General features: G+C 51.6%; 26 protein-coding genes and 3 tRNA genes. 3 read left to right on the top strand and 26 right to left on the bottom strand.

Annotated features, from left to right (window positions below; translation table 11 throughout):
* Nucleotides 1-405 precede the first annotated feature (405 nt).
* The 26 genes from I6E40_RS04115 to gltB form a co-directional block, all read right to left on the bottom strand.
* Nucleotides 406-2,109 carry a glutamine--tRNA ligase/YqeY domain fusion protein gene (locus I6E40_RS04115; protein WP_235385637.1) on the bottom strand — a complete coding sequence of 568 codons (1,704 nt, stop codon included), beginning with the start codon at nt 2,107-2,109 and terminating at the stop codon, nt 406-408.
* Nucleotides 2,110-2,127: 18 nt separating this feature from the next.
* A complete protein-coding gene (recQ, locus tag I6E40_RS04110) occupies nt 2,128-4,308 on the bottom strand; it encodes a DNA helicase RecQ (protein WP_235385636.1) in 2,181 nt (726 codons plus the stop codon).
* A 311-nt stretch (nt 4,309-4,619) separates the two neighbouring features.
* Nucleotides 4,620-5,810, bottom strand: a complete 1,191-nt coding sequence (gene clpX / locus I6E40_RS04105; RefSeq protein ID WP_235385639.1) for an ATP-dependent Clp protease ATP-binding subunit ClpX — start codon at nt 5,808-5,810, stop codon at nt 4,620-4,622.
* A 104-nt stretch (nt 5,811-5,914) separates the two neighbouring features.
* Complete coding sequence (clpP, locus tag I6E40_RS04100) at nt 5,915-6,586, bottom strand: ATP-dependent Clp endopeptidase proteolytic subunit ClpP (RefSeq protein WP_235385635.1); 672 nt, start codon at nt 6,584-6,586, stop codon at nt 5,915-5,917.
* A 415-nt stretch (nt 6,587-7,001) separates the two neighbouring features.
* Nucleotides 7,002-8,366, bottom strand: a complete 1,365-nt coding sequence (gene tig, locus I6E40_RS04095) for a trigger factor (protein ID WP_235385634.1) — start codon at nt 8,364-8,366, stop codon at nt 7,002-7,004.
* A 158-nt stretch (nt 8,367-8,524) separates the two neighbouring features.
* Nucleotides 8,525-8,596 (bottom strand) — tRNA-Glu (locus I6E40_RS04090).
* A gap of 5 nt (nt 8,597-8,601) precedes the next feature.
* A tRNA-Ser gene (locus I6E40_RS04085) sits at nt 8,602-8,689 on the bottom strand.
* Nucleotides 8,690-8,993: 304 nt separating this feature from the next.
* Complete coding sequence (gene lpxA / locus I6E40_RS04080; protein WP_235385633.1) at nt 8,994-9,779, bottom strand: acyl-ACP--UDP-N-acetylglucosamine O-acyltransferase; 786 nt, start codon at nt 9,777-9,779, stop codon at nt 8,994-8,996.
* 69 nt (nt 9,780-9,848) lie between these two features.
* A complete protein-coding gene (locus I6E40_RS04075; RefSeq protein WP_235385632.1) occupies nt 9,849-11,240 on the bottom strand; it encodes a TolC family protein in 1,392 nt (463 codons plus the stop codon).
* A gap of 123 nt (nt 11,241-11,363) precedes the next feature.
* The gene (locus tag I6E40_RS04070) at nt 11,364-14,807 is read right to left on the bottom strand and encodes an efflux RND transporter permease subunit (protein WP_235385631.1); all 3,444 of its coding nucleotides are present in this window, start codon (nt 14,805-14,807) and stop codon (nt 11,364-11,366) included.
* A gap of 62 nt (nt 14,808-14,869) precedes the next feature.
* Nucleotides 14,870-16,042 carry an efflux RND transporter periplasmic adaptor subunit gene (locus tag I6E40_RS04065; RefSeq protein ID WP_235385630.1) on the bottom strand — a complete coding sequence of 391 codons (1,173 nt, stop codon included), beginning with the start codon at nt 16,040-16,042 and terminating at the stop codon, nt 14,870-14,872.
* 600 nt (nt 16,043-16,642) lie between these two features.
* Nucleotides 16,643-17,515: a PCMD domain-containing protein gene (locus I6E40_RS04060; RefSeq protein ID WP_410897030.1), complete on the bottom strand. Its 873-nt coding sequence runs from the start codon at nt 17,513-17,515 to the stop codon at nt 16,643-16,645.
* A 295-nt stretch (nt 17,516-17,810) separates the two neighbouring features.
* Nucleotides 17,811-19,070, bottom strand: a complete 1,260-nt coding sequence (locus I6E40_RS04055) for a BamA/TamA family outer membrane protein (RefSeq protein ID WP_235385628.1) — start codon at nt 19,068-19,070, stop codon at nt 17,811-17,813.
* A 344-nt stretch (nt 19,071-19,414) separates the two neighbouring features.
* Nucleotides 19,415-20,692 (bottom strand): MFS transporter, encoded by a 1,278-nt coding sequence (locus I6E40_RS04050; RefSeq protein ID WP_235385627.1) that lies wholly within the window; start codon nt 20,690-20,692, stop codon nt 19,415-19,417.
* Nucleotides 20,693-20,771: 79 nt separating this feature from the next.
* Complete coding sequence (locus tag I6E40_RS04045) at nt 20,772-21,293, bottom strand: TlpA family protein disulfide reductase (protein ID WP_235385626.1); 522 nt, start codon at nt 21,291-21,293, stop codon at nt 20,772-20,774.
* An 866-nt stretch (nt 21,294-22,159) separates the two neighbouring features.
* Nucleotides 22,160-23,305 carry a TlpA family protein disulfide reductase gene (locus tag I6E40_RS04040; RefSeq protein ID WP_235385625.1) on the bottom strand — a complete coding sequence of 382 codons (1,146 nt, stop codon included), beginning with the start codon at nt 23,303-23,305 and terminating at the stop codon, nt 22,160-22,162.
* A gap of 1,495 nt (nt 23,306-24,800) precedes the next feature.
* Nucleotides 24,801-25,952 (bottom strand): hypothetical protein, encoded by a 1,152-nt coding sequence (locus I6E40_RS04035; protein WP_235385624.1) that lies wholly within the window; start codon nt 25,950-25,952, stop codon nt 24,801-24,803.
* A gap of 63 nt (nt 25,953-26,015) precedes the next feature.
* On the bottom strand, nt 26,016-26,279 hold the full coding sequence (locus I6E40_RS04030) for a hypothetical protein (RefSeq protein WP_235385623.1): 264 nt from the start codon (nt 26,277-26,279) through the stop codon (nt 26,016-26,018).
* Nucleotides 26,280-26,369: 90 nt separating this feature from the next.
* Entirely contained in the window at nt 26,370-27,470 is a 1,101-nt protein-coding gene (locus tag I6E40_RS04025; RefSeq protein WP_235385622.1) for a hypothetical protein, read from the bottom strand.
* A gap of 65 nt (nt 27,471-27,535) precedes the next feature.
* Nucleotides 27,536-28,045, bottom strand: a complete 510-nt coding sequence (locus tag I6E40_RS04020; protein ID WP_235385621.1) for a hypothetical protein — start codon at nt 28,043-28,045, stop codon at nt 27,536-27,538.
* A 203-nt stretch (nt 28,046-28,248) separates the two neighbouring features.
* Nucleotides 28,249-28,336: transfer RNA gene (locus tag I6E40_RS04015), tRNA-Ser, on the bottom strand.
* Nucleotides 28,337-28,500: 164 nt separating this feature from the next.
* Entirely contained in the window at nt 28,501-30,975 is a 2,475-nt protein-coding gene (locus I6E40_RS04010; RefSeq protein ID WP_235385620.1) for an ATP-dependent helicase, read from the bottom strand.
* Between the two features lie 70 nt (nt 30,976-31,045).
* Nucleotides 31,046-31,468 carry a hypothetical protein gene (locus I6E40_RS04005; RefSeq protein WP_235385619.1) on the bottom strand — a complete coding sequence of 141 codons (423 nt, stop codon included), beginning with the start codon at nt 31,466-31,468 and terminating at the stop codon, nt 31,046-31,048.
* 16 nt (nt 31,469-31,484) lie between these two features.
* The gene (locus I6E40_RS04000; protein WP_410897029.1) at nt 31,485-32,120 is read right to left on the bottom strand and encodes a sugar transferase; all 636 of its coding nucleotides are present in this window, start codon (nt 32,118-32,120) and stop codon (nt 31,485-31,487) included.
* 335 nt (nt 32,121-32,455) lie between these two features.
* Entirely contained in the window at nt 32,456-33,802 is a 1,347-nt protein-coding gene (locus I6E40_RS03995; protein WP_235385618.1) for a glutamate synthase subunit beta, read from the bottom strand.
* A 245-nt stretch (nt 33,803-34,047) separates the two neighbouring features.
* Nucleotides 34,048-38,544, bottom strand: a complete 4,497-nt coding sequence (gene gltB, locus I6E40_RS03990; RefSeq protein WP_235385617.1) for a glutamate synthase large subunit — start codon at nt 38,542-38,544, stop codon at nt 34,048-34,050.
* 580 nt (nt 38,545-39,124) lie between these two features.
* Between gltB and nadC the strand changes: the two genes are divergently transcribed.
* The 3 genes from nadC (at nt 39,125) to I6E40_RS03975 (ending at nt 42,461) form a co-directional block, all read left to right on the top strand.
* A complete protein-coding gene (gene nadC, locus I6E40_RS03985; RefSeq protein WP_235385616.1) occupies nt 39,125-39,991 on the top strand; it encodes a carboxylating nicotinate-nucleotide diphosphorylase in 867 nt (288 codons plus the stop codon).
* Nucleotides 39,992-40,031: 40 nt separating this feature from the next.
* Nucleotides 40,032-41,684, top strand: coding sequence for a dipeptidase (locus tag I6E40_RS03980; protein WP_235385615.1), 1,653 nt, complete (start codon nt 40,032-40,034; stop codon nt 41,682-41,684).
* Nucleotides 41,685-41,750: 66 nt separating this feature from the next.
* On the top strand, nt 41,751-42,461 hold the full coding sequence (locus tag I6E40_RS03975; RefSeq protein ID WP_235385614.1) for an OmpA family protein: 711 nt from the start codon (nt 41,751-41,753) through the stop codon (nt 42,459-42,461).
* Nucleotides 42,462-42,774: the final 313 nt, after the last annotated feature.

Raw genomic sequence — 42,774 nt, 5'->3', positions numbered from 1 at the left:
TTGAACGCTTCAATGTATAGTTTGTGTATAGTTTGTGTATAGTTTGAAGCGCAAACTATACATTTCGTAACGCGTGGTAAATCAGTACAATGCAGGGTTAAATGTAGGGTTTGTGTATAGTTTGTATAGTTTATTTCTTTCCCCTTTTATTTACGTATAGTGAAGTGTTGAAACGCAGTTACGATGAACCCTACACAGTGGCGATTGCGGCTCCGCGGCTGTGTAGGGTTTGTGACGGTTGCTAAAACTGCAGTCGTTCTTTCAGACGGTAGCGTTGCCCATTCCGATTCCTCTCTGAATTTTAGCGGTCAGCAATATCTGCGAATCAGTTCTGAAGAAAAAAAGAATGGTCATTCGTGTCTGCGCGACGCGGATGACCATTCCTTTGGTATTGGCTGATTTGATTTATTTCTTCGCGAAACTGTCTTTGAGATTGACGGTGCGGTTGAAGACGGGAGCCTCCGTCGTGGAGTGACTGTCAAGAGTGAAGTAGCCGGTGCGTTGGAACTGCAGATAGCGGTTGCCGGTGTCGTTTTTGACTGCGAAGGGTTCCACGTAGCATTCTTTGAGCACTTGCAGAGACTCTGGATTGAGAAGTTCTCGGAAGTCTCGCTCATCGGCGGCAGGATTCTCGACGGTGAAGAGCGGATTGTAGAGACGCACCTCGGCTTTGACGCAGTGGTTGGCGCTGACCCAGTGGAGCGTTCCTTTGACTTTCCTGTTCGCACCTTCCATTCCGCTCTTGCTCTGCGGGTCGTATTCGGCATAGACTTCCACCACGTTTCCGTTTTCGTCTTTTTTGCAGCCGGTGCACTTCACGATGTAGGCACTCTTCAATCGTACTTCTTTTCCGGGCACCATGCGGAAGAATTTTTTCGGCGCGTCTTCCATGAAGTCTGCGCGTTCCATCCAAAGTTCGCGGCTGAAGGTGATGGTGTGGGTGCCGTCGTTCTCGTTTTCCGGATTGTTGATGGTTTCCATCTCTTCCGTCTGTCCCTCGGGATAGTTTGTGATGATGAGTTTGACGGGATCAAGCACGGCACTGACGCGGAGAGCGCGAGCGTTGAGGTCTTCGCGGGCAGCTGCTTCAAGCATGGAATACTCGTTGATGGCTTCAATCTTCGTGTAGCCAATCATGTCCACGAACTTGCGAATGGCTTCGGGAGAATAGCCGCGGCGACGCAGACCGCAGATGGTCGGCATGCGCGGGTCATCCCAGCCGTCCACCAATCCCTCCTCAACGAGTGCAAGGAGTTTGCGCTTTGACATGAGCGTGTGTGTGAGGTTCAGACGGTTGAACTCGTACTGACGCGGGCGGTGGTCCTCAAGGTCTTTACCTTCTTTCAGTTCATCGATGAAGTAGTCATAGAGCGGGCGGTGAGGCACGAACTCCAGGGTGCAGATGGAGTGGGTGACGCCTTCGAAGAAGTCGCTTTGTCCGTGGGCGAAGTCATACATGGGATAGGCTTTCCACTTGTTCCCCGTGATGTGGTGCTCTTTGTTGATGACGCGATAGATGATGGGGTCTCGGAAGTGCATGTTCGGACTGCTCATGTCAATCTTTGCGCGGAGCACCATGGCTCCTTCGGGCACTTCCCCGCTGTTCATTTTCTCAAAGAGTGCGAGACTTTCCTCAATGGGGCGGTTGCGGAAGGGACTGTCCGTTCCGGGTTGTGTGGGTGTTCCCTTCTGCTGTGCGATTTCTTCGCTGGTCTGTTCGTCGATGTAGGCTTTGCCTTGTTTGATGAGCGAAACTGCAAAGTCCCAGAGCTGTTGGAAGTAGTCCGAGGCGTGATAGATGTTTCCCCATTTGAATCCGAGCCATTGGATGTCTTCTTTGATGGCTTCCACATATTCTGTGTCTTCCTTCTGCGGGTTGGTGTCGTCAAGTCTCAGGTTGCAGACTCCTCCGAACTTTTGTGCGATGCCGAAGTCCATGCAGATGGCTTTTGCGTGTCCGATGTGGAGATAGCCGTTCGGCTCGGGCGGGAAGCGCGTTTGCAGTCTTCCGTCGTTTTTTCCTTTTGCGAGGTCTTCAACCACGATTTGTTCGATGAAGTTGAGGCTTTTCTGCGTGCTGTTTTCGCTTGGGTTTATGTTTTCGCTCATGGGTTTAGGTGTGTTCTTTTAGTTAGCCATTTCAGAGATGAACTTGATTCTGACGAGTCGGATTTCTTCTTCGGTGTAGTATTCTCCCAATTCGTCGAGTGCAGATTCAAGTGAATCGGTGTCGCTTTCTTTGAAATATTGGAAGATGTCCTCCACGTGTTCCTCGTCGAGCACGTCATAGATGAAATAGTCGATATTGATTTTTGTTCCGGAATAGACGATGGCTTCAAGGTTGTCAAGCAGTTCTCCGAATTCCATGCCGTTTGCCACGGCAATGTCGTCCAGAGCGACTTTCAGGTCGATGCTTTGGATGATGCTGACTTTATTTTTAGATTTGTTTGCCACGGTTCTGATTCTCAGGTCTTCCGGTCTTTCGATTTCGTTCTCTTCGCAGTGTTTTTTGATGAGTTTGCAGAACTCAGTGCCATAGCGTTTTGCTTTTCCGGCTCCGACTCCCGGGATGTTTTGGAGTTCTTCGAGCGTTTGGGGGTAGATGGTTGCCATGGCTTCGAGTGAGGGATCTTGGAAGATGACATAGGGCGGCACGTCAAGTTCTTTTGAGAGTTCCTTTCTCAAGTCTCTGAGCATTTGGAAGAGGGTGGGGTCCACTGCGCAGGAGGCTCCTCCTTGTGGTTCGGGCTCTGACATTTCGTCCTCATAGTTCTTGTCTTCGACGATGAAGAAGTCTTCCGGTTTTTCAAGGAACTTGTGTCCGGCTTTGGTGACTTTGAGCACGCCGTAGTTGTCAACGTCTTTGTCAATGTAGCCGGAGATGAGTGCTTGTCTGATGACCGCGTTCCAGATTTGTTCGGAGGTGTCTTCTCCGCATCCGAAGAGTTCGATGGCGTCGTGTTTGTGTGCGCAGACTTCTTCGGTTTTGTTTCCTTTGAGGATGTCTTTTATGTAGTCGTCTCTAAAATTCTCTTTAGTGGCGAGAATGATTTCCAGTACTTTGATGAGATATGATTTAGCTTCCACTTGTTCTTTTGGATGAATGCAGTTATCGCAGTTGCCGCAGTTCTCCTTGTGATATTGTTCGCCAAAGTAGTGCAGGAGCAGTTTTCTTCGGCAGACGGAGCTTTCAGCGTAGGCTGCGGTTTCTTTGAGGAGTTGTCTGCCGATGTCTTGTTCAGCCACGGGCTTTCCCTCCATGAATTTCTCTAACTTTTGTAAATCTTTTCGAGCATAGAAAGCGATGCATTTCCCTTCTCCGCCGTCTCTGCCGGCGCGTCCGGTTTCTTGGTAATAGCCTTCCAGACTTTTGGGGATATCATAGTGGATGACGAAGCGCACGTCCGGTTTGTCGATTCCCATTCCGAAGGCGATGGTGGCGACAATCACGTCGATTCGTTCCATGATGAAGTCATCTTGTGTTTGGGAGCGTGTGGCGGAATCCATTCCGGCGTGATAGGCTTCGGCTCGGATTTCGTTGGTTCTGAGCACTTCGGTGAGTTCCTCCACTTTTTTTCGACTCAGACAGTAGATGATGCCGCTGCATCGAGGCTGCTGTTTGATGAATTTGATGATGTCTTTGTCGATGTTGGGCGTTTTGGGGCGCACTTCATAGTAGAGGTTCGGTCGGTTGAAGGAGCTTTTAAATTCTGCAGCGTCCAGGATGCCGAGATTCTTTTTGATGTCGATGCGCACTTTGTCTGTAGCTGTGGCAGTGAGTGCAATGACGGGTGCTTTGCAGATTTCGTTGATGATGGGTCGAATCTTTCGATATTCGGGTCGGAAGTCGTGTCCCCATTCAGAAATGCAGTGCGCCTCGTCCACGGCATAGAAAGAAATTTTGATGCTTTTCAGGAACTCCACATTTTCTCCTTTCGTCAGCGATTCGGGGGCGACATAGAGCAGCTTTGTCGTGCCTTTTCTGATGTCTTCCTTCACCGCTTCGATTTGAGATTTGGTCAGTGACGAGTTGATGAAGTGAGCCACTCCGTCTTCTCGGTTGGTGTTTCTGATGGCGTCAACCTGGTTTTTCATCAAGGCAATCAAGGGAGAAATGACGATTGCCGTTCCTTCCATGAGCAGGGCGGGAAGTTGGTAACACATTGATTTGCCTCCGCCTGTCGGCATGAGGACAAACACGTCTTTCCCAGAGAGCAAAGTTCGGATAATCGCCTCTTGATTGCTTTTGAAGGAGTCAAATCCGAAATTTTCCTTGAGTGCTTCGTGCAGGTTAAATGTTCCTTCCATGATTCTTTTGGGACAAACTGAACGGAAGTTGTTTTGGCTTTCGTTCAGGGCAGTCTGTTGGCTTAGGTTAGTTTATGCTTTCTTTGTCTTAGTGCTTTCTGCTTGCTGTGTTTCAGGTTTCACCTGGTGCGGAAAGTTGTTTTGCTTAGGCTTTCGCTTTCGCAAAGTTATAACAAAAAAACATATACCATGAAAAATGCTTACTTTTTTCTGCGCAAATCATGAAAATAAGTGCAAGGCACGTGGAAGGCGAGCCAAAAGCAGTTGGGGACACACTGTGTCTCCGTCTTTGGTTTGACTCAGCCTCCGGTTCAGTTTAGCTCGTTTTCCAGTTGTTTTTGGGCATAGTCTTTCGTCACGACATATTCCTTTTTCTTGGAAGAAGGAACTTCAAACATCGCTTCTGTCATGATGGTTTCCACGATGGAGCGAAGTCCGCGCGCGCCGAGTTTATATTCCACTGCCTTGTCCACGATGTAGTCCAACGTCTCTTGAGCGAAGGTCAGTTTGACGCCGTCAAGTTCGAAGAGTTTGACATATTGCTTGACGATGGAATTCTTGGGCTCTGTCAGGATGCGTGCCAGTGCGTTGCGGTCCAGCGGGTTGAGGTAGGTGAGGACCGGGAGGCGTCCGATGATTTCCGGAATGAGTCCGAAACTCTTCAGGTCTTGCGGCACGACATAGCGCATGAGGTCTTCGGCGTCGATTTTCTTGGCGTTCTGCACGGAGTCGTAGCCCACGGTGTGCGTGTTCAGTCGCTGTGCGATTTTCTTTTCGATGCCATCAAAGGCGCCTCCGCAGATGAAGAGGATGTTCTTCGTGTCCACGTGAATGTAGTCCTGGTCGGGGTGTTTGCGTCCGCCTTTGGGCGGTACGTTGACGATGGAACCTTCCAGGAGTTTCAGCAGGCTTTGTTGCACGCCCTCTCCGCTGACGTCGCGTGTGATGGATGGGTTGTCGCTTTTGCGTGCGATTTTGTCAATTTCATCGATGAAAACGATGCCTCTTTGGGCGCGTTCGACGTTGAAGTCTGCCACTTGGAGCAGTCGGCTGAGGATGCTTTCGACGTCTTCCCCGACATAGCCTGCTTCGGTGAAGACGGTGGCATCAACGATGGTGAAGGGCACGTCGAGCAGGCGGGCGATGGTTCGGGCGAGCAGTGTCTTTCCCGTTCCGGTTGAGCCGACCATGATGATGTTTGATTTTTCAATTTCGACGTCGTTGTCCTTTTCGGTTTTCTCGTCGGGAAGTTGTGCGAGTCGTTTGTAGTGATTATAGACCGCCACGCTCAGCACTCTCTTCGCCGAATCTTGTCCGATGATGTATTGGTCAAGATAGTCTTTGATTTCCTTGGGCTTTGGAACCTTGTCGAGTTTGACGTCATTTTGATTCTTCTTTTTCTTGGTTTTCCCGAGTGTTTCCGGCGAGAGATATTCTTCGAGATATTGGTAGGCGTTCAACACGCAGTCAGAGCAAATCATTCCGTTCATGCCGGTCAGCATGAGGGAGACTTCTTCTTCCGAGCGTCCGCAGAAGTTGCAGGTTTTTTGTTTTTTTGCCACGGGTGGTTGTTTTTTTGTGGGTTGCCGTTGTTGCGGTTATGCTTTTATTTCTTCGGCATGAAAATCTTGTCAATCATTCCATATTCCTTTGCTTCTTCAGCAGTCATCCAGTAGTCTCTGTCGGAGTCAGCCCAGACTTTGTCGAAGGGAGTGTGGGAGTGGTCGGCGATGATGGTGTAGAGTTCCTTTTTGAGTTTTTGGATTTCTCTTGCTGTGATTTCGATGTCGGATGCCTGCCCTTGTGCGCCTCCCATCGGCTGGTGAATCATGACGCGGCTGTGGGGCAGTGCGGCTCTTTTTCCTTCGGCTCCGGCAACGAGCAGTACGGCAGCCATGGAGGCAGCCATGCCGGTGCAGATGGTGGCGACTTCCGACTGGATGAACTGCATGGTGTCATAGATGCCGAGTCCGGCATAGACTGAGCCGCCGGGTGAGTTGATGTAGATGGAGATGTCTTTACCGGGGTCTGTGGAGTCAAGATAGAGGAGCTGTGCTTGCAGCGTGTTGGCGGTGTAGTCGTCAATTTGCGTGCCGAGGAAGATGATTCTGTCCATCATCAGTCTGGAGAAGACGTCCATCTGCGTGACGTTGAGTTGTCTCTCTTCGAGGATATAGGGGTTGAGATATTGCGCCTGGCTTTTCAGCACGTCGTCCAGCACGAGGCTGTTGATGCCTGCCTTTGAGGTGGCAAAGTGTTTAAAGTCTTGATAATTCATTTTTTGTTGGGAATAAAAAAGGAGGTGTTCCTAAAGGAAAGAGAGTGTACGAGTTGGAGGTGACCTCTTGACCCGTACACTCGCTTGTCTGTGTATGCTTTTTTGTTCACCGCAGTGCGGTGGTGTGTGGAGAGCCTTGCTTATATATATGTAAAGGAGAGAACTTCCTGTGTGAAGGAGCCTTCTTTATAGGTGTGTTCTAAAAATTAGGTTGAGTTGATTTTTGATTTCTTAGAGATGAACTTTTGTCAGTTAAGGAAGGAGCATAGCGGGCTATGTGACTGACGAAACTTACAAAAGGGCGCGCTAAGAAACGAAAAGCGACCAAAACGTAAGCACTTTCTTGTGAACGTTCCTTATCCCGTAATTTATAGAACACCCCTATATATAATAGTGTGTGCTCTCTGCAGAGTTTTTATTCAGCAAACAATTTGTTGAACTCCTCTTTGGAAACTGTTTTCTTGTCGAGTTTGGCAGTTTCTTTGATTTTTGCGGAGAGTTTGCTGTCAAGTGCGCGGTTGAAGAGTCCCTGCACTTGGTTTTCTTTCTTGAGCATGTCCTCTGCCATGTGTTCAACGTATTCCTCGGGGATGTTGTTGATGCCATATTGCATGAACTGGAAGCGTGTGGCTTCTACGGCAGCAGCTTTGAGGTCTTCTTTTTCGACCTTGATTTCAAGCTGTTTGCAGAGTACGTTGCGGACGAGGTCCCATTTCAGTTCTTTGATGCTGGCATCATAGTTCTCTTCCACGAAGGATTCTTCTTTGTCTTGGTTGTTGTCCTTCATGATGCGTTTGAGAAGTGCGTCGGGGAATTTGACGTCTCCGGCTTTTTCGCAGAAATACTTCTTCGCATCAAGGAGGAGTTTGAAGCTGGAGTCAGCTTCTTGCACTTTTGCGATTTGTGCTTTGATGGCTTCGCGTGCCTGTTCTTCGGTGGTGATGCCAGCTTCTTCTCCGAAGACTCCTTTGAGGAATTCTTCGTTGAGTTCTGCGGGCATGAAGCGCGAGATGCTGTCAATCTGGAAGCTGAACTTGCCTGTGTGGTTAGCAACTTCTTCTTTGCTGATTTTCAGGAGCGTAGCGATTTCGGTGTCGCGTCCTTCGTAGGCAGTGGCAGGCGTGAAGACCACCACATCGTTTTTCTTTGCACCTTCAAAGAGTTTGGCTTCTTCGTTGTTGGCGAAGTGGTTGGGCAGGAGAGCTGCTCCTTCCACCACGATGCCGCCTTCCAGCGGAGCGTTTCCTTCTGCGTCAAGTTCGCAGAGTGTGCCTCTGAGGAAGTCGTTTTCTTGATAGTCTTCGACTTCTTCGCTGTGTCCGGCTTGTGAGCGCATTGTTTTGAGTTGTCCTTCCACGTCTTCGTCGCTGACTTCGATTTCATAGAAGGGGAGGGTGTCGTCCGCGTTGAGTTCCACTTTGATTTCGGGCTCGAGGGCGATGTCGAAGATGAAGGTGAAGTCATCTTGCTTCTCAATGTCCTGCGGTTCCTGCTCTTCGTTTCCGAGGGGCTGTCCGAGGATGTTGATTTTGTTCTCTTTGATATAGTTGAACAGAGCGTTTTGAAGGATTTCGTTCACTTCCTCTGCTTTGGCTTGTGTGCCATACATTTTCTTGATGAGGCCGACGGGCACTTTGCCGGGGCGGAAGCCGGGCATTTGTGCTTTCTTGCTGTATTCTTTCAGTTTGTTGCCCACTTTGGCTTCATAGTCAGCCTTTTCCAGTTGGATTGTGATTTTACCGGAGACGGTTTCTTCGTTCTTTTCGAATTGGATGTTCATTGTGAATATGGGTTGTTTTTGTTTATTGTCATTTCAAAAGCGAGTGCAAATTTAGCATATATCTTTGAAACGAAGCTGTTTTGCCTGATTTTTTGCCAAGTTGCGTGTGGTAAAAAGAAAGAGGCAAGCGAAAAGCTTGCCTCAGACGTTGATTTTTGTAGCGCCTACGGGAATCGAACCCGTATACCATGCGTGAGAGGCATGTATCCTAACCGTTAGATGAAAGCGCCAAGTGCGGAAGCTGGGGGATTCGAACCCCCGGTACGGTTAACCCGTACGTCAGTTTAGCAAACTGGTGGTTTCAGCCACTCACCCAAACTTCCTTTTGTGCCAAACGGGACATCTCATCCCGAATTGCGGTGCAAAAGTACGATATTATTTCATACGACCAAAAGAAACCTCTGTTTTTTTTCATTTCGTCCACGCTTCTTTCTTTTGGGATTGCCTGGGACTTCCCAATCTTTTGTTGTTTCATGGCTTCCGCATCGCGGTTTTTGGGAAGCATGAATGTTCTTTCAAGGGGGTTAAAGAAAAGGAGGCAAGTCACCGTGGCGGTTCTTGTCTCCTTGAGTGGATGGGTTGAAGATGGCATTCTTCAGCGCATCTTTTCGGTCTGTTTCAATCTTTTCAGTCTGCTTCGATGTGTCGAACGATTCCGTTTTGGGCTTGGCTGATGAAGTTCAGGATGTGGTGTATTTCTTCGCTCATGGGAATCTGTTCGGGAATCTTGATGACGGCATCTTCAAGGCTGAAGTTGCCGGTGTAGATGATTCGGAAGGTGTTGGCGATGTGTCGCAGGATGCGGTCGGTGACGCCACAGTGGCGGAGGACAACGGTGTTCACTCCGTGGTAGGCTGCGGGGTTTCCGCCGAGGATGACGTAGGGGGGGACGTCTTTTGCGACGCGGCATCCGCTTTGCACGAGAGAGTAGCGACCGACGCGGGAGTGTGCTTGAATGACGACGCCGTTGCTGAGAATGGCGCATTCGTGGATTTCACTTTCTCCTGCGATGCAGGCGCCGATTCCGATGACGCACTTCTTGTCGATTTTCACGTCGTGGCAGATGTGGACGCGATCCATGATGAAGTTTTCATCTCCGATGACGGTGGCAGTGTCGGGGTTGGTTCCTCCGGCAATGACGACGTTCTCTCGGATGTGGTTTTTGTTGCCGATGATGACGTGTGTCGGTTGTCCTTCTTCGTAGTGGAAGTCTTGAGGAATGGCGCCGATGACGGCGTTTTGATAGACCTTGTTCCCCTCGCCGAGGGTAGTTCCTTTCAGGATGGAGGCATGAGGCATGATGACACAGTTGTCACCGATGACCACGTCCTCTTCCACGTAGGCGAAAGGACCGATTTCCACGTTTTTCCCGATTTTGGCGTTGGGGTGGACGAATGCTAACGGGCTTATCATGAGTGATTGGTTTTAGGGTGTGTTCTCCTTTAGATATATTCTAATTCTTACGTAAGAGACTCAAGTGAATCAGCTTTCTCGTCCTCCTCCCAGTGCTTGGTAGAGGTTGATGACCGCCTGTACCTTGTCGAATTTGTCGGAGATGAGTGAGAGTTGTGCTTGAATCAGACTTTGCTGTGCGGTGAGTGTTTCGAGATAGGAGGTGCTGTTGGTGTGTTTGAAGAGCATCTGCGTGTTCTCGAGCGTTTTCTTCAGTTCGTCCACCTGTTTTTGTGTGGCTTCCTGTCGGAGGATGGCGGTTTGATAGGCAGTCAGCGCGTTGCTCACTTCGTTTCCGGCAGAGAGGAGGGTGTTTCTGAACTGGAGTAGTGAGTTTTCATACTGCAATTTTGAAATTTTGAGCTGTGCTTTGAGCTGTCCTTGGGCGAAGAGCGGCTGTGTGAGCGATGCCAAGGCTGTGGCGAGAATCTTTCCGGGATTCACGATGTTTCCCGCGCTGTTTGTCCACGCAGCCTGTCCGGAGATGGTGAGGGAGGGGTAGAAGGAGGAGCGTGCGATGTTCACGTTGTAGAACGCGGACACGAGCTGCATTTCTGCGGCGTGCACGTCGGGACGGTTTGCCAGCAGTTGGAGGGGCACTCCGGTGGAGAAGGAAGCGGGGAAGTTGTCCGCATTGAAGGCGTTGCGTGCGATGGGTTCTGCCGGAATGTTGAGGATGAGGCAGAGGGCATTTTCGACTTCGCGGATGTTCTGTTCGAGGGTGGGCACGGAGGCTTCAAGTTGGATGAGGTTGGCGCGTGCTTGTCCGATGGCAGCTTCGTTGGTCATGCCGGCTTGTTTCATGAGCTCCATGGTTCTGACGCTTTCTTTCCAGATTTCGACGGTTTCCTTCGTGGTTCGGAGTTGTTCGTCGAGCATCTGAAGCGTGTAGTACATGTTTGCGACGCCTGCGATGATGCTGGTGCGTGCAGCCTGTTTGTAGGCTTTGCTCAGTTCGAGATTGGCTTCCGCTTGTTTCTTGGTGTTGCGAATTTTGCCGAAGCTTGCGATTTGCCAAGATGCGTTGATGGGGAAGCTGTAGGTTTTGGTGGCTTTACCGAAGTCCCAGCTGGAGACGGTTCCCTGCGGGTTGAAGGAGAGGGTGGGGTAGTAGGCGAGTCGTGCCACCTTCAGTGCTGCCTGACTCTGTTGCACGGTGAGTTCAGCGCTCTGCAGGTCGAGGTTGTTGTCCAGTGCTTTTTGGATGAGGGTCTGCAGTTTTGCATCGGTGAAGACCTTCTTCCAGGGTGTGTTGCCGAAGTTGGCGGTGTCGGCTTTGACGACCTGATATTGGCGGGTGGAGTCGCGATAGAGGCTGTCAATTCCTTTGGTCAGCGCGTCCGGTCGCTCGTAGTTGCTGTATTGCTTACATGCGGAGAGGCAGACGGCGCAGACAGATATGAGAAAAAGAAACTTCTTCATTGATTTTGTTTTTGGAATATGTTGGGTTGAAATCCCGGCTGGGTTGAAATCCCATGAAACTTTTGTTGGGGCGCCGGAGGTTGCATGCCTTGGGGAGGAACCTCCGGCGCGTTTTTCAAGGTATTATTTCGTGTACTGTTCGATGTCGGAAGCAGCTTCGTTTGATTCGATGTCGTGCCAGGTCATCGGTGTCAGTTTCTCTTGCAGATATTGGAATACCACGAAGAGGACGGGGACGATGAAAATCTGGCAAATCATTCCGATGAGCATGCCGCCGATGGCGGTGGTACCGAGGGAGCGGTTACCGTTGGCGCCTACGCCGAAGGCAAACATCATGGGGAGCAGACCAATAATCATGGCGAGGGAGGTCATGAGAATCGGGCGGAGACGAGCGCCGGCACCGAGCACGGCTGCCCAAGAGATGCTCATGCCCATTTTGCGGCGGTCAAGTGCGAATTCCACAATCAGGATGGCGTTCTTTGCGAGCAGACCCATCAACATGATGAGAGCGATTTGCACGTAGATGTTGTTGCTTGCGCTACCGAAAATCATGTTGAAGAACTGACCTGCTGCGCCGGGAATCAGACTGAGACTGCCCATGCCCTGGATGAAGAGGAAGGAGCCGGCGAGACCGAAGGGAACGGAGAGGAGCACGGCGAAGGGCAGGAGGTAGCTTTCATACTGTGCGGAGAGCAGGAGGTAAATGAAGACGAAGCAGAGCACGAAGACGATGGCGGTGGTGCTTCCGGAGTTTTCCTGTTCCTCGCGGGTCTGTCCGGAGAATTCGTAGGAGTAGCCCTGCGGCAGGCTTTGTGCTGCGACCTCTTCGATGGCTTTGATTGCCTGTCCGGAGGTGTAGCCGTTGGCGGGGTTACCGTTCACCGACATGGAGGTGTACATGTTGAAGCGGTTGATGTTGTCCGGTCCGTAGTGCGGTGTGATGGTCATGAACTCTGTGATGGGTGCCATTTCGTTGCCGTTGCGCACCTTAATCTTATAGAGACTTTCAAAGTTGGTGCGGTCGCTTTGTTCAGCCTGCACCATAACGCGGTAGATTTTACCGTAGCTGTTGAAGTTGGAGGCGTAGAGACCGCCGTAGTAGCCTTGCAGTGTGCTCAAGATGTCTCGTGGTGAGATGCCGGCGCGCTTACACTTGGCGGCGTCGATGTCAATCATGTATTCCGGGAAGTTCGGGCTGAAGCTGGTCTGTGCGGACTCAATTTCGGGACGTTTTTCGAGGTCGGCGAGGAAGGCCTGCACCACTTCGTAGAATTTGTTGAGGTCACCACCGGTGCGGTCTTGGAGGTTGAGGGCAAAACCGTTGGAGACGCCGTATCCGGCAATCATCGGCGGTTGGAAGAAGAGCACCTGTGCGTCTTTGAAGACGTCTCGTGAGCGGAGGTAGAGGTTGGCGAAGATGAGGGTGGAGCTTTCCATCATGGAACGTTCTTCCCAGTCTTTGAGCTTCACGATGAAGGAGCCGTAGGAGGGGCCTTGACCGCCTAGGAAGCTGTAGCCGGAGATGAGGGTACTCTGTTCCACGGCGGGGACGGAGCGTACGAGACTATCGATGCGCTGGAGGTAAGCCTCGGTGCGGTCTTGCGACGTACCGGCAGGCATGGTGACGGTTCCCATGAGCGTTCCGGTGTCTTCGTTCGGCACCATGGCGGTCGGGGTGATGTTCATCAGCCAGATGAGGAGCGCGATGGAGGCAGCGACGAGGCTGAGGGAGAGCACGGGGCGCTGGATGAAGGTCAAGACGCGTTTCTTGTAGCGTTGCAGAATGCGTTCGTAGCTGTTGTTGAAGGCATTCATGAACTTGCGAGTGGAGAGACCGATGACACCGAGGATGGCAATCACGACAAAGAGGATGGTGATGATGGGGTGGCTTTCAAAGTTGAAAGCTCCGAAAATCATGCCGAGGATGGCAACCGTGATGAAAATCATGGTGACGCCGGGGTGCAGGATGCGACCGATGGCTTCCGCATAGCGGTTGAGGAAGGTCTGTCCTGCAGCCTTGTAGGCAACTCCCATGCGTTCTTTGAGTGAAGCCTCTTCTTCGTGTTCTTTCTTGTGCGGTTTCAGCAGGATTGCACAGAGGGCGGGGGAGAGTGTGAGCGCGTTGACGGCGGAGAAGCCGATGGCGATTGCCATGGTCAAACCGAACTGACGATAGAACGTACCGGAGGTTCCGGACATGAAGCTCACGGGGATGAACACCGCCATCATGACGAGCGTGATGGAGACGATGGCACCGCCCAATTCGCGCATCGCGTCAATGGAAGCCTTCTTGGAGGAGGTGTAGCCTTGGTCCAGTTTTGCGTGGACACCTTCCACGACCACAATCGCGTCATCGACCACAATGGCAATTGCAAGCACCATCGCGGAGAGGGTGAGGAGGTTGAGTGAGAAGCCGATGATGTAGAGCATGAAGAACGTACCAATCAGCGCCACAGGGATGGCGATGGCGGGAATGATGGTGCTTCGGAAGTCCTGCAGGAAGATGAAGACCACGATGAACACGAGGATGAATGCCTCGATGAGCGTCTTGATGACTTCATGGATGGAGGCGAAGAGGAAGTCGTTCACGTTCTGTGCGACGCGGATGCCCAATCCGTCGGGCATGTCTTTCTGGCATTTGTCAAGCAGGGAGATGATGTCGTTCACAATCTGGGTTGCGTTGGAGCCTGCAATCTGCATGATGATACAAGACACGGAGCGGTGACCGTTCACGCGTCCGGAGAACGAGTAGGTGCTTCTACCGAGTTCCACTCTTGCCACGTCTTTGACGCGGATGACTGTGCCGTCGGGGTTGGAGCGGATGACCATGTCCTCAAACTGCGAGGCTTCGGTCAGACGACCTTTGTAGCGGAGCGTATATTGGAACGTCTGGTTTTGTCGTTCTCCGATGCTTCCCGGTGCGGCTTCGATGTTCTGTTCAGCCAAGACGGCGGTGATGTCGGAAGGCATGAGGTGGTATTCCGCCATTTTCTCCGGCTTGAGCCAGATTCGCATGGAGTAGTCAGCACCCATCACCATGGCATCGCCGACACCTTTCACGCGCTGCACTTGCGGGATGATGTTAATCTTGGCGTAGTTCTCAATGAAGTCAGGAGTGTATTTGTCAGCTTCGTCCACGATGGAGAAGATGACGAGCATGGAGCTTTGTCTCTTTTGTGTGATGACGCCGACCTGTGTCACTTCGGAGGGGAGGAGACCCTGTGCTTTTGCCACGCGGTTTTGGACGTTGACGGCAGCCATGTCGGGGTCAGTTCCCTGCTTGAAGGTGATGCTGATGGTGGCGGCACCGGTGTTGGTGGCGGTGGAAGACATGTAGTCCATGTTTTCCACACCGTTGATTTGTTCTTCCAACGGCGCGATGACCGAGTTCAGCACGGTCTGTGCGTTGGCGCCGGTGTAGGTGGTGCTGACCTGGATGGTGGGCGGAGCGATGTCAGGATACTGAGTAATCGGCAGCGAGACAAGACCGAGCACACCGAGAATCACGATGACGATGGAAATCACCGTGGAGAGCACCGGGCGGTTGATAAATCTATCTAATTGCATGGAAGTTTTCCGATTTGAAAAAGGAGAGAAGTGTTTTGTTTTTTTATGAGTGTGCGTCCGGCTTAGTCTTGTCCGGGCATTTTTCCGTCTTTCAGAGCCTGCTTAGCTTTCTTTTCGGCTGCAGCGGCTTGTTGAGGCGTGATGGGGGTGATGACCATGTCGTTCTTCAGTTTGTTCACACCGTCCACGACAATTTTCTCTCCGGCTTTCAGACCTGAGGAGACCACATAGTTTTGTCCGTCGTTCTGCACGAGCACTTCAATTTCTCGGCTCTGCACTTTGTTGCCTGCACCGAGGACATAGACGAACTTCTTGTTTTGAATTTCGTAGGTGGCTTTTTGAGGAATGATGATGGCGTTCTCGGCGTGTGTTGGGATGAGGATGGAGCCTGTGCCTCCGGAGCGGAGCACGTGACCGGCGTTGTCAAAGGTGGCTCTCATCTGCACGGCACCGGTGTTCGGGTCAATCACACCGCTGACGGTGCTGACCACGCCGCTTTTGCTGAATTCGCTGCCGTCAGCCAGTTTCAGCGTGACTGCGGGCATGTTGCCGAGGGCAGTGCTGACGCCGCCTTGCGTGCGGGTCAGGGTGAGCAGCTGCTTTTCGGTCATGGAGAAATAGACATACATCTGGTCAATGTTGGAAACCGTGGTGAGGGGTTCGGCGTTGGAAGCGCTCACGAGACTTCCCACGCGGTAGGGGATGTTGCCGACCACGCCGTTGGAGGGGCTCGTCACGGTGCACCAGCGCAGGTTGTCGCGTGCACTCATCAGTCCCGCTTCGGCGGAGGCGAGTTGTGCTTTCAGGCTTTCCAGCGTGTTCTCAGCCATCTGCATGTCATAGTTTGAAATGATTTTCTGTTCGAACAACATGCGTTTGTTTTGCACGGTGAGTGCTTGAGATGCGATGTTTGCCTTGATGACGCGAATCTGGGCTTCCGCGTTTTTCACGGCTGCCTGATATTGTTCAGAGTCAATGAGGAAGAGGGGCTGTCCTTTTCGGACGGTGGCACCTTCATCGACGAGGAGTTTGGTCAGATAGCCGGCCACCTTCGGACGGATTTCAATGTCCTGCATACCTTTGATGGTGGCGGGATAGGAGGTTTGGAGATCGGCGGTTGCGCCTTGCAATGTCACCACGGCAAATTCGTTGTTGCCTTCAGACATTTTGCTCGATTCGTTGCCGCAGCTTGTCAGCAGCATGATGGAGAGCAGACATAAAGCAATTTTCTTCATGCGTTCTATGTTTAAATTTGTGTGTAAGTTCTATATAATAAGGTGTAATTCTCAAAAAACGCGGCAAAGTTAAGCCAAAAACTGAGAAGAAGTTCAAAGTTTCTTCTTAATTGTTTCAGCGTGTTATGTTTTTTTATGCTTCCTTTCCACTCATTACGTGCTTATCGCGCGTTTTCGGAAAGTCGGGTTGGCAAAGCCGGCGTGGTGCGGCTCATCGTTTTTTGAGGGTGTTCTGTAAATCTGGTTGAGTATTTTTTTGATTTCTTTGAGATGAATTTTTGTCAGTTGAGGAAGGAGCATAGCGGGCTATGTGACTGATGAGACTCACGAGATTCTCCAAGGGACGTGCTAAGAAGCGGGCAAAACGTGAAAGACGGTGTGTCATAATAGCCAATCTGCTTCGTTGCTATCGGATTCGGGCTTGATCATGTACTTCAGTACACTCCCTTCTCCTTCATCCTCAGCGCCTTGCATCTTAGCCATTCTGACGCACCTTTGAGGGTGAAGCCAAAATGTGCATTTTGACACACCCTCCTTTATTTCGAAACCTATAGAACTCGCCTTGAGGGCCTTTATTCCATATTTATATAGAATCCGCCTTTAATAAGCCAGTCTCACGTTGTCCACCCAGAGTGTGTTGCCAATGCTGCCGACGTAGGCTCCGCCGTGGCTGGAGTCGAATTGAAGCACGAGGTGAGTCGGTGTTTCGTTGGCGGCAGCCCATCCGATCTCTTTGATGGGTTTCATTACGCCTTTGGAGTTTTTGGCGAACTTCGTGTTGGCGCCGGAGGTCAGTGCCCAGGCGGCGTTATAGAATTTTTGGTTTCTGATGTCGCCGTAGCGGATGGTGAATTTGGCATTGTTTTTCCAGTCGCTGTTGGAGGTGAAGCGGTGGACGAGGGTGCCGACGCGTTTGGCGTAGATGTTACCGTTGGCATCTTCCCAGCGTTTTTGGAGATAGAGGACGCAGTCCGCCATGTCCTTCCCCGTCACGGTGGAGGGACCGCCGATGCCGTTCTGTCGGATGCGGTTGGGGCTTGAGGCGAGTTTTACTTTGTAGTCAAAGATAAGTGCCTTCGGGCGTCCTGTGAACTCCATGCCGGCGTTGAGTTTGCTCATCGGGTTTTTCGTGTCTCGAATGGGTTCGATGGTCTTGCCGATATAGACGGAACCTGCGGCGAGCACTTTGATGTTGATGAGTCCGAGCACTTTGCACTCCACCAGGTGGGTGTAGAGTTTGGCGCAGTTGCCGTGACCGGGGTGCGTGTCTTTATAGACGCTGACGTTGGTCTTGACCACTCCTTTGACCTTTGCCCACACGTTGGAGGTGCCCCAGATGCCGCCGATGTCTTGGAGCGTCACGGTGTTTCCGCCGATGATGCCGCTTTCTTTGATGGTGCGGGTGCTCCAGGAGTCGAAGTTCCCTCGACTGAGGTATTTCACCGTGCCGCTGGCGGCTTCGGCTTGGTCCATGAACTCAGCGCGATAGGGCAGTGCCTCCGCAGGTTGGTAAACACTTGCTGCGAGGCAGCAGGTCATCAGAAAATGAAATGCTCTCATTGTGTTTGATGTCTTTCGTTTTTGTTGTTATCTTTGTTTTTGCTCTCCAAGAATGCTCTTGATTTGCTCAATGATTTTCTTCGTTAATCACTTCTTTAAGAGGAGTTAATGGGAGTTTAATGATTCATTCCTTGAACATGAATGGAGGGCGTTCCCTATTTGAGTATAGGTTGTTTTTGCTCCGAGTTTTTGTGTGCTTCCGGGCGTGTCAAAACGCTTCGTTCAGGTTGAAGATGAAGCCTGCGCCGCCGCCTTTGGTGAAGCCGACATCGAGGCGGAGGTTGATGCGCGGTTTGAACTCCCAGCGGTATCCGACGCCGGCGTTGGGCAGGAAGTGACTCCATTGGAACTCCTTCCAACTGCGGAAGGGTTCGGCGAGTCCGACCCAGACCACTGCTCCGTTGCGCCCCTTGATGTGTTGTCGGAGTTCCAGTTGCGTCTCGACGAGGTGTTGGTCACGGTAGCGTCCTTCATAGTATCCGCGCATTCTGTCATTCCCGCCCACTTCGCTGAGCAGTGCCCACGGCGTGTGGCCGTAGTTGAACATGCTGTGGAGGTCGTAGGCAAGGACGCCGCCTTTCCAGATTTTCTTGTAGGTTGAAAACGTGAACTCCGTGGTGGAGAATCCGTAGTTCTTTCCCGTGAGTCCTCTCGGCGTGAACGACTGGTCGATTTGCAGGAAGCTTCCTTTTGTGGCGTTGAGCATGAAGTCGCGTGAGTCGTAGGTCATGGAAAGTCCGAACGTCATGGCTCTCACGATGTGGGGCTGTCCGCCGTTCAGTGCGTAGAATTTCTCTTCCGCCTCCGTGGCTTGAATCCATCGGTACTGCACGATGGGTCCGACGTACACATATTTCAGCGGTTGCCACTGGAAACGCAGAAGTGCGTTGAATTTGTTGCGTCGGAACTCCGTTTCGTTTTCATCGCGTTTTCCCGCTTCGTAGCCAATGCCCCAAAAACTGTTTTTGAAAGTGGAGACATTGACTTTGTAGTCCGTGCGTGTTTTTCCGCGTTTTGTGAAGTGTGTTCCTTTGAGTCCGACGAGGAAGAAGCCTCCGGTGGTCATGTCGGAGTAGATGCTGGCATTGGAGCGCGGCGTGAGGCTGTCCTTGGCGCAGGGCGAGTAGGTCAGCGTGCCGAGCAGTCCGAGTCCGAGTCCCGTGGTGGAAGAGTAGTGCGGTCCGGGGATGAAGCCGAAGTCGCGTTTACTGTCCTGAGCGGTTTTGTTGGAGTTACGCAGATAGTTCACCGCCTTCCCCAGCAAGCCTTTTTCGTAGAACGGCTTACGTTTCTTCGCTCTGTCCGTGCTGTCCGTGGCGATGGAATCGGCTGTGAGTCTTGTGACGCAGCTGTCTTTGGAAACGGTGCTCACGACAACGCTGTCCGTGACGAGCGACACGGCAGCGGACGCTTTGGATGATGCCACCCAAAGCATGGTCAGCGAGAGCAAAAGAAGACAGCGTTTCACTTTTTTCAGAGGGAACGGTGGGTTTAGCTCCGCAAAAGTAGTTCAAATCAAGATGAAAAACTAAAAAACCGTGCCGCGTGTACCACTTTTTAGGATAAATTACGCTAAGAGTGCTTTGTGAAGCGTCTCGCGTCTGTTTCTTGCGCCTTTTTCCGCGTAAGAAGGGGCAACGAGCACATAGCCCAGGGCATGCCCTGGACTATGCGCTTGCTGGGCCTTCAGCCCGCTCCTTAAACGCTTGTCAGCTACAAGTGAACACTTGCGGAACTTGAATAATTTATAGAACACCCCTACAATGACTGTTCCGCCAAAGTCGCAGAAACAGGTTTGCCTCGCGAGGCTTGTCAGTTCTTGGCGTTTCCGTGTTCCTTGAAGGCAAGACCGAAGGCGAGGAAGACGACGAGAGCGTAGGCGGAGAAAATCGTCCAGCAGGTGCGCCAACCTTCAATCTGCTCGGCGGGAGAGGCATCGGCGACGACATAGTGATTCACGACCTGCATGGCGAGAATCGTTCCGATGCTGGCACCGAAACCGTTGGTCATAATCATGAAAAGACCTTGCGCACTGCTGCGAATGTCGGTGTGCGTGTTCTGGTCCACATAGAGCGCGCCGGAGATGTTGAAGAAGTCAAACGCCACGCCATAGACCAACATCGAAAGGATGAACATCCACACGCCGCTGCCGGGGTCGCCCGTGGCAAACAGCCCGAAACGAAGCACCCAGGCAAACATCGCAATCATCATGACGCGCTTGATGCCGAAACGTTTCAGGAAGAACGGAATCAGCAGGATGCAGCAGGTCTCGCTGATTTGAGAGAGCGAAATCAGGGCGTTGGCGTTGTTCGCGCCAAAGGTGTTGGCAAATTCGGGGATGTCCTTGAAACCCATGATGAAGGGGTTGGCATAGCCGTTCGTGATTTGAAGGCTCACGCCGAGCAACATGGAGAAAAGGAAGAAGATTGCCATGCGTCGCTCGCGGAAAAGACTGAAGGCGTCAAGCCCCAACGCGTGGAAGAGTGACTTGCGCTCGTCACCGCTGCTGACGGGGCAGGCAGGAAGTGTCGGTGCATAAAACGCAAGAACCAGGGAGAGCGCACCGCTCAGAAAGAATTGGTGGGCAGTGGTCTGAAAACCAAGGAAATTCACGGCGAGCATGGTGACGATGAAACCCACTGTGCCGAAGACGCGGATGGGAGGGAAGTCCTTGACGGTGTCCATGCCATACTGATTCAGCGCACTGAAAGCCACCGAGTTGCTGAGGGCAATCGTGGGCATGTAGAAGGCGACGCTCAGGGTGTAGGTGATGAAAATCTGCGTCATGCTGACCGTCTCGCCGGCACTGAGGGCGGCATATCCCGTGTACAACATGAAAGCACCTGCGATGAGGTGACAAAGTCCGAGAAGACGGTGACCGGGAATCCAGCGGTCTGCCACCACGCCGATCAAACCGGGCATGAAAAGAGAAACGAGACCTTGAACGGCATAGAACCAACCAATCTCGGTCGCCAGACCGTGCGTGGCGAGGAAACTGCCCATGGAGGTGAGATAGGCACCCCAAACGGCAAACTCAAGAAAATTCATTGCCACCAAACGGCCCTGGAGAAGTAAGGAGTTGTTTTTCATGATAGTTATGATGTTTTGTTATTTCTATTGTTTTCCTATTTTTTTATTCGTCTTTCGGCGTTGTCGTGCTACGTGTGGTTCATTTTGAACTTTCTGCGTTCAGCGTTTGCAGCATTTGTTGGAACGCCTCTTCGTCGAGTTCTTCCACGAAGACTTGTCGGACGATGCATGAAGCGTCGGACACATAGACACGGGGAATGTAGGAGTTGGCGAAGAGGTTATAGACCGCGGCATCGGGTTGCGGCGAGAAGGGGAGGGTGAGTCCGTTCTTTTGCCAGTAAGCACTGATTTCTTCTTTTCCTTGACTGCGTGCAATGCAGAGGAAACGCACGCCGGGAAATTCATGGCTGAAGCGTTCCACCACGGGCAGTTCACGTTGGCAGTCGCCACAGAGGGTGTGGAAGAAGACAATGACAGAGGGCGCGCCCTGCAGATCCGCGGTCGAAACAGTGGACCCGTCAGAGAGCGTGACGGTGAAGTTGGGTAGGGGAGACCCTATTCCCACACTGTCGCCTGCTGCGGTTTCATCGTCGTTCATGCACGACGCCATGGTCAGTGCGGGAAGGAGAAAGGCAAGGAGAAAGAATAAGGTCTTTTTCATGGTGTTAGGGGCTAAGATACATCAAACGAGTGTCGTGGAATTCGTTCTGTCCTTACAATCCGTCGCAATAAAGATTGGTCAAGAGAGCGGCGGAGGCGGTGAAATTCTACCATCGCGGCGGCGCGGTGGCGGTGAAAAGCACGCAAAGGCGACGCTGAGGCGGTGAAATTAACGCCAAGGCGATGCGGTGGTGGTGAAATTAACGCCAAGGTTGTATAAAATTTGGGCAAATTTACAAACTCCCCTTGCTTGTCCGCATTTCTCACTCCGTTTTTTTGTGAAATCAGTGAAGAAAACGGTAAAGAACCATTGTTCGTGGTCTTGCGCCCGTTGTCTGTTACCTGCTGACGGCGCAAAATCTATATACATAAAACGTGCCGAACAAAAAACTCTGCAAACCCTACACAGAACCCTACATTCTCTTTGTATCTCGCTGATTATACACGTGTTGCACTGTGTAGGGTTTGAAACGAAAATCCTACATAAACCCTGCATTGAACCCTACATGGGAACTAAGAGTCAAAGAGACAAAGAGTCAAAGAGACTAAGAGACGAAGAGAGGAGAGTGGGAGAGGGTAAGGCAAATTAAAATTTGAGGAAGGCAAATTAAAATTAAAGGAAGGCAAATTTTAACCGGGTGCGCTCCCAGCAAGAAATGTTTCTCCATTAATGCCCATTAAATGTCTCATTAATTGTCTCATGAATTTCTGAGCATTCGCGCGTTTCGTGTTCAAAAACAAATTAATGGCTTTTTAATGAATCAATTCATGAACATTAATTACCTTTTCCGAACGCCTTCCGAACGCCTTCCGAACTCCGCGAGCACACTGCTTAGAACCAAAATATTATTCATCTTATTTGATAATTCACTTGCCAGAGAAAATATCTTCGAGTTTTGATTTCAATTGCTCATCACGTAGTCCCGTGGAAACGATCTTGCCATCGGGCGCAATAAGTACGGTCTCAGGAATCGCCTGAATGCCATAAACTTCGGAAGTGACGGAATCCCAACCTTTCAAATCGGAGAGTTGCAGCCACGGCAGTTCATATCGATTAATGGCCGAAAGCCATGCTTCACGAGTCTTGTCGAATGATAGGCCAATGATTTGCAGACCCCTGTCAGCGTAGGCTTTGTGAATCTCTTTCATTAAAGGCATGGAACCAATACATGGGCTGCACCACGACGCCCAAAAGTCGAGCAGGACATAGTGGCCTTGACCGACATATCTGGAGAGACGATGAATGGTACCTGTTGTGTCAGGCAATTCAAGTTCATGATAATCTTGACCGGGCAGACGCTTCTGCATTGCCCAATAAAACTTCCAAACACGTTTCATTTCTGGATGGTGCGCGAAGGCATATTCCTCCTTCATGCACTCAGTCAATCTTTCAGGTGTAATCATGCAGAACTGACCATTCAATGCAAGGTTATAAACGGGAATCACATTGTCGGTATTCTCAATGATGCTCTTCCATTTAGCATCATGCAAACGTTGCTCCAATGAGTTATACACCGTTCGGTCATCGTCCTCCTCATGTAACTCCATCTCTTTTTCGATGCTGTCCTCAATGAGTTTATAATGATTGAAGCGCTTGTTGAGTGGTGAGCCTTCCACCACTGTGTTTGTTCGAAAATCTACAACGATGTGAGACGGTTGGTTATCTACGATGATTTGCATCCATCCGTCCCTGCCATCCTCTATCTGCAAAAACTTGTGCAAGGGCTGACGGACGGCGATACGAAAATGCTTATTGTGTACGGGAAACCATAAGGGTCCAGTATAGGGTCTTTCGTTCATACATACAGAGTCGGCTCCTTCGCTGACCGTCCCCTCAATGACGAAATCAATGCTGTCCTCCACAACAGGGATGAAAGTCTGCGCCTGTCCCGTCACTGCGACGAGGGCGAGCAGGATGGTGATGATGGGTTGCTTGTTCATGTTCGTTTCGGTTTTTTTCAGCCTTTCCTTCAGTCTCGTCAATTCGTAGTCGAAGTTGTAGAAGCCTTGCAATTGCAGATCATCGCGGACACGACGCCATGGTCAGTGCGGGAAAGAGAAAGGAGAAAGAATAAGGTCTTTTTCATGGCATTTGGGGTTAAGAAACATCAAACGAGTGTCGCTGAATTCGTTCTGTCCTTACAATCCGTGGCAATAAAGATTGGTCAAAAGAGCGGCGGAGGCGGTGAAATTCTACCATCGCGGCGACGCGGTGGCGGTGAAATACTATCATCACGGTGACGCGGAGGCGGTGAAAAGCACGCCAAGGCTACGCGGTGGTGGTGAAATTAACGCCAAGGCGACGCAGTGGTGGTGAAATTAACGCCAAGGTGGTACAAAATTTGGGCAAATTTACAAACTCCCCTTGCTTGTCCGCATTTCTCACTCTGTTTTTTGTGAAATCAGTGAAGAAAACGGTAAAGGACCATTGTTCGTTGTCTTGCGCTCGTTGTCTGTTACCTGCTAACGGCGCAAAATCTATATACATAAAACGTGCCGAACAAAAAACTCTGCAAACCCTACACAAAAACCTACATTCTCTTTGTATCTCGCTGATTTTCCGCGCGTTACACTGTGTAGGGTTTAAAGCGAAAATCCTACACAAACCCTGCACTGAACCCTACATGGGAACTAAGAGTCAAAGAGACTAAGAGTCAAAGAGACTAAGAGTCAAAGAGACAAAGAGTCAAAGAGAGGAAGGGTGGGAGAGAGGAAGGCAAAGCAAAATTTGAGGAAGGGAAATAAAAATTAGAGGAAGGCAAATTAAAATTAGAGGAAGGGAAAGAAAAACTAGGGGAAGGGAAAGAAAAACTAGGGGAAGGGAAAGAAAAACTAGGGGAAGGCAAAGAAAAATTAGGGGAAGGCAAAGGAAAATTTGAGGAAGGCAAAGCAAAATTTGAGGAAGGCAAAGGAAAATTTGAGGAAGGCAAAGCAAAATTTGAGGAAGGCAAAGCAAAATTTGAGGAAGGCAAAGAAAAATTAGGTGCGCTCCTAAGAAAAACTGGGAGCGCACCTAAGAAAAACTAGGAGCGCACCTAAGTAAAACTGGGAGCGCTCCTAAGTAAAACTGCGTGCCGAGTAGGCAAGACCTTTTCTCAGCGAGGTTCCCTCAAAGAGCAAAAATGTAGGATGAAAACCGCTTTTTTGCATATTTCCGCCCAATCCTACATTTATATTTTTTGCTTCACCACAACCCTACACACAACGCCGCGTAACCCTACATGATGAAGGGTTTTGTGTAGGATTTTCAGACCAAATCCTACACACCTAACCCCTATGATTATCAAGACTTAAACCAAAACAGTGTAGGATTTGAAGGAAATGCATGTACCCTTGAAAAACGTATAGGTGTGAAAGGTGAATACGCGCGCGAGGCGCGCGTATCCTATTTATATTTTTCTGCCGTCTTCCTTTTTGTGTGCATCATGGCACAAGTTTTGCTGTAAGCCCCCAAAAAACACAATGAGGGCGCAGCAACCTGTGCAGTGCACATTGCAGCAAAAGAATCTTAGCCTGGAAGGCGAATCTTTCCTTGCCATCTGCTATGAGGGTGTGTCAAAATACACATGTTACCACCAATCGCACGAACAGCATCATTACGTAATGACTTGTTATCTTTATGTTGGCTCGCAATCCTTGCTGCAGCAGCAGTGATACGCTCCTGCAAGCCCAAACTTTGGTCGTTCAAAATATCTTCAACCTCGTTCGGGTCACGATACAAGTCAGTGCTTTCATCGGCTATCTTGCTCTGTTCAAGCAAATTTTTGTCTTTTTCCATTGTTTTGCCGACATCTTTTATTACCTTTGCAAGCGGATAGGCGTCACGCTTTATAGCAGGCGTACCCACACCATTCGGAGTGTTCGGCGTTTCTTCGTCGAGCACTTCGATTTTTTGTACCTCGTATGAGTGAATGCCATTGCTCTCACCTTGTCTGTTTTCCTCTTTCATCAAGGTCATAACACGATAATCTTTACCGTCAATTCTCGCTACACCATAGAAACGATGCATCAAGGCATCGGGATTGATTTTGCTATTATCGCGCAAATCGCCATTCTTTATGCGGTCGGGATGTTCTTCAACCTCAATGCTTTCTCCGATTACTCTGTCAAGGTGTTCTGCAAGAGCAAGATGCACACCTTTGTTTACACTCTTGCCTTGATGTTTCGCGCTTAATACGGTTTCTATAGCATTACCCGAAATGGAATAGTCAAACTCAACACCAAAATTTTTGTAATGCAAGGTCTTCGCTTCTCCATTAGGAGCATACTTCGCCTTGGCAGCTTCGATGGCTTTCCGTGTTGCCTCTGCAATGTTTCCAGTATAATGATGCCTCGGCACATCAACCACCTTCACCTGTGCGACATTAAGCCCGGGCATAACCGTTCCCTTGTTCTCTACGGCTCGTTTCTGACGCGCCTTGAAAGTTTCGGGAGCATCACCCATATTATAACGCGCATCATCTGTCAGTCCAAGTTCCTTACGCTTCACGATGTCACGTGCAAGGTCTATTGGATGTTCCCGTCCACGCTCCAAACGCTCCTTGCTGCGCCACAAAATGTAACGCAGTTCGTTGTCGCCAAGTTCAAACCACTTCGGCAACTTCAACGAACCCAAGAACTTGTCAAGCAATCTGCGGACGGTGGCTTCAATTTCTGCCACAACGTGCGCTCTCCCTCGCTGAACTCCTCAAACGGTTTCTCTGACAGCCTGCCGAACAACTCGTCAACAGCGGTGCGTCTGTGCTGCAGCAGTGATACGCTCCTGCAAGCCCAAACTTTGGTCATTCAAAATATCTCCAACCTCATCCGGGTTACGATACAAGTCGGTGCTTTCATCGGCTATCTTGCTCTCATCAAGCAAGTTTTTGCCACTATCGTACGATTTTTCAACATTTTTAATTACCTTTGCAACTGCTACAGGTACTAAAGCATTGACTTTAGACGTGTGGCTACCATTCGGAGTGTTCGGCGTTTCTTCGTCGAGCACTTCGATTTTTTGTACCTCATAAGCGTGTACTGCATTGCCCTCATTACTGTGCTTCGGTAGGCTCGGTATTGGTTTCCTGCTCGGCTGCCGCTAATGCTCCCTCCACACCGCTCGCACCTTGGTTTTCGCAACATTAACAACTTTCGCTTGCGATGTTGAAGAATTGACTGTACTTTTGCCGGCAGAAGACGCATTGCTCTGACCTTTAGTGCGGCTCAAAGTCTCGTCGCCTTGTTGAGACTTGATAGTGGAAATGGTTGGAGTCGCGACATCTTCAGGAGCGAAGTCTGCGCCACGCTCCCAAAGCAATGGTCTTTCTTTCAGTTTACCAAGTGTTTCATATCCAGATGTGCTAATTCCCATAAATTCGCCAGTCTCGCTATTGACAACAATAGTAACTGCACGTTTACCAATTTTATTCCTACCATCCTCCACTGAAAATATATAAGAATTGTTACGTCCTAAACGAACATGGTCAACGTTTTTGATTATTGACAATACGAAGTCTATCGCATCGCCAATATTGCTCAGTTTAGCCTCTTTGGCATGATGGTCATATACATGCCATCCCATTGTCTCAGTCAGTTTGAATGGTACAGGTGACAATCCAAGCCTCTCAAATATTTCATCTGGAATAACAGCAAGATTGGTATTACCTTCTGCATCTTGATAGAATAGTTCTCCATTGTTGGCTTGTTCGGCTGACAATGAATATTTATTGCCGAGATTTGGCAGTATCTTTTCTTGATGTTGCCGTTCTCTGCTTCTCAAATTATCTGCCAATTCTCTTTCTGTCGGAGTTTCTTTCGTGCTTCTTCCACTTCCTACCGTGTTCTCGCTTCCTCCGCTGACTGCATCATTATGCCACTCGGTAGGCTCGGTATCGGTCTCCGATTCTGCTGCCTCCACTGCTCCCTCCACACCGTTCGCACCTTGGTTTTCGGCAACATTAACACCTTTCGCTTGCGATGTTGAAGAATTTACTTTACCTTTGCCATCAGAAGAGTTGGACACGTTACCGTTTGGGACTGTTGGATTGTCGGACTTGTCCGCAGCCCGCAAAGTGTTGTCAGTAGCCGACTGCTTATTCTGCTCTTCGGAGGCAGACCATACTCCTTCTTTATTATTTCCGTACCCTTTTCTGAAAACACCACCACTATTGACACTCCAATATGAATTGTCTGTTGACAACTCAATATATAGAGTGTTGTTGTGGTCGTCTTCTAATTGCAGGAGATATGTTCCGTTTGGTTCTCCTACACTGTTTTACCGATTCCAATCCGCGTGTAGTTAGTTGCCACATACTCAACAAATTCTTCTATGTAATTAAATCCTGCATTTCGTATCTGTTCTCCATGACGCTTTTCAAGATGAACTCGTCCATACTTGCTATTACCAAGACTTAACTTTATGGGTGCAGGAGTGAGGTTGGTTTCCTCGCCTATTCGACCGAATTCGATATTACCATCCGAGTTGAGAACAAACTGATGCCCATTCTCATCAACCTCATCTGAGAGTTTATAGTTTAGGTTTTCGGTCTGCGCCAAATCACCCGGCTGTCGTCGAGCAACGCTTCCATCACCTCCTCGTCTGTCATTGCTTGGTACTTCTGTGTAGGCTTCTTCGCTTCCTCCGCTGCCTTCTTCAGAATCGCCATCTTGTTGAACGCTCTCTGCTTTTCTCCGCTCAACGGCTGCTGCACGGGCTGCTTCAATTTCTTTTCGTTTTCCATAATTCTCGTTAATGTAGTTAATTACTTCGCGCAAGATGTCCTCGCGACTCATAATGCCACCGGCAAACAGGTCGGCTTGTCCAGTCGCGCTCTTTCTCGGCTTGTTGGGAACGAGTCACAACTTCTTTGACATTAAGAAGGTGTCAGCGGTTGGTTTAACGTTTGGTCGTAAATGAGTTCTCGAGGGCAAAAGTACAAAATGGGATGCGGATAATCGCATCCCATTGGATAAAACAGCGGAAAGTGAGGGATTCAAACCCCCGGTACGGATAAACCGTACAGCGGATTTCGAGTCCGCCCCGTTCGATCACTCCGGCAACTTTCCAATATAAGACTCAAGCGAGTTCCTAAAAACTTTTCGCTCAGAATCGAATGCAAAAGTAGTGAGTTTTTGCGACCCGCCAAACGCGAAGTGGAAAAAATGAGAATGTAACCCTCGTCAGTCAATGAAAGTGTAACCCTCGTCAGTCAATGAGAATGAAACCCTCGTCAATCAATGAAGGTGAAGCGGGCGAATTTGACAAGGAGTTTCTTTTCTCCTACGCCGGGGGTGTCAAATTGTACTCTGACTTTTTCGCTTTGCATGGTGTTTTCCACCGCAATGATGGTGCCGTCGCCGAAACGTTCGTGATGAATGCGACGTCCGGGCGTGATGCCGCTTGTGGGTGAGGAGGCAGCGGCGGGAGTGGTGGCGGGAGTGAGGCTACTCACACGACGTAACCGAGAAGTGGAGTAGGGGTTTGCATTTCTTGTCTGAGTGGAGTAGAGGTTTGCGTTTCTTGTCTGTGAGGAATAGGGATTTGCGTTTCTTGTCTGTGAGGAATAGGGATTTGCGTTTCTTGTCTGTGAGGAATAGGAAGAAGAGGAATCTCCAGATGCAGAGAAGACATTGTTTCCTCTTGTCGTTGGTTCATATCCTTTTGCAGCGGAAGTGTATCCTCTTGTCATTGGTTCATATCCCCTTGTGTTAGAGGTATGTTTCCCTCCGGCTGTGGAGAAAGAGTCGGTGGCGTAGGTGAGGTGGGTGGAGTCAATTTCGTGGAGGAAGGGACTTTCGTTGGTGGCTTCTGTGACGCCATAGCGGAAGCGGCTTTGTGCGTAGCTCAGGAAGCAGTGGCGGCGCGCCCGTGTGATTGCCACGTAGAAGAGTCGTCGTTCCTCCTCCATTTCGTTTGGATTTATCTTTGCTGTGGCGTTCGGGAAGAGTTCGTCTTCCAGTCCTGTGACGAAGACGGCATCAAATTCCAAGCCTTTGGCGGCGTGAATGGTCATGAGCGAGACCTTTTCACGGGTGTCCGTTTCGTTGTCGCTTTTGTCCGACAGCAGTGAGACGGAGGCGAGGAAGTCCTGCAGGGAGAGATTCTGCGAGTGAGCCTGCTCTCGCTCTTGTGCTTCCGAGGCGATGGAGGCAAGGAACTCGTCCATGTTCTCGCGTCGGCTGATGCCTTCCGGTGTGCTGTCGGCGGCAAGGTCTGTGGCGATGCCGGCACGTTCGAGAATGAAGCGCGTCAATCCCAGCACATCGGTCTCTTGTGCTTCGTTTTGAAATCCCGTCATCATGTCGTGAAAACCTTTGAGGGCAGTCATCGCACGTCCGCCGGGTTTGAATCCCACCTCTTCGGGTGCAGCGATGACTTGCCAAAGACTTTTCTGTGCTTGCAGGGCGGCTTCGCGGAGTCGGGTCAGCGTGGTGTTCCCGATGCCTCGAGCGGGATAGTTGACGATTCGGAGGAAGGATTCGTCGTCGTGCGGGTTGGAAACGAGGCGGAGATAGGCAAGAATGTCTTTGATTTCCTTTCGTTGATAGAAGGACTGTCCTCCATAGACCTGATAGGGCACACCGACCGTTTGCAGAGCTTCCTCAAAGGAGCGGCTTTGTGCGTTGGTACGGTAGAGCACGGCAATCTCGCCGGCGGCGACGCCTCGTCTCATCAGGCTCCGGATGTGTCCCACCGTCAGTCTTGCCTCCTCTCTGTCGTTCATTCCGGCGAAGACGTGGAGCGGTTCTCCTTTCTCGCCGGCGGCATACACCTTCTTGGGAATCTGTCGGTTGTTGTGTGCAATGACGCTGTTGGCAGCTTCAACGATGTGAGAGGTGGAGCGATAGTTGCACTCCAGTTTGAACGTTCGTGTTTTGGGGTAGCGTTGTGTGAACTCGAGAATATTGGAGATTTCCGCTCCTCGGAAGCCGTAGATGCTTTGTGCGTCATCGCCGACGACGCAGATGTGTGAGTCGGGACTTGTGAGTTGCGAGAGGATGGCGTTTTGAAGGTAGTTTGTGTCTTGAAACTCATCCACCAGGATGTCGGTGAAGCGTTCTCGGTAGCGCTCGGCAATTTCCGGGTGACGGAGGAAGAGGAAATAGGTTTGCAGCAGCAGGTCATCGAAGTCCATGGCATTTGCCTGTCGGAGTCGTCTTTCGTAGATGGCATAGATCTCCGCTGTTTTCGGGATGTCCTTGTTGGCGTCTCTTCGTTGTATGCTCTCGTCGTTGGCATACATCTCCGCGGTGACGCATTTTCCTTTTGCCCAGCTGATGCGTGATGCCAGGACGGCAGGTTTATAGGTTTTGTCGTCCAGTTCGAGGTCTTTCACGATGTGTTTCAGCAGGGAGCGCACGTCCGAGGTGTCATAGATGGTGAAGTCGGCGGGATAGCCGGTGGCTTCGTGTTCGATGCGGAGGATGCGTGCGAAGATGCTGTGAAAAGTTCCGCTCCAGAGTCCTCTGGTGAAGTCCTCGCCACACATTTTGGCGATTCTCTCGTTCATTTCTCTTGCCGCTTTGTTGGTGAAGGTGAGGACGAGGATGTGTGAGGGAAATATGCCGTTTTGGATGAGTTGCGCAATTTTGGTGGTCAGTACGCGTGTTTTTCCGGCTCCGGCTCCTGCCACGACAAGTTCCGGTCCGTCGTGATAGACAACGGCGTCCAACTGCGCTTCATTCAGATTTTTCAGAAAATCCATTTTGCGAGAGTTCAGTGTTTCAGAGCGTGAGGAAGCGATGTCAAGCAGTAACCCTCCGCTGTGGTGGGTTTCATTTTCCGTTTCTGTATTGTTCAATGTCGTGTTTCAGTTTTCTGCCATAGAACTCCACTTTTTTGCAGGCTTCGTCCAGCATGTCCGCATTGCCGACGCTTTGTGTGCGGAGCAGACTGTCCGTGTGGGCGAGTTCCTCTCGTGCTTCCTCCAGTTCCACGGAATCCATGAGGAGGATGGCTTGTTTGCGTGCGGTGATGGCTTGCGGGAATTTTTCTCGCATTTGGACGATGGTTTCGCGTGCTTGTTCGAAGTTACCTGCGGCGAATTGCTCGCGTGCATTTTTCATGCAGACGGCAGCGTCCTTTTCCATCGTTTTTCGCAGTTCGCTGTAGTTGTCCTCTTCCGTCTTTTCCTTTTTCTTGCAGGCGGAGAAGGTCAGGGCGAGGAGTGCGAGGAGACAGATGTATTTGAGTTTCATGTGTTTGTCTTGTGTGTCAGAATTTTCTTCCGGAGACGATTTTGTAGAAAGTGAGCCAGAGAATTTTGATGTTCATGGCGAGGGAGCGGTGCTCGAGGTAGTAGAGGTCAAGTTCGAGTCGTCGCAGCATTTTCTCCATGGAATCCGTGTAGCCGTTGTAGAGTGTGGCGTAGGAGGTGACGCCGGGGCGCACGCTGTAGAGTTCCGTGTATCTCGGGTTGTGCTGCATGATTTGTTCGATGTAGAAGGCTCGTTCCGGGCGTGGTCCGACGAAAGCCATGTCTCCGACGAAGACGTTCCAGAGTTGTGGCAGTTCGTCCAGGTGGTGCGAGCGGAGGAAGCGTCCTGTGGGTGTCAGGCGGTCGTCGGCGTCCAGGTCGCCGCAGAGTTGTGGTCCCTCTTTCTCGGCATCCATGCGCATGGTTCGGAATTTTCTGATGAAGAACGGTTTGCCGCCGCGTCCGATTCTCTCCTGTTTGTAAATCACGTGCGGTCCAAATTCTTTTCGCACCAGAAAGTAGCAATAGGCGTAGAGAGGGGAGAAGATGAGTAGGCAGAAGGCGGAGACGATGATGTCAAAACCTCTGGTCAAGATTCTGGGAAACAATCCCATGGGGTCCGTATAGGTTTCTTTCTCTGAGTGTATTTTCATGAGTATTGTTCGGGGTTATCCGTATGCACAGAAAGACTTTCGTCCGTTTGTGTTTATTCTTCTAACGGACGGGTACGATGTTTTATTGTATCGGTGGTGTCTGAAAAATCTTTTTTCGAGGTGTTCATGGTGATGCCAGCCCGTCACGGCAACGGCAAAAACAACAAAGCACCGCTCCAATATCCATTCTCATGAAAATTTGCGTTCAAACCTCTTTTCATGAAACAGACCGCGTCGTTCTGAGACAGTCCCAAAACGACGCGGTCGCGTCAAGAGTTGTGGAAGGCGAGCAGTTGCTCCGCTCACTTTAGAAGCAGTGGTTCAGTCGTTTCGCCTTATTTCTCGGAAAGCATGCGATGGATGTCTTCGGCGGCACGGCGTCCGTCGGCGATGCAGCGCACCACCAGCGAGGGACCGGAAAGTGCATCGCCGGCAACGACCACGTTTTCGGGAAGTCCCGGGTGCTCCGGCTTGAGGAAGCCCATGGCGAGCAAGACGAGGTCTGCTTGGAGTGTTTCTTTTTTCCCCGTGGGTTTCATCTTCGGGCGTCCTCCGTCTGCTGCGGGTTCCCATTCCACGGTTTCCACCTCCACGCCGTGCACTTTTCCGTCTTTTGTGCCGATGAAGCGCAGGGAAGCGAGGTTCCAACGGCGCTCACATCCCTCTTCGTGGCTTGAGGTGGTTTTGAAGACGCGCGGAAAGGCAGGCCACGGCGTTTGTGGGTTACATCCCACGGGCGGTTTGGGCATGATTTCGATTTGCATCACGGAAGCTGCGCCCTGGCGGTTAGCCGTGCCGATGCAGTCGGAGCCGGTGTCGCCGCCGCCGATGACGAGGACGTGTTTTCCGTGGGCAGTGATTCGTTCTTTGTCTTTGAACTCTTTTCCTGCCAGCACTTTGTTCTGCTGAGAGAGATAGTCGAGTGCGAAGTGAATGCCGGATAGTTCGCGTCCCGGGATGTCGAGGTTGCGCGGCGTCGGTGTGCCTGTGCAGAGACACCAGGCGTCAAAGCCTTCGGGGAGTTTTTTCGGGTCGATGGGGGAGGAGGTGACGAAGCGGATGCCCTCAGCCTCCATGACGCGGAGACGGCGGTCAATCACCGTTTTCTGGAGTTTGAAGTTCGGAATGCCGTAGCGCAGGAGTCCTCCGACCTGTTCTTCTTTTTCGAAGACGGTCACGTCGTAACCCAGTCGGTTTAGGCTTGCTGCGGCGGAGAGTCCGGCGGGTCCGGAGCCGACTACGCCTACTTTCTTGCCGAGGCGCGGATAGGTTTGCGGTTGCACCCATCCTTCTCGGAACGCCGATTCAATCACGGCACATTCGTCTTCACGGATGGTGACAGGAGCATCGATGGCAAGTTTCAGCACGCAACTCTTCTCGCAGAGGGCGGGGCAGATTCTTCCTGTGAACTCCGGGAAGTCATTGGTGGCGGTGAGGATTTGATATGCCTCTCGCCAGTGTCCTTTGAAGAGCGCGTCTTGAAATTCGGGTGGTCGGTTGCCCAGCGGACAAGCCCAGTGGCAGAAGGGGACGCCGCAGTCCATGCAGCGCGAGGCTTGCAGTTTTCTGTCGCCCGTGTTGAGAGTCTGTTCAACTTCGCCGAAGTCGGCAATTCGTTCGTGGATGGGACGGTAGCCCGCACTTTGGCGGGGTACGGTCAGGAATGCTTTTGGATTTCCCACTTTGATTTATGTTATTGCCCCAAGTCTCCTCAAGGGAGTGTTCAGGGTGAGAAATGTTAGAAATAGGGTTAAGCCAGCTTGTTTAGTAATATGAAAATAATAAGTTGCGTCAGATTTGAATTAGATTTTCGAGGTCAGATTTTCACCCGAAGAAGGAGCATAGTTGTAGCTATGTGACTGATGAGGGAGGAAATATGGACCGAAAAGATTTTCAAAGATGATGCAGGTTATTTTTTGAGGATTACTTAGTAGTCTCTTTGCACTTCGGCGATGCGTTGCTGGAGTTTGCGCATTTGTTCTTCCGCAAGTACCTTTTTATATTCAATCGGTGTGACTTGGATGAACTCGTCCACGTATTGTCCCCAGTTGTCCAGCATGGTTCGTGCAAGCGGTGAGCCGGTGTGGAAGTAGTGCTGACGAATCAGTTCGTGGAGTTCTTTGCGGGAAGCGGAGTCCTCAAGCAGGGAGAGTTCCACCATTTCCATGTTGCAGAAATAGTCAAAGCGGTGGTTCTTGTCCCAGACGTATGCCACGCCGCCGCTCATGCCGGCTGCGAAGTTGCGTCCGGTGTCGCCGAGCACGACCACGCGTCCTCCGGTCATGTATTCGCAGCAGTGGTCGCCTACGCCTTCCACGACGGCAATGGCTCCCGAGTTTCTGACGGCGAAGCGTTCGCCCACCGTGCCGTTGATGAAGACTTCTCCGCTTGTGGCACCATATAATAAGGTGTTACCCGCAATCGTGTTGTCTTCGGCACGGAAGTTGGCGCGGATGGGCGGTTGGACGCTGATGCGTCCACCGCTGAGGCCTTTGCCGAGATAGTCGTTCGCTTCTCCTTCCAGTTTGAAATTGATGCCGCGTGTGAGGAACGCACCGAAACTCTGTCCCGCCGAGCCTTTGAACTTGACGGTGATGGTGTTGTCGGGCAGGCCTGCTGCGCCATATTTCGTTGCCACCGCACCGGCGAGCATGCAGCCCACGGAACGGTCTGTGTTGGAGATGACATATTCCAAAGAGACTTCCTTGCCGTGGTTCACAGCCTCGGCGGCTGCTTCGAGCAAGAGCGTGTCCTTTGTCTTCTCCGTTTCGGCAGGAGCGGGTGTGTCGGTGAAGTGGAGAGCCGCCGTGCCTTCCGGTTTGTGGAGCATGCGGGAGAAGTCCAGGAGCGCCGCTTTGCTTCCGGCGGGTGCAGGTTTCACGGTGATGAGGTCTGTGCGTCCCACGATGTCGTTCAGGCTGCGGAAGCCCATGTCTGCCAGATATTCTCTCACTTCGCGTGCCAGGAAGCGGAAGTAGTTCACCACATATTCATAGTGTCCGCGGAAGTGCTGGCGCAGCTCCGGGTTTTGGGTGGCGACACCGACGGGACAGGTGTTGGCGTGGCATTTTCTCATCATGACGCAGCCCAGGACAATCAGTGCAGTGGTGCCGAAAGCAAACTCCTCGGCGCCGAGCAGAGCCATTGAAATGATGTCGCGTCCGGTTTTCAGTTGTCCGTCCGTTTGCAGACGCACGCCGCCGCGCAGTCCGTTCAGCACGAGAGTCTGCTGCGTTTCCGAGAGTCCAATCTCGGGCGGCACACCGGCGTAGCGCATGGAAGAGGCGGGAGAGGCTCCCGTACCACCTTCGGCACCGGAGATGACGATGATGTCTGCCTTGGCTTTGGCGACGCCCGCGGCAATGGTTCCCACGCCGCTCTCGGCAACGAGTTTCACGCTGATTTTCGCTCTCGGGTTGAGGTTCTTGAGGTCGAAGATGAGTTGCGCGAGGTCCTCGATGGAGTAGATGTCGTGGTGGGGCGGCGGAGAAATCAGTGAGATGCCGGGGATGGAGTTGCGAGTTTTCGCAATCACCTCGTTCACTTTGTAGCCCGGGAGCTGACCGCCCTCACCGGGCTTTGCTCCCTGTGCCACCTTGATTTGAATCTCCTCGGCGTTGGAGAGATATTCCGCTGTGACGCCGAAGCGTCCCGATGCGATTTGTTTTGTTTTGCTTGAGAGCGAGATTCCTTCAAAGGAGTTGTGGAAGCGGCTGTTGTCCTCGCCGCCTTCGCCCGTGTTGCTTCGTGCACCGAGTTTGTTCATGGCGAGTGCCAGTGCCTCGTGGGCTTCTTTGCTGATGGCACCGAAGGACATGGCTCCTGTGACGAAGTGTTTCACGATTTCTTCTTCCGGCTCCACCTCTTCAATGGGAATTGGGGCGTGGCGGAAGGTGAAGAAGTCGCGCAGGAAGATTGGGCTCTCTTTTTCGTCCGCCAGATGCGTGAACTCTTTGAATTTCTTGTAACTGCCCAGACGGGTGGCAAGTTGTAGCGTACTAATCGTTTCGGGATTCCAAGCGTGCGGTTGTCCGTCCTTGCGATAACTGAACTGTCCGATGTGGCGCAGCAGTTCCAGTGGCTCTCCCAGCGCCGGCGTGTGTTTGAAACCGTCTGCGTGGAAGGCGGCATAGTCGTGTGCAATCTCATCGAGTCGTACACCGCCGAGGGTGGAAGAGGCTGTGCCGAAATAGGTCTGCAAGAGTTCGTCGCTCAGTCCGACGGCTTCGAATATTTTCGCACCGCGATAGGAGCGGATGGTGCTGATGCCCATCTTCGACATGATTTTGTAGAGACCCTTGCGCAGTGCGTTGATGTAGTTCTTCTCCGCCGTGTCATAGTTCATTTGTACTTCCCCCTTCTTCACAAGGTCGTCCAGGACGGCGAATGCCATGTAGGGGTTGATGGCGCTTGCGCCGTAGCCGAGCAGCAAGGCAGCGTGCATCACCTCTCTGATTTCGCCGCTTTCAACGATGAGAGCGGTTTCGACGCGTTTCTGAACGGAGATGAGATGGTGGTGAACGGCGCTGACGGCGAGGAGGGAGGGAATGACGGCGTGGTGCTCATCAACTCCTCGGTCGCTCAGGACAATGTAGTTCACACCGTCCAAGACGCTCTGCTCGGCTTCGCGGCAGAGGCGGGTGAGGGCGGCTTGCAGTCCGGCGCGTCCCTTTTCCACTTCAAAGAGCATGGGGAGTTTGACCGTCTTGAAGCCTTTGTATTGAATGTGGCAGAGCAGGTCAAGCTGACGGTTTCCGAGCACGGGGTGGGGCAGGCGCACCATTTTGCAGTGACTCTCGTCGGGGTGCAGGATGTTTTTGCCGACGGCGCCAATGTATTCCGTCAATGACATCACCAACTCTTCACGAATCGGGTCGATGGGCGGGTTGGTGACCTGTGCGAATTGTTGGCGGAAGTAGTTGAAGAGAATCTGCGGTTTGTCGGAGAGCACGGCGGGCGGCGTGTCGTTGCCCATGGATGCAATCGGCTCGCTGCCGGTGGCACACATCGGCATGATGGTGCGTTCAACGTCTTCGCGTGTGAAACCGAAGACGCGCAGTTTGCAGGCGAGGTCGTCCACGCTGTTCTCCACCTTTCGTCCGCTTTTCAGGTTGTCCAGTTCGATGCGGTTTTCGGAAAGCCAGCGGCGATAGGGGTAGGCATTGGCGAGCTGTTCCTTGATTTCTCTGTCATAGTAGATGCGCCCTTCTTGCGTGTCGACGAGCAGGATTTTTCCCGGTTGCAGTCTTCCCTTTTCTTTGATGTCCGCAGCCTCGAAGTCAATGACGCCCGCTTCCGACGCCACGACCATGGTGTCGTTTTTGGTGATGAGATAGCGAGCGGGTCGGAGACCGTTTCGGTCAAGCATTCCGCCGGCAAAACGTCCGTCGCTGAAGAGCAGGGCTGCCGGACCGTCCCAGGGTTCCATGAGGATGGAGTGGTATTCGTAGAACGCCTTGAGTTCTTCGCTGATGGGGTTCTTGTCGTTGAAACTTTCGGGAACGAGCATCGCCATGGCGTGGGGCAGACTCATGCCGCTCATGACCATGAACTCCAGCACGTTGTCCAGCGAAGCGGAGTCGCTCATGCCCGGTTGCACGATGGGGCAGAGCGGAGCAATGTCTCCGAGCGCTTCGGAGGAGAGCACCGCCTCGCGAGCCTCCATCCAGGAGCGGTTGCCGCGGATGGTGTTGATTTCGCCGTTGTGAGCCAGGAGGCGGAACGGCTGAGCCAGTCCCCAGGTCGGGAACGTGTTGGTGGAGAAGCGGGAGTGAACCACTGCCAATCCACTGGTGAAGTAGGGCTGCGTCAAGTCCGGGAAGTATTCTCGCAACTGCACCGACGAGAGCATCCCTTTATATATAATGGTACGCGAGGACAGGGAGCAGCAATAGAAATCCTTGTCGCTGACCTTGCTTTCCGTTTTCTTTCGGATGACATAGAGTTTGCGCTCCAGAGTGTCGCCCTCCGCTCCGGTGATGAAGAGCTGTTTGATGTCCGGTTCGCACTCTCTTGCCTCTCTGCCGAGGATGTCCGAATTGACGGGCACGGTTCTGAGGTGCATCAGCGTGAGCCCCTCTCGTTCTGTCTCTTCCATGATGATGCGCAGAATCGCCTCCTGCCTTTCGGGGTCTTTGGGCAGGAAGATGAGTCCGGAACCATAGCGTCCCTTTTCGGGAACGGGGATTCCTTGCAGGAGGATGAATTCGTGGGGAATTTGAAGCATGATGCCCGCTCCGTCACCGGTTTTCTGGTCGGCACCTTCCGCTCCGCGGTGCTTCATGTGTTCCAGCACCTTGAGCGCGTCGTCCACCAGTTCGTGGCTTTTGCTTCCGTGAATGTTGACAATCATGCCTACACCGCAGGCATCGTGTTCGTAGTCGGGGCTATAGAGTCCCCCGCTCGTTCTATCTTCTATGGACATAAAGCGTGTGTTAGTTAAGTCGCCGCAAAATTACGAATTATCTTTCAAAATAACGCATAAACGAGAAAAAACTTATCAAAATTATTATTTATGCAACAAAATCTTTCTTTTTGCCAAATTTTCGGGCGGTGGATTCGGGCAGGCGTCGCGTTGGGCGACTTCCTCGCCACGCCCTTTTGTCACCTCGTCTGTCGCATAGTCCGTTGTGTTCCTTTCTTCACTGACAAAAGTGCATCTCGAAGAAATCAAAACTCACTCAACCTGATTTTTAGAACACTCTTTAAGTGAAAGAGCCGTGCCCTCAGAGCAAAAAAAGCGTGGCGGAGGCGTCGCGTCTCCCTCATTTGTCGTAATTTTGCAGCGCTTGAAAGTTTAAGTAATCCTCAAAAAATAACCTGCATCATCTTTGAAAATCTTTTCGGTCCATATTTCCTCCCTCATCAGTCACATAGCTACGGCTATGCTCCTTCTTCGGGTGAAAATCTGACCTCGAAAATGTCATTCAAATCTGACGCAACTTATTATTTTCATATTACTAAATCGCCTGTTGAACCGCGTAAATTCTCATAAATCCTATATCATGTACACTGTCGATGAACTCAATGACCGTCTGATTGACCTCTCTTTTGCTGAGGACATTGGTGACGGAGATCACACCACCCTTTGCTGTATTCCCGAAGACGCTGTCGGAAAGAGCCATCTTCTCATCAAAGAAGAAGGCGTGCTCGCCGGCATGCGTGCTGCTCGTCAGGTTTTTCGCCGTTTCGACCCCGAATTGCAGGTGGAAGAACTTCTGACGGACGGGACTCGCGTCAAGCCCGGCGACATTGCCATGGTGGTTTCGGGCAAGGTGCGCTCCTTGCTCCAGACCGAGCGTCTCATGTTGAACATCATGCAGCGCATGAGCGGCATCGCCACCATGACTGCTGTCTATGCCGACCGTTTGAAGGGCTATCACACCCGCGTCCTTGACACTCGCAAGACCACGCCCGGAATGCGCATGCTTGAAAAAGAAGCCGTCAAAATCGGCGGCGGCGTGAACCACCGCATCGGTCTCTTCGACATGGTTTTGTTGAAGGACAATCACATTGACTTCTGCGGAGGCATCGAACAGGCGCTTGACCGCTGCGCTGCCTATCAGAAAGAGAAAGAACTGCATTTGAAGGTGGAAATCGAGTGTCGCTCTTTGGACGACATCCGTCGTGTGATTGCTCACAAGGAGGCTCATCCCGAAGCCGGCGCAGACCGCATCATGCTCGACAACTTCAACATCGAAATGACTCGCGCAGCCGTTGAACTCATTGGCGGGCGTTTTGAAACCGAATCCAGCGGCGGCATCACCCTCGAGACGCTGACGGACTATGCTGCCTGTGGCGTGGACTTCATCTCCGTTGGCGCTTTGACCCACTCCGTCAAAGGACTTGACATGTCTTTCAAAGCGTGCTGACGTTTTCACTCCTCTTTCTTTTTTTTAGAACACCCCTCGAATGAAACATCTCCACCCAACGAAAAGAGAATGGTGCATGGCTTTGCTCCTTCTCCTTGTATCTCCCGTCTTTGCCTGCACCAGTTTTCTGGTTGGTCGTCTGGCTTCCGCCGACGGCTCGGCGTTCATCACCTACAATCAAGACGACTATGGCATGTTCGGTCGTTTGAGCTATTATCCCGCCGCGGACCATCCCAAGGGCACGATGCGCGCCATCGTGGAAGGAGACACCGGTCGCCCTCTCGGCTCCATTCCTGAGGCAGCCCACACCTACGCCGTCATGGGCTACATCAACGAACACCAAGTCGGCGTGACTGAAACCACCTTCGGCGGACGCGAGGAACTCATGGACCCGAAGGGAGTCGTGGACTACACCACGCTCATGACGCTCGCCCTTCAGCGTGCCAAGACCGCCCGCGAAGCCATTCGCGTCATGACCTCTTTGGTCAATGAATATGGCTACGCCTCCTCCGGCGAATCCTTCTCCATTTGTGACCCGAACGAAATTTGGATTCTTGAGATGATAGGCAAGGGACCCGACCAGAAGGGCGTTGTCTGGGTTGCCGTGCGCATTCCCGATGACTGCATTTCTTGCCACGCGAACCAGAGCCGCATTCACCGTTTTGACATGAAGGACAAGAAGAACGTGATGTGTTCGCCGGACGTCATCTCCTTTGCTCGTTCCAAGGGCTATTTTGACGGTCCCGACTCCGAGTTCTCTTTCTCTCAGGCGTATGCTCCGGCAGACTTCTCCGCGCTCAGAATCTGCGATGCCCGTGCTTGGAGTTTCTTCAACCACTTTGTGGAAGGCATGGACAAATATATTCCCTCCGTGGATGGTCGTCACATCGGCACCGCCGAACCTTTGCCCCTTTGGTTCAAACCTTCCAAGCCCGTTTCTTTGTCACAAGTGATGGACGCCATGCGTGACCACTATGAGGGCACTCCCTTTGACCTCACCTCTGATCCCGGTTGCGGACTCTACACGGCGCCCTATCGTCCCACTCCTCTTTTTTGGGACTACAAAGGGAAGAAATATTTCCACGAGCGTCCCATCTCCACCCAGCAGACTGCTGCCAGCGTGGTCGTGCAGGTTCGCTCCTCGCTTCCCAATCCCATCGGCGGAGTGATTTGGTTCGCCAACGACGATGCCAACATGGCTCCCTACGTGCCCGTTCACTGTGGCGCCACCGCAGCCCCCACCTGCTTTGACCCGAAAGACGCCGACGAGATAAACTTCTCGGAGAATTCTGCCTTCTGGATGCAAAACTGGGTGGCAAACATGGTCTATCCGCGCTACTCTCGCCTCTTCCCCGACCTGCTCACAGCGCGTCGTGAGGTGGAAAATCGTTTCCTTGAGCAACAGGCGGACTTTGAAAAACAAATGCTCGCCCTCAGCAAACAAACGGCGCAACTCGCAGACAGCCTGACCCACCATGCCGCACAGAATGCCGACTTCATGATGAAGAGTTGGAAGCAACTCGCCACCCGGCTCATCGTCAAACACAATGACCAGACCGTTCGTAGCGAAAAAGACGGAAAGTTCGAGCGTGACGAGTTCGGACGCGGCAAACGACCCACGCGCCTCGGCGCCGACAGCCTCCTCCGCGGCATCATCGTCAAAGAAGCCGGAGAACGCTATCTCGTGCCTTGACAAAGGCTTTTTTAATCAAGCATATTTCAATTCCTTTTTATAAATCTAAATTCTTTTTTCAACACAATGAAAGCTAACAAAGTTATCGTTTGTGCGCTCAGCGCAATCCTGCTTCTCAGCAGCTGCGGTATGCCCAACGCAGCCAAAGGCGGTCTCATCGGTGGCGGCGGTGGTGGTGCACTCGGTGCGCTCATCGGCGGTCTGATTGGTGACGGCAAAGGTGCAGCCATCGGCGCAGGCGTTGGTGCTGTAGTCGGTGCCGGTGCCGGCATTTTGATTGGCAACAAGATGGACAAGGCGAAGAAAGCCGCTGAGGCTGCCAACGCCAAGGCTGAGGTGCTCACCTCCGAAAACGGCACGCAGTATGTTCGTGCCACTTTTGACAGCGGTCTGCTCTTCAATACCGGTTCTTCCACCTTGAGTGCTACTGCTCAGACTTCCATCAAGACCTTCGTCACCAAGCTCGTGGCTGAAGACAATACCTTTGATCTCGCCATCATCGGTTTCACCGACAACCAGGGCTTCAAGGGTTGTACCGTTGAGCAGAGCGCTGCCAAGAACGTGGAACTCTCTCAGAACCGTGCCAACGCCGTGAAAAACCAAATCGTTGGTAGCGGCTACCCCGCATCTCGCATCAAGAAGACTGAAGGTCTCGGTGAACAGAATCCCGTGGCTGACAACAGCACTGTTGCAGGTCGTCAGCAGAACCGCCGCGTTGAGGTTTACATCATCGCCAGCCAGGACATGATTAACGCTGCCAACGCACAGAGCAAGTAAGCTTCTTTAGTCAGCCTGTCATAGGAATACAGGCACGAATTGAAATTTTCCGCAAGTCCGTCGCTTCCGAGTGGCGGACTTGTTTGTTTCTGCGCGCCGATTCGTCACTTACCGCCGTGCCGCGGTAAGTAACGAAGCCTAAGAAAAATATTGCTGTCCGCTAAATCTCAAAAGTGCACAATTTATCATCCCGGAGTCCTCAGAAATAGGACTTCGGGACTTTCTTTCCCAAAAGTAAGCCCCCCTAATCAAACAGGCTCGGTTCTGGAGGCGTTTCCTTTGCGTTTTGAACCATCTTTGCCCAATCCCTTTC

Origin of the sequence: Prevotellamassilia timonensis, assembly GCF_021531665.1 — a bacterium.
Lineage (GTDB): Bacteria > Bacteroidota > Bacteroidia > Bacteroidales > Bacteroidaceae > Alloprevotella.
The sequence above is the reverse complement of the archived record's forward strand: the minus strand, read 5'-3'. Positions and strand labels throughout refer to the sequence as shown.

What these genes read in the sequence shown, in the direction of transcription:
- I6E40_RS03980 (WP_235385615.1), top strand. Translation starts at nt 40,032, where the DNA reads ATGAAACATCTCCACCCAACGAAAAGAGAATGGTGCATGGCTTTGCTC.
- I6E40_RS04010 (WP_235385620.1), bottom strand. Translation starts at nt 30,975, where the DNA reads ATGGATTTTCTGAAAAATCTGAATGAAGCGCAGTTGGACGCCGTTGTC.
- I6E40_RS04050 (WP_235385627.1), bottom strand. Translation starts at nt 20,692, where the DNA reads ATGAAAAACAACTCCTTACTTCTCCAGGGCCGTTTGGTGGCAATGAAT.
- I6E40_RS04000 (WP_410897029.1), bottom strand. Translation starts at nt 32,120, where the DNA reads ATGAAAATACACTCAGAGAAAGAAACCTATACGGACCCCATGGGATTG.
- I6E40_RS03975 (WP_235385614.1), top strand. Translation starts at nt 41,751, where the DNA reads ATGAAAGCTAACAAAGTTATCGTTTGTGCGCTCAGCGCAATCCTGCTT.
- nadC (WP_235385616.1), top strand. Translation starts at nt 39,125, where the DNA reads ATGTACACTGTCGATGAACTCAATGACCGTCTGATTGACCTCTCTTTT.
- I6E40_RS04065 (WP_235385630.1), bottom strand. Translation starts at nt 16,042, where the DNA reads ATGAAGAAAATTGCTTTATGTCTGCTCTCCATCATGCTGCTGACAAGC.
- I6E40_RS04070 (WP_235385631.1), bottom strand. Translation starts at nt 14,807, where the DNA reads ATGCAATTAGATAGATTTATCAACCGCCCGGTGCTCTCCACGGTGATT.
- clpP (WP_235385635.1), bottom strand. Translation starts at nt 6,586, where the DNA reads ATGAATTATCAAGACTTTAAACACTTTGCCACCTCAAAGGCAGGCATC.
- recQ (WP_235385636.1), bottom strand. Translation starts at nt 4,308, where the DNA reads ATGGAAGGAACATTTAACCTGCACGAAGCACTCAAGGAAAATTTCGGA.
- I6E40_RS04075 (WP_235385632.1), bottom strand. Translation starts at nt 11,240, where the DNA reads ATGAAGAAGTTTCTTTTTCTCATATCTGTCTGCGCCGTCTGCCTCTCC.
- I6E40_RS04115 (WP_235385637.1), bottom strand. Translation starts at nt 2,109, where the DNA reads ATGAGCGAAAACATAAACCCAAGCGAAAACAGCACGCAGAAAAGCCTC.
- I6E40_RS04060 (WP_410897030.1), bottom strand. Translation starts at nt 17,515, where the DNA reads ATGGACCAAGCCGAAGCCGCCAGCGGCACGGTGAAATACCTCAGTCGA.
- I6E40_RS04045 (WP_235385626.1), bottom strand. Translation starts at nt 21,293, where the DNA reads ATGAAAAAGACCTTATTCTTTCTCCTTGCCTTTCTCCTTCCCGCACTG.
- clpX (WP_235385639.1), bottom strand. Translation starts at nt 5,810, where the DNA reads ATGCTGACCGGCATGAACGGAATGATTTGCTCTGACTGCGTGTTGAAC.
- I6E40_RS04005 (WP_235385619.1), bottom strand. Translation starts at nt 31,468, where the DNA reads ATGAAACTCAAATACATCTGTCTCCTCGCACTCCTCGCCCTGACCTTC.
- gltB (WP_235385617.1), bottom strand. Translation starts at nt 38,544, where the DNA reads ATGTCCATAGAAGATAGAACGAGCGGGGGACTCTATAGCCCCGACTAC.
- tig (WP_235385634.1), bottom strand. Translation starts at nt 8,366, where the DNA reads ATGAACATCCAATTCGAAAAGAACGAAGAAACCGTCTCCGGTAAAATC.
- lpxA (WP_235385633.1), bottom strand. Translation starts at nt 9,779, where the DNA reads ATGATAAGCCCGTTAGCATTCGTCCACCCCAACGCCAAAATCGGGAAA.